We start from the raw sequence: 57,671 nt of genomic DNA, 5'->3' as shown, positions 1-57,671 counted from the left end.
TCAGGCATGGGATACGATTAACCCATATGGTTCATCTTCAGGTTCCATGTACCAGAATCTTGTGTGTGATAAACTTTATGACCGTCTGGCATTTATAGAGGAGGCGGGAACGGATGTAACCCCCCGCGGCGCTGCATCTTGGGAATCGGTAGATGATGGTTATGGAGCAGTCTTTCATTTAGATGAAAACGCAAAGTGGCATGATGGGGAGCCGGTTACTGCCCATGATTGGGTTTTTACTGCACAGCTGATCACAAATCCGGACTTTGATTATGGTTTAAGAAGTGAGTTTAACACCTGGGCAGGAACAGATGATACGGGTACAGAAGAGAGCGAAGGATCGGTTAAGGCAGAGGCGCTGGATGATTATACCTTGAAGCTTACGTTTAAAAATGTGACGCCGGTAGAGGATTGGCTGATCCTTCATAATAAATATTACTATGTTCTTCCGCAGCACTTATTAAAAGATATGGAGCCGTCGGAAATTAAAACCAGTGATTTCTGGAAAAATCCTGTGGGTTCAGGCCCATGTACGTTTATTTCTGAACTGTCAGGCAGCGAACTGCAGCTGGGAGCTTTTGCAGACTATCATATGGGCATTCCAAAGTTTGGAAAGCTGGTCATTAAGGTGATCGCGCCTACTAATACAATCACGTCCATCGCGGCGGGAGAAATGGATGGATTTTTCCAAGCACCCACGGTGGATGATGCCCTGGCAGCAAAGGACATGGGGTTAGATGTGGAGCAGTCAAAAGAACCGACTACGGCGGCTGTATTCCTCATCAATAATCAGAATGTACAGGACAAGAGAATCAGACAGGCTATGAACTATGCAATTGATAAGGAACTTCTGATTGATCAGACGCTTCAGGGACAGGGTGTGGCGTCTACTACCTGCATTATACCAGGCTCTCCCTATGAAATTGATACAAAATGGGAGCGTGATGTGGAGAAAGCAAAAGAACTTCTTGCAGAAGCTGGGTGGAAGTCTGACCGTACTTTAAAAATGGTTGTGACTTCTGCAAGAGAGAGCATGGCAGCTGTAATACAGCAAAATCTTGCAGAGGCCGGTATTCAGGTTGAAGTTCAGACAGTGGAACTGGCAACAATGTTTTCCGGGCTTCAGGATGGAACGTACGATTTGGGGATATGTGGTTCGACCGCTATGGATTATCCGCTGTGGATGGCAGGTTATTATGATAATAAAAATGCTACGTACTGCCAGATTACAGATCCCCAATATGCAGAGATTCAGGATGCTATTGCATCAGAACTGGATGAGACGAAGAGAATGGAATTGGTTCATCAGTATCAAGAACTGCTTTGTGATGAAATGCCCCTTATTATGCTGTATCATGGTTATACCTTCAGTGTGAAATCAGCGCGTTTTCAGGGCTATAACGGATTTGAAAGCGGTGTAAACAATGAGAAGGTATGGGAATGGTCTGTAGCAAAATAAAAGGCCCGAAGTGAAATACGAGGAGGGATACAAATGGAGGAACGGCTGCTGGAGGTCAAAGATCTTAAGGTTTCCTTCAATGTGGGGAAAAAGAAACTGACAGCGGTAGAAAATGTGGAATTCTCGCTGGATAAGGGAAAGGTAATTGGGATTGTTGGAGAGTCTGGATGTGGAAAGAGCGTGACTGCTACATCAATTTTGAGGCTGGTTCCTCCTTCTGTGAGTGTGATTGGGAAAGAAAGCAGGATACTTTTTGCCGGGGAGGATTTGACAAAGGCATCAGACGTAAGGATGAGGGAAATCAGAGGAAATGAAATATCCATGATCTTTCAGGAACCCATGTCATCTTTAAATCCTGTATATCGAATCGGGGATCAGATGATAGAAATGATTCGTACCCATAACAGACAGATTACAAAAAAAGCTGCGTTGGATCAATGTGTTGATATGTTAAAACGTGTGGGGATTCCTTCGCCGGAACGAAGAGTAAGGGAATTTCCCCATCAGCTATCAGGAGGTATGCGCCAGAGGGTAATGATTGCAATGGCGCTTCTTTGCCAGCCGAAGCTTTTGATCGCAGATGAACCGACAACGGCGCTGGATGTGACCATTCAAGCCCAGATTTTAAGAATTATAAAATCACTTACAAATGAGTTTGGCACATCAGTTATATTGATTACTCATGACATGGGGGTTGTGGCGGAAACGGCAGATAATGTGATGGTTATGTATGCAGGAAAGTCAGTGGAATATGGCACTGCGGAAGATATATTTGATCATCCTGCACATCCATATACCATTGGTTTGCTGAATTCCATACCAAGGATTGGAAGCGGGCAAAAGGGACACCTATATACGATTGAAGGGGCTGTTCCGGGGCTGGATGAAATGCCCAAGGGATGTCGCTTCTGTACCAGATGTCAGTATGCGGATACCAGGTGCATGGAGGAAGATCCTGGGATGAGATCAGTAAACGGACATATGGTCAGATGCTTTCGGTATGGAAAGGAGGGGAGTATATGACAGATGCGCCATTGCTTGAAATCCGCAATGTGAAAAAATATTATCCTGTTCAAAAAGGCAGGAATGGGACAGCTCTCGCTGTGAAAGCAGTAGATCAGGTTAGTATGACGGTAAATCACGGAGAGATCCTGGGGCTGGTTGGGGAGTCTGGATGTGGAAAATCAACACTGGGGAAAACGATCCTGAGACTTCATGATATTACAGATGGGGAGATTTTGTTTCAGGGGCAGGATATTACGCATTTAACAGAAAAACAAATGCGTCCCCTGCGAGAAAAAATTCAGATCATATTTCAGGATCCATATGCTTCCCTGAATCCCAAGAAAAAGGTAATTCAGTCCGTGATGACGCCGTTGAATGTATCAGGAAAATATACAAAAGAAGAGAAATTGAAAAAGGTGAAGGATATCTTAAATGAGGTGGGGCTGAGTGAGAAGTTTTTGGACAAATATCCCCACGAGATGTCAGGGGGACAGCGGCAGCGAGTTGTGATTGCCAGAGCATTGATCAACGACCCTGAGTTAGTGATCTGCGATGAGCCTGTATCAGCTTTGGATGTTTCAGTTCGTTCCCAGGTTCTGAATCTTTTAAAGGATCTGCAGAAGGAGAGAAAACTCACATACATTTTTATCTCCCACGATCTGAGCGTAGTGGAATATCTCTGCGACAGAGTAGCAGTTATGTACCTTGGAAGAATCGTGGAGCTTGCCTGCAAAAAAGATCTGTACAAAAGGCCTCTTCATCCCTATACAAAGGCTCTGATTTCGGCAATCCCTGTGCCGGATCTGCATACGAAAAAAGAGGAGATAATTCTGCAGGGAGAGGTTCCAAGTCCATTGAACCCTCCAAAGGGCTGTTTATTCAGTACGCGCTGTGCATATGCACAGCAGAGATGTAAAAACGAAGTTCCCAAGCTTATATCGCCAGCAGAGCCGGATGGAACAGAAAGAAGTGTTTGCTGTTTTTTGTATGAACAACCAAAATAAGGGGGAGAGCCTTTATGAAAAAAATTATTCTTGTGACAGGTTTGCTAGGGACGAACAGCCGCGGTGTACCATCTTTTATAGTAAATACATCTTATATGAATGCGATTGCTGATGCCGGAGGAATACCTGTTATGATGGGGAGCACAGTGCTGGCATCTGAATATGCAGATTTGGCAGATGGACTGCTTCTTACAGGCGGTGAGAGCGTACATCCAGCCCGGTTTGGGGAAACGTTTCATCATCTGGCGGATCAGGATACAGACGTGGCTCATAATCTTAAGGCAGGCTGTAATGCAGCGCGTGATGAGATGGAGTTTGCTGTATTTCAGGAATTTTACAGGCGAAAGAAACCGATTATGGGTATTTGCCGAGGGCATCAGTTGGTGAATGCTGCTCTAGGCGGCCATAATATGCTGAACTTCCCAAGAAAACATCCATTTGAACATTCTGAAGGTATTCAGCATGAAATTGAGGCTTGTGACGGTTCTATTCTGCAGAAACTTTATGGGAATAGATTTATGGTCAATAGTTTTCATAGAGATTGTGCAGACCGTGCAGGCTCAGAGGTAAATGTGACTGCCAGGGCTTTGGATGGGACAATTGAAGCGATTGAACATAAAACGCTTCCTATTTTCAGCGTCCAGTTTCATCCAGAACGAATGCGGGGAGACGCTCCCAATCCGACCTTTGGCCCTGACGGAACGCGGTTGTTTGAATATTTTATAAAACTTTGCTGACAAAATATTATGTCAGTATATTCAGGAGGTAAAAAATGTCTAAAGCAGTAAAAGAAATTGTGTCTGAGATTAAGGAAACAATGAATTTGCGCGGCGGTTTAAAACAGGTGTATTTTGTAGCCTGCGGCGGCTCAAAGGCGGCTATTTTTCCGGGACTCTATCTATTACAGAGCGAAGCTAAATCATTTGGTGCAACTACATATACCAGCAACGAATTTGTTCATGCTGCTCCCAAAGAACTGGATGAGCAGTGTATTGCGGTGATTTGCTCCTTAAAAGCAACACCAGAAACGGTAGAAGCAGTAAAAACAGCTAACAAAGCCGGGGCAATTACCATTGCCATGACGGGAAGTATGGACACGGGCATGGCTAAAGTAGGACAGTATGTAGTGACGTATTCAAATGGTGATGATCAGGTATACAGCAACTCAAATCAGGCAAACGCTCTTCGGATTGGCTTTGAGCTGCTGCACCAGATAGAGGGGTGGGAGAACTATCAGAAAGCGATGGACGCTTATAGATATATAGATGATATTGTGATGGAAGGAAAGAAAAACTGTCTGGCAGAGGCAAAGGAATGGGCTGCTAAAGAAAAGAATGAGCCGGTATTTTACGTACTTGCTTCCGGGCCGAACTATGGAGTGGCATATTCCATGTGCTGCTGCCATTTTATGGAAATGCAGTGGAAACACGCGGTGTGCCTCCATACTGGAGAATATTTTCACGGACCCTTTGAAACGACAGACCAGAACCTTTCAATGATACTAATCATGAGCGAAGGGCGAACAAGAGCACTGGATGAAAGATGTCTTCGCTTTTTAAACACATATGCAAAGAATTTTATTGTAATTGATTTTAAAAAGATCAATAAAGGCAGAATTGATACAGCTGTGGCTGAATTTTTTAATCCGGTTGTTCTTATACCAATTGAACGGTATTATGTGGCACAGATGGCAGAAATCAGGGATCATTCCATGGATGAGAGAAGATATATGTGGAAGGTTGAGTATTGATGAAAAAACGAGTGATTGGAATTGGGGATAATGTCTGCGACAAATACTACCCATCAAAGATTATGTATCCTGGCGGACAGGCAATGAATTTTTCTGTTTATGCAAAAAAAATGGGTGCAGATTCTGCTTATATGGGAGTGTTTGGAACAGATCAGGCGGCAGAATATATCATACATATATTAGATCAGTTTCAGATAGACCGTTCCAGATGCAGGCAGCATAAAGGGGAGAACGGATATGCGAAAGTGCGCTTGGAAGATGGAGAACGGGAGTTTATTATGAGCAACAAAGGCGGAATTATAAATGAACATCCGTTGGAATTAGATGATGAGGATCTGAACTATATCAGGAGTTTTCAGCTGGTGCATACAAGCTGCAACAGTCATTTTGACAGTCAGCTTGCTAAGGTGAAGGCAGCAGAGGTTCCCATTTCCTATGATTTTTCGGGAAGATGGAAACAGGAGTCATATATGGATTCCATTCTCCCCTTTGTTGATTATGGATTTATCTCGTGCGCAGATGCAGCAGAAGATGAAAGTAGAGAACTATGCAAAAGGATGGTTGAAAAGGGGTGTAGGCTGTCAATTGCTACGAGGGGAAAAAAAGGATCCATTGTTTATGACGGCATTCGTTTTTATCATCATATGCAGGAACCAGTTGATGCTGTGGATACATTGGGAGCTGGTGATTCTTTTGCAGCGGCCTTCCTGCTGTCTATGCTCGACACGCAGAACATAGAGACAGCCATGGCGGCAGGAGCAGGATTTGCAGCCAAGACTTGTATGGTAAATGGTGCTTTTGGATATGGAATACCATTTGAGGATTCCAAGTGAAAATGAGGGAAGGGCATACAGGCAAGGTTACACGCTGATATGCCTTTTTTTCTTGCCATTTTCATTTGCGCATATTAAAATAGAAATCAAAACAACAGTATTATATTTTGAATGGGGGATAGACGTTATGCTGAGACAGGACGTTGTTACACCTCTGTACGCACAGCTCATGGAGGAAATCGAAAAGAGTATAGAAAATGGTATTTATAAGCCGGGAGATAAGATAATGACGGAATCGGAGATGGCAAAGGCGTATGGGGTCAGTCTGATTACAGTGCGAAAGGCAGTCGGGTCTCTAATGCAAAAAGGGCTTGTAGTGCGAAAACAGGGAAAAGGGACTTTTGTTACAAAGCCCAAGTTTTCCCGTAATATGAAGAAACTTCAAAGTTTTACTGAAATGTGTGAGCAGATAGGAGTAAAGCCTGGGGCAAAAATGTTGGAAAACAGTTTAATTGAGGCGGATGACAAAATTGCGGAAAGACTGGGAATTGAGGATGGGAGCAAGGTAGTTTATATTTCCAGACTACGTCTGGCTGATAAAGAGCCGGTTCAGATCGAAAAAAGTTATTTTCCTCTTCAATATGCATTCCTTTTGGATGCCAGGTTTGATGACAATTCGCTGTTCGATTATCTGTGGGAAAGAGCGGGGGTTCAGGTACATGGCTCGGAGAAGGTCATTGAGCTGTGTAAGGCAACCACAGAAGAAGCAGCTCTTTTAAGCATAAAAAGAGGAGATCCCCTCCTTCTTGTGAGGAGTACCGCTTATGACGCAGAAGGCGCACCGCTGTATGCAGGGGTTCAGCTGATCAATGGTGATCGTTTTTCTCTGTATGTATATGAAACCGGAGAATAGAAAAGGCATGGTTATACTTTAAAGAGGCTGCAGTTCTAAAGCAACGTAATATGGTTACCGGAAAAGAGACGTTTTTACAGGTTGGATGAGCCCAAAAACGTCTCTATTAACATTATTTTCATCTCTTTCCATCTAATCTCCATCCGCAGCCGTATAAGGAATGCGCTCCAGCGCAATGCGGATGAACTCATGGGTCGCTCTGGACATATAGTGACCTTTGTGATAGCCAAGGCCCAGTGTGCCGTGGGCTCTGGAGTAATCCAGGGGGTAGAGATTTAGCCCTGCCTGACGGATCAGCGGGTTTTTGTAGGCATTTGCCTTGTGATCCGGGGAGGTAAACATTCGGGGATAGAACGTGATTCCCATTCCCTTAGCGCTGAGAGCCAGGGCAGTTTCAATATTTTCTGTTTCCAGTGCCACCCGCGGCGTCAGCTGGGCGTCTTCAAAGATTTCATCTGCAATGGTGCGGACCCGATTTCCTTTTTTTAAAAGAACAAAGGGGCACTGCTCTAAGAGATGGATATCCGCTCCTGCCTGCAGCTGTGCTTTTAAGACCTCCTCCTGGCCGGGATGTGTTTTCTTAAGGACAGCGTCGGGCACAACCAACAGGATTTCTTCCTGGCAGATGGGTACGGTGGCCACATTCTCTGCGGTAAAGGGCAGAAGGTCGATCATCAGATCGATATCTCCATGAAGCAGATCTCTGGCCAGTTCGCTGGAATTCCCCTCCACCAGGCGCAGCTCAATGCCGGGAAATTCCGACTGGTAGGTGGGGAGAATTTCAGGGAGGATGAAACGGCCCCTGGTGTGGGAGACGCCTATGGAGAGCTGGCCGGTGGAAAAGTCTTTGATATCCGCAATTTCGCGGTAGGTTTCATCCTTTAAATCCAACAACTGCCTGGCCCGTACTTTGAGCGCCTGGCCCGCATAGGTCAGCGTCAGAGGCGAGGTTCGGTTAAACAGTACCACATCAAATTCCTTTTCCATATTGGAAATATGGTTGCTTAAGGACTGTTGGGAAATATAGAGCCGTTTGGCAGCCCGTGTAAAATTTAATTCTTCAGCAGCAGCCAGAAAGTATTCCAGGTTCAGAAAATTGATCATAACTGTTTTTCACCTCCGGGTATTTTGCCATCAGGGGATGGGGCTGTCTCTTTCGGATGGGAAAACAGTTCCGGCTGCTCCTTAAGAAGGCGCTCTAAGGAGGGGAGAAAGACAGCCGCCTTTTTAAGAGAAGTGTTTACCACCAGCTCATCAGGAAAATGAAGGTCGGCCAGGAGCCGGTGAGCCATTTCGTGGTTTCCCACGTCCGCCTCGCAGTGAGCGTCGCTGTTTATGATGATGGAGGTGCCGTAGCGCATACAGGCAACCAGAACCTGCTCATAGTTTTCCCTGGCTCCCTTCCGGGTGCTCTTTGGCGACAGGGAGCTGCTGTTGACCTCCAGAAGCTTGTGTTCTTTTGCGGCAGCCGCAGCCACGGCGTCCCAGTCGGCAGGCAGGCGCGAGTCGTCGGGATGGCCGATGATGTGGATCAGCGGATGCTTTATAGCGCCCAGATAGGCTTTCGTATAGTCCTCTCTGGTGCCGTGGTTGTCGATACAGGGGGTGTGAAGGCTGGCAATGGCATAATCCGTCTTAAGCAGATAGTGATCCTCCAGATCCACCCGTCCGGTGTAGTCCAGGATATTCAGCTCTGTTCCCATTAACACCGGGACTCCCCGTATGACTCTGGGAAGCACTTTGAAGTTACTGAAATAAAAGGCATGGCAGGAGCCTGGCATGGCGGGTGCGTGCTCAGAACAGCCATAAAGAGAAAGCCCCTTGTCTGCAGCAGCCTGGGCCATTTCATAAAGGGTGTTGTAAGCGTGGCCGCTGGCAATAGTATGTGTATGAAGATCTAAAAGGTCGATCATGAAAATGTCCTCCTGGTTTGTCTTGTATATTCCATACAGCCCGTACAGGGATCCGGTTCTGTCTGTGGGATACATAAAAAGGTTCTTTCTAACTATAACACAGTACATTGCCGGGGGCAAGGGAGAGGGAAGGAGGAAAAAGCGCCGGAATACAGAGTAAAACCCGTCTTGTCTGGGGCTGATATGGATGAATTGTTAAAAAAATTGGCATAATTTTTCATAAAAAGTATAGAAATATCAGGTGGGTTGCTGATATAATGTAGAAAGCTGAATACCCCGGTATCCTGTATCGGCAGAAAGGATACGTCCGGCGGGTCGGGAACAGGAACCCACAGATCCGCGTCGGGTAACAATGCGGAATGAAAAGCGGAAGGCGAGGATAAGAACATGAGCGAAGAAATGAAAAAGGAATTGGAGACGGAAGTAAAAACGGAGGGATCCGTTGAGACTATGGAGGATTATGCGGCTGAACTGGAGGCTTCCTACGCGGTTTTGGATCAGAGAAGAGACCTGCCGGAGGATGACAGCGCAGAGGGTCAGAAGTGGGCGCAGTTTGCTCAGATGATGGAGGATAAGACCGTTATCAAGGTTAAGATCTCCGAGGCTGTAAAGGGCGGTGTGGTTGCATTTGTAGATGAGGTGAGGGCATTTATCCCGGCTTCCCAGCTGTCCGCCGAGTATGTGGAGAAGTTAGAGGACTGGCAGGGCAAGCACGTGGAGGCTGTGATCATCACAGCAGACCCTGAGAAAAAGAGACTGGTGCTGTCCGGCCGCGAGGTGGAGCGGCAGAAGAGGGAGGAGGCCAGAAAGGAACGTCTGGCTCAGTTTAAACCGGGCGATGTGGCAGAGGGAACCGTAGACAGCTTAAAGGACTACGGCGCTTTTGTGAAGCTGGCAGAGGGAGTAGACGGACTGGTGCATATTTCTCAGATCAGCACCCAGCGCATCAAGCATCCGGGTGCAGTGCTGAAGGAAGGCCAGACCGTAAAGGTTAAGATCCTTTCCATCACAGACGGAAAGATCAGTCTGAGCATGAAGGCCCTGGCAGAGCAGGAAGCAGACAGAGAGGAACATGAGACCTTTAATTATAAGGAGACCGCTTCAGCTACCACAGGGCTGGGAGATCTGTTAAAGGGACTGAAGCTGTAAGAGAGGAAGGGGTAGGAATGCTCAATATCCTCAAAGCAAATGAGCAGATCGACCAATGGCGTTCTGTGATGTTTCTGTATGATTCAGCCTTAAAAAAGGTCAATACAAAGATAGAGATCCTGAATAATGAGTTCGTGAACCGGTACGATTACAATCCCATTGAACACATTAAATCCAGGCTGAAAACGGCTGACAGTATTGTAAACAAGCTGAAAAAGGACGGGCGAGAGGTTACAATTGAAAATATGCAGGAGTATCTAAGCGATATCGCGGGTATCCGTATTATCTGCTCCTTCACATCGGATATTTATCAGATCGCCCAGATCATTTCCGATCAAAAGGACATCACAGTTCTCCATGTAAAGGACTATATCAAGCATCCCAAGCCCAATGGCTATAAGAGCTACCATATGGTAGTGACGGTGCCGGTATACCTATCCGACGGCGCAGTGGATACTAAGGTAGAGATCCAGATCCGGTCGGTCGCCATGGATTTCTGGGCCAGCCTGGAGCACAAGATTGCTTATAAGTTCGAGGGAAATGCGCCGGAGAACCTTCTTATGGAGTTAAAGGACTGCGCCGATATGATAGATATGCTTGACAGAAAGATGTTTTCGTTAAATGAGGCCATCATAGCCTTTGCGAAAACACACCAGGAAGAATGAAACATTTTCTCAGACAGACAGATGAAGTAATCAAATGGAACCTGCGCCAGCTGGTGGTATTTGTGATCCTATACCGGCTGGCTGCAGGTATATTCTATATTAGGGCGGTAAACGGCCTCTTAAGGTTCTCTCTGTCCATGGCGGGATACAGCTATCTCACCCTGGGCAATCTGGGGGCCTTTCTTTGGCATCCCTTTACCCTTCCCTGCGTAGCCCTGGCTCTCATGGGCGGGATGGTGCTTGTAACCGTGGAGACCGCCGGGCTTGTGACAGCCTTCCAGGAATCGGCCTATTCCCGGAAGATGGATCTTCTGGGAATACTGGGAGGCGCTGCGGTAAATACATGGGATCAGATCAGGCGGCGCAACTGGCAGATTTTTGTGGCCAGCCTTGGAAATTATATTCTGATGAACAGCTATCTGCTGGCCCGGCTGCTGACGAAGGTTAAGCCTGTGGATTTTGTGCTGGAGGAAGTTCTTAATCTGCCTGCAGCCAGACTGGGGCTGGTAATCCTTATGACCGTGCTGTCAGCAGCGGCAGTACCGTCCATGCTTGTATTCTGGGCCTGTATGGTGGAGCAGAAACGCTTCAGGGACGGCCTGAGGCGGAGCATGGAGCTGCTGAAGGGAAGATGGATTAAGGCCGTAGGGGCGCTGGTCTGTGTCAATGTGCTCCTCATGGGGGGCCTGGTGCTTCTGTATGGGGCGGCTATGGCCCTTGCGGCGGTGCTGGTGACGCTGTTTGCTGACAGCTATGCCGCTCTGGCGGTGCTGACGGCGGTGTGCGGGAAGGCTGAGATTATCCTGCTTTTTGCGGGGGCTGTATTTGCGGTCATTCTGGATTTCGGCGCTCTGACCGTTCTGTATTACCGTTTTTCCCAAAGCAGGCGGGAACAGGAGGATTCGGCCAAACGATATCCGGTGCGCCGCCGGACGGAAGCTTTCATGCGCATCGTGCCGGGACGGCGGGAGATCATGCGGAGGTGGCTGCTCTTATTTTCCGGCGTACTTGCGGGAACAGCAGCGTTTTTAATTTTTGATATGGCTTACAACGGAATGTCCTCCGACTGGTCCGTTCTGGGACAGACGGAGATCACCGCCCACAGGGGAAGTTCAAAAATGGCTCCGGAGAACACCATGGCGGCGATTTTTAAAGCCATGGATGAAATGGCAGATTACTGCGAGATCGACGTCCAGACCACGGCCGACGATGTGGTTGTTGTCTGCCACGACAGGAATTTAAAGCGGGTAGCCGGGGTAGACCGTCTGCTGACGGATATGACCTTTGAGCAAGCCCGTTCTCTGGATGTGGGAAGTTATTTTGGGGAAGAATACGCCGGAGAGAAGATTCCGTCGCTGCGGGAGGTTCTGGAGGCCTGCAAGGGACGTATTCGACTGAACATTGAATTAAAGAGCCTGGGAGAAAAAAGCTCCCTTCCGGAGCTGACCGCCGGCCTTATAAAGGAATACGGCATGAAGGACCAGTGCGTGGTTACGTCTGTTTCTCTGGAATATCTAAAGCGGGTCAAGGCGGCGGATCCGGATATTCGTACCGGTTATATCCTTGCAGCGGGATACGGATCCTATTATAAAAATGAATTCATTGATTTTATCAGCATACGGAGCAGCTTTGTAACTCGAAAAATGGTGGAAGCGGCTCATGAGAACGGCAAAGGAGTCCATGTATGGACGGTGGATGACCGGGGAGAGATGAAGCAGATGCGCCTTCTGGGAGTGGATAATATTATTACCGATTATCCTGCAAGGGCCAGAGAGGTGCTGTATGGGGATCCGGGGGCTAAGAACCTGCTGGAGTTCCTGAAAATGGGACTGAAACATGGATAATTTACAAATATTTTGATAATACGCAGGACAGGAGGAAAGAAACGATGAGAGCGGTCGTACAGAGAGTGATGCAGGCAAGCGTGACAGTGGACGGAGAGGTTTTAGGGAAAATTGGAAAAGGACTTTTGATCCTTCTGGGAGCGGAGGACGGAGATACCAGGGAAATTACGGAAAAGCTGGCGGACAAGATCTGCCGCCTGCGCATTTTCGAGGATGAAAATGGAAAGACCAATCTAAGCCTGGCGGATGTAGGGGGAGAGCTCCTTGTTGTCAGTCAGTTTACCCTTTATGCCGACTGCCGCAAGGGCAATCGTCCAAGCTTTGTAAAGGCCGGGGCGCCTCAGATGGCAGAAGCGCTGTATGAGTATTTTCTGGCCAGATGCCAAGAGCAGGCGGATGTGGTGGAAAGGGGAAGGTTCGGCGCGGATATGAAGGTGGAGCTTTTAAACGACGGCCCCTTTACTCTGATGCTTGACAGCGCCCAGCTGTTTCAATAGGAGTCAGTTCAATAGGGGGCAGGTGCGTTTTGGGCGTGTATATCAGAACTGAAAGAGGAAAGGAACGTATCATGGAGCTTGTATTATACTTCGGGGCAGAGGATCCCGAAATGAAAAAGAATGTAATGATGATGAAAAGCGTTCTGGTGCGCATGGGCGTACGGATCCGCAATGTAAGGCCGGATCAGGTGATGGAAACCGTAGGATATCTGGCTGGTATGCCCGGCTTTGAGGAGCAGGAAGAAAGACAGGAGCCGTTTCCGGTGATCCCGGAGCAGATGCTGGTAATGAAAGGGTTTTCAGGCAGCAGGATCGATACCCTGTTATATCAGTTAAGAAGAGCCGGAGTTCCTAAGATTGCATTAAAGGCCATTGTGACAGAGCATAACTGCGGGTGGAGCTTTTATAAGCTGTATGAGGAGTTGTGCCAGGAGCATCGGATGATGACCGGGCAGGAGACAGACCCCTCGCGGCAGCAGACCAAGGGCGACGCCAGGGATGGCGGATTATGACAGATCCGGTAAGAGAGCGTCAGCTGCAGGAACTGGATACGGTTGGGATCTGTACCAGGATCTTTTACCAGGCCAGAAGCGAGCTGTACGTCAATATGCATTTCCTGGATATTCCTCTCAGCAGCCTGGGGTTTGAGGCAGACTGGGGAAGAAATGGCCTGGCAGTGGACGGTGCGGTTATATTTTACGGGCCGGATGCCCTGTTAGAGCTTTACCGAAAGGGGAGGACGGTGGTAAACCGCGCCTATCTGCACATAGTATTTCACTGCCTGTTCTGCCATATGTATACGAGAAAGGGACGGGATAAGACATTATGGGATCTGTCCTGCGATATTGCCATGGAGGCGCTGATCGACGGCCTGTACCAGAAATGCGTTCATGTGCCCCAGAGCCCTCTGCGCCGGGAGACGTATCGGAGATTAAAACGGTATATGGAAGAAGGGGAACATACATCCGGCGGTTCGGGATCCGTCCTTACAGCCGAGCGCATCTTCCGGGCGCTGGCGCATATGGAGCTGCCGGCCCGCCGTTTGGACCAGCTGCGGGCGGAATTTAAGGTGGACGACCATGATCTCTGGGAACGGGAGGAGGATCCGCGTCAGGCTGTTACCAGGCAGAACCAGTGGAACGATAACCGGGAGAAAATGCAGACCCAGATGGAGACTATGGGCTCCAAAGATGAATCAAGAGGGGATGAAGGTCTTAAGGATATGCTGCGGGTAGAGAACAGAGAACGGTATGATTACCGTCAGTTTCTCCGGCGTTTTTCCGTACTAAAAGAGGAGATTGAGGTGGATCCTGATTCCTTCGATCCTATATTTTACACCTATGGAATGTCTCTTTACGGAAATATGCCTCTTATGGAGCCGCTGGAATCCAGGGAGGTTTTCCGGATTGAAGATTTTGTCATTGTCATTGACACCAGTATGTCCTGCTCCGGAGAGCTGGTGCGCCGGTTTTTAGAAGAGACGTATGATGTGCTTTCTGAGTCAGAAACCTATTTTCGTAAGATACGAATCCACATTTTACAGTGCGATGATAGGGTACAGGCAGATGTGGTCATAGAGAGTGCAGAGGATTTAAAGGCCTATATGGACCGGTTTCAGGTCACGGGCTTTGGAGGGACGGATTTTCGGCCGGCCTTTGAATATGTAAATGAGCTTCGGGCAAAGGGGCAGACAGACCGGCTGCGGGGGCTGATCTATTTTACCGATGGAAAAGGCATTTATCCGGTTCAGGCTCCGCCCTATGACACGGCCTTTGTATTTATCGAGGATATGTTTTCCGATGCGTCCGTGCCGGCCTGGGCCATGAAAATAGTGCTGGAGGAGGAACCGCTTATGGAGATTCCGGGGGTATTTTCAGACAGAAAGAAGGACGAAGAGTGAATATTAAGCGCGCCAAGGAAGAGATAAAGGATACCATTGCGGCCTACCTTTTAAAGGATGACTGCGGAGAATATATGATCCCCTCCATCCGGCAGAGACCGGTGCTTTTGATCGGGCCGCCGGGAGTGGGAAAGACACAGATCATGGAGCAGATTGCCAGGGAATGTGAGCTGGGCCTGGTGGCCTATACCATTACTCATCATACAAGACAGAGCGCCGTGGGTCTGCCGTTTATTGAACATAAGGTCTATGGAGGGAAGGAATATGCGGTAACAGAGTATACCATGAGCGAGATCGTGGCGTCGGTTTACGACCGGATCCGGGATACGGGGCTTAAAGAGGGGATTCTGTTTATCGATGAGATCAACTGTGTGTCCGAGACCCTGGCTCCCGCCATGCTGCAGTTTCTGCAGTGCAAGACCTTCGGCAGCCATAAGGTGCCGGAAGGCTGGATCATCGCAGCCGCGGGGAATCCGCCGGAATACAATAAATCCGTCCGGGAGTTTGACGTAGTGACCCTGGACCGCATCAAAAAGATCACGGTAGAGCCGGATCTTAAGGTGTGGAAGGAGTATGCGTACCGGCAGAACATCCACCCGGCCATACTGTCGTATCTTGATATCCGGCCCCAGTATTTCTGCCAGGTGGAAACAACGGTAGACGGAAAACGGTTTGCCACTCCAAGAGGCTGGGAGGATCTGTCCCAGCTGATCACGGTCTATGAAAGGCTGGATAAGCGGGCGGATCGCGAGGTGGTGGGGCAGTATATCCAGCATCCGAAGATTTCCAAGGACTTTGCCAATTATCTGGAGCTGTATTACAAGTATCAGAACGAATATCAGGTGGAGGAGATCTTACAGGGCGTGATCCGCGAGGAGGTCTGCAGTAAGCTGGAGCGGGCGGCCTTTGACGAGCGTTTAAGCGTGACAGATCTGCTGCTTGCAAAGCTGACAGACCGTTTTAAGGCGTTATATGCAGATAAGGCGGAGATGGAACTTCTTATGGCACAGCTGAAAGGGTTTAAGCAGGAACTGGACCGTCCGGGAGAGGCAGAGCCTGCTGTGCGCCTTATCTGCATGGCCGGTGAAATGGAACTGACAAGGAAACACAGGCGGGAGAGCGGACTTTCGGACCGTGGGGAGGACAGACGGTACCGGAAGGTGACGGCACAGCTGGAGTCCTGGGCGCAGGAACTTAAAAGCCGGTCCCTGGATCAGAAAGAAGCTGCCTGGAACTGGATCAGAGAGCAGTTTATGGAGCGCAGCGACCGATATGAGGAGCAGAAAAAAGGCGACGGACAGGCCTTGGAGCACGCCTTTGATTTTATGGAGGCTGCTTTTGGAAACGGACAGGAAATGGTTATTTTTATAACAACGTTAAATACCGGGGCTTTCAGCGTGGAGTTTCTGCAGGAGTATGAGTGTGAACGGTATTATCACTATAATAAAGAACTGCTCTTTGATGAGCAGGAGACGGGAGTAAGAAAGCTTCTGGAAAACAGGCCATAGAAAAGGGAGGGCAGGGGCCGCGCTACAGCGCGGCCCCTAAAAACATGGTAAAGGTGCCGGTGGTGATCAGAGCCCCATGCTCATCGGTAATATTTACCTGGCTTACCACGGTCTTTTTTCCCTTGTGGACAGCTGTCGCTTCCACATAAACTGTGCCGGAACGGACGCCCTTCACAAAATGAATATCCGCAGACTGGGTTACGTTGGCTGTCTCATATGCGTAGACCGCCATCCCTGCGGCAATGTCGCACAGAGAGAAAAGAAAGCCTCCGTGGGCACTGCCGTACAGATTCAAAGCTTCAGAAGTAAGTTCTAATGAAAGCCGGACGTGTCCCGGCCCCACTTCTATGATTTTTAAATGTTCCTGTCCTCCGATCGGCTGTATATGCCGCCGGAGCCCTTCCATGATTTCAGGTCTTGTAATCAAAAAGCATTCCCCTTTCTGTTCTGTCAAAATTCAGGAAAATATCGCCTCAGGTTCTGAGGTGTGATCTCTGTTTGTTAAAAATATCTCAAAATACAATATATCACCGGAAAAATCCATTTACAACTGAAAAAATGATCCATAGATTTTAACGATTGATCGGAGGAAAACCATGGGGTACAGCCGATTGGATATTTGGCGTGCTTAACGATATAATAACATCATAAAGATTGTTAAAAAAATAGCAGTTTAAAGTATAAGGAGGATATGTGATGAGCAAATTAACGAAGGAAGAGTTTCAGGCTTACTTAAAGCAGATCCGCGAGCTGGCAGAAGGGCCTCTTGAGGAGATTCAGAAAGAGGTAGAAGTGACCAACAAATTTCCGCAGGAATTCTACGATCTGGCGATTGAGAACAATTTATACCGCTGTTCCCTGCCTGAGGAGTACGGCGGCTGGGGCTTAAATGAACTGGAGATCTTGCAGGTACAGGAGGAGTTTTCCAGAGGGCCGGGCGGAATGAGAATGCATCTGCACTATGCCATGGACTTAAACTGGAGAATACTGGACGATTACGGCAGCCCTGAGTTAAAGGCAGAGTATATGTCAAAATTCCAGGACAAGGAAGTATTTACCTGCTTTGCATTAACTGAGGCAACGGGAGGAACCGGCGCTGACTTACATACCATGGCTGTAAAGGATGGCGACAGCTATGTCCTGAACGGAGAAAAGACGCTGATTTCCCATACAGACTGCTGCGAATTTGCTTATGTGATCGCAGTGACCAATCCTGATTCCGACAAGGATGATCGCCTTTCCGCGTTCTTTGTTCCCATGGATGCTCCCGGCTTTGAGGTCATCAATATGCCTCATATGATGGGATGCCGCGGAGCCGGCCATGGAGAATTAAAATTCACCGACTGCCGGATCGACAAGAAGTATCTCTTAGGCAGAGAAGGGCAGGGACTTGAGATCGCCATGCATTCCTTATCCGTATCCCGCGCCCATATCGCAGCCAGCAACCTGGGAATGGCTCAGAGGATGCTGGAGCTGTCTCTGGCATATGCCAATGACCGTGTGACCTTCGGAAAGCCTATCGGCACCCGTCAGGCCATCCGTGTAAAGATCGCGGATATGTCCATGATGGTACACGCGCTGCGCTGCATGGTTTACGATTTTGCTAAGGCATATATGGAAAACCCAACCGGCGAATACATTGAGGAAAAGGCTGCAATGTGCAAGCTGTTCAGTATTGACACCACAAGGAAGGTCAGCGATGAGATGCTGGAGATCTTCGGAGGAGTAGGATACTTTGAGGACTGCAAGTACGGCCCCGTTGAGAGACTGTACCGCGACTGCCGTGCAATGTGGCTGGAGGAGGGTGCTCCTACCGTTCAGAGAATCACTATTTCCAGAAACACCATTAAGCATGGCGCACATATGGAATATGTTCTGTGATCCAGCCGCCTGACCGGGAAGCGTGACACAGGCAGCTGACCTGCAGGGCCATCCGGTTCATCCCTGGACTGGATGGCCCTGTTCTCATCCTGGGATATAGCCATGGTCACGGGCCGGACAGATGGTGAGAACGGAGCAGGAAAAAGAGTGCAAAAAGCAGGAAAGGAAGGATGAGAGCATGAGACCATTAGAGGGGGTAAAGGTAGTGGATCTGACGACTTACCTGGCAGCGCCTACTACCGTGAGGGTGCTGGGAGAGTGGGGGGCTGACTGTGTAAAGATCGAGTCAGCCAAAGGCGATCCGGCCAGAACACAGGGAGCTGTTTTCAATATGCCCTACAGCGATGAAGAAAATCTGGCCTTTGACGTAGCCAATTTTAATAAAAAATTCATTACCCTGAATTTAAAGGATCCTATGGGACAGGAGATCGCCTATAAGCTTTTGTCCCAGGCAGATGTTTTTGTAACCAATACCAGAACAAAGTCCCTGGTGAAGCTGGGACTGGATTACGACACATTAAAAGAAAAATTCCCCAGACTAATTTTTGCTCAGGTTCTGGGATACGGTGAAAACGGGCCGGAAAAGGATACGGCGGGCTTTGATGTCACCTGCTATATGGCAAGGGGAGGCGTATTCGGCACCACAGTCAACCGGGGCGACGCCCCCATGATCCCAACCAACGGTTTTGGGGATTTCCAGGTATCTCTGGCGCTGGCCTCCGGCATCTGCGCAGCCCTTTACGGCAGGGAAAAGACCGGGATGGGAGACAAGGTAACGGTGAGCCTCCACCATGCGGCCGTCTACGCCTTAAGCACCGGTCTTATTTCCGCCCAGTACGGAAACCAGTATCCAAAGAACCGTACGGAGGTGGTCAATCCATTTAATGACGTATTCCGCACCAGAGACGGCAAGTGGGTATGCATCTGCTGCCCGGAATATGACCGGGATTACGAGAAGATGTTTACCGTGCTTGACGCGCCGGAAATGCTTACCCCTGAGGCCAGAGAGAAATACCGCCGCTGCGAGGATATCAATGCAAACGGCTTAAACGGTGAGGTGGTGGCTGCCTTAGACCGTGCCATCGCCCGATTTACCAGGGAAGAGCTGATGGAACGCCTGAAAGCCAGCGATATGCCCTGCGAGGCCTGCATGGAGCCGGAGGATATTTACCGGGATGAGCAGGCGGCGGCCAACCACATCCTGGCAAAGATCCCCTATCCTTCCGGGGAACGTTTTATGCCAACCAATCCCATCCGGTTTAAGAGCATGGGAGAGCCGGAGTATGTAAGCGGCGGTTCCCAGGGTGCCCATACCATAGAACTGATGGAGCAGATGGGATATACAAAAGAGCAGATCCGCCAGGCCATTGCCTCCGGTGCGGCCACGGGAGAGACGAAACTGAAAAAACTGTGAATATGCTGCCGTCGACGTAGAAGGAACGGACAGCCAGGAAAGGGGAAGGTGATACAGACATGAGCTTAATGTATACCGAAGAACAGAAAGCGCTGATCGCTTTGGTAAAAGAGATGGCGGAAAATGAGATAAAGCCTTATGTAAAGGATGCCGATGAAAAGGGAGAATGCCCCAAAGAACTGTATAAATGGGGATTTGATATGGGTCTGCATATGCTGGAGGTTCCGGCAGAATACGGCGGAGCGGGACTGAGCTATGAGACTACAGCCATGATCTTTGAGGAGCTGGCAAAGGTGGATGCAGGCTATGCCATCACTTTTGTAACATCTTTTGTGGCCCTGCGGAATGTGATCCTGGCAGGAACCAGAGAGCAGGGGAAGTATTTTGCCGACAAGGTGGCTCCGGGAGCCTTTGCAGGCTTTGCCCTCACAGAGCCAAACGCAGGCTCCGATCCCGCGGCCATGAGGGCCACGGCGGTTAAGGACGGCGACGAATATATTTTAAACGGAACCAAGACTTTTATCACCAATGGAGCGGTAGCCAGCGTGTTTGTAGGTTTCTTTAAGACCGACCCGACGGCAGGCCACAAAGGAATTTCTGCCTTTATCATTGACGCGGATGCTCCCGGAGTAACCGTCGGAGCCCACGAGAATAAGATGGGCCTGCGCCTCTCTAATACCACGGATCTTATCTTTGAAAATGTCCGTGTAAAAGCTTCTGCCATGGTGGGTCCGGAGGGAAGCGGCTTTAAGCTGGCTCTGAATGCTTTAAACCTGTCCAGGGCCTTTGTGGCAACGCTGGCAGTAGGCATCATGCAGCGCGCTCTGGATGAATCCGTAAAGTATGCCAAGGAGAGAAAGCAGTTTAATACGCCGATCATCAAGTTCCAGATGGTACAGCAGATGTTAGCGGATATGGCGATCAAGATCGAGGCATCCCGGTGTCTGGTGAACAACACCATGAAGATGATGGATGCAGGCATTATGGTGCAGAAGGAAGGCTCCATCTGCAAGACCTTTGTATCTGACTGCGCCCAGGAGGTTACCTCCAACGCAGTACAGATATTTGGAGGCTACGGCTACAGCAGGGAGTATCCGGTGGAGAAGCTGATGCGGGATGTGAAGGTGTTCCAGATCTTTGAAGGAGCCAATCAGATCCAGAGACTGACCATAGCCAATGTACTGAACAAAGAATACAAATAAGAGCAGGAGGAATGAAGATGAATATCGTTGTCTGCATCAAACAGGTGCCGGATACCACGGAGATACGGATCGATCCGGTGAAAAATACGCTGATCCGTACGGGTGTGCCAAGCATTATGAATCCCTTTGATAAAAATGCGCTGGAAACTGGCCTTCAGCTTAAGAACCAGTACGGCGGAAAGGTAACTGTAATTTCCATGGGGCCGCCCCAGGCAAAGGAGGTGCTCAGGGAGGCGCTGGCCATGGGAGCGGATGAAGCGTATCTGGTAACAGACCGCGCTTTCGGAGGCTCCGATACATATGCGACCAGCTATATCCTGTCAGAGGCCATTAAAAAGCTTGGATCCTATGACATAATCCTGGGCGGAAAACAGGCCATTGACGGAGATACGGGACAGACCGCTCCCAGCATTGCGGAGCATCTGGGAGCTACCCGTCTGACTTATGTGCTGAGCCTTAAAGTGGAAGGAGATAAGGTCATCGCCAGACGTCAGGTGGAAGAGGGAATAGAGGTAGTGGAAACACAGTTTCCGGTGCTCTGTACAGCTACCAAGGAGAGCAATAAGCCCCGCTACGCCACTGTAAAAGGTGTTATGCGTTCCTTTAGAACAGAGATCGGCCAGATCACTCTGGCAGACCTTCCGAATGCAGACACAGCTAAAATGGGCTTAAAGGGTTCTCCTACCCGTGTAAAGGCAACATTCACCCCAAAGAGAACCGCAAACTGCGTAAGCATCGGGGGTGCAAGTCCAAAGGAGACGGCGGACCGCCTGATCGATATGCTCACAGAGGCAAAGATACTGTAAGAACAGAGTGCGGAGAAAGAGAGACAGCCGCCTGACGGCTGGAGGAGGTTGGAACGATGAGTTTTGATACATACAGAGACGTATGGGTATTTATCGAGTGTTTCCAGGGTCAGCCAAAAAGCGTTGGCCTGGAGCTTTTGGGCCAGGGAAGAAAGCTGGCAGACGGGTTAAAGCAGAGGCTGTGCGCCGTAGTGATCGGAAAGGAGACGGAGGCGGCTGTAAAAGAGTCCGCCGCTTACGGAGCAGACCGGATCTATGTGGTGAAGGGCGACGAGTATGAAAATTACTCTGCAGACGCCTACGGCCATGTATTTTTAAAACTGTGCGAAACCTATAAGCCCAACACGATCCTGGTAGGAGCTACGGTGAACGGAAGAGATCTGGGCTCTAAGATCGCGGTAAGCCTGCACACAGGTCTGACGGCGGACTGCACTGCCTTAAGTGTAGATGAGGAGACCCAAAATGTGATCTGGGAGCGCCCCGCATTTGGCGGAAACCTGTACGCTCAGATCCTCTGCGCAGATACCCGTCCCCAGATGGGCACCTGCCGCCCCGGCGCATTTAAAAAGCCGGAGAGAAGAGAAAACAACCGGCCGGAGATCATAGAGGAGGACATTCATACGCCGGAAAGCCAGATCCGTACCAGAGTCCTTGAATTTATTAAGGCCTGCGAGGAGAACGATATGCGCCTGGACGAGGCAGAGGTCATTGTATCCGGCGGCCGGGGTATGAAGAGTAAGGAAAATTTTGCTGTCCTCCGGGAACTTGCGGACGTCCTTGGGGGAACCGTGGGGTGCTCCAGGGCAGCGGTAGACGCCGGCTGGATGCCCCAGAGCCGGCAGGTGGGGCAAACGGGCTCCACAGTCACTCCCAAGATCTATTTTGCCTGCGCCATCTCCGGGGCAGTGCAGCACGTAGCCGGAATGAGCGGTTCCGGCACCATTGTAGCCATCAATAAGGATGAGACGGCGCCGATCTTTGAGGTGGCGGATTACGGTATTGTAGGAGATGTTTTTGAGATTGTACCGGCTCTGGTAAAAGAATTAAAGGCAAGAAAACAGGGCTGATAAAGGGCGCATCCAGGCAGAGAAAAGCCGCCCGTTTCGCTCCGGGCCGGGAACAGACAGAGGAGACAGGTTATGTTTGAAGAGAGGAAAGTAAATCCAAAACAGAGAGAGCTGTATCTGGAAAAGGGATACTGGACGAATCAGACGCTGTTAGACTGCTGGGAGCAGACTCTGAGTCAGTACCCGGACCGGGAATACGTGGCAGATGACCGGGGATACCGGTATACATACAGGGAAATGGATGAGGCCGCCGGCCGTGTGGCTTCCTATCTCCGATCTCTTGGGGTCTGTTCTCAGGACGTTGTCTCCTATCAGCTCCCCATCTGGAGCGAGTTTGCCATGATTACCATTGCCTGCTTCAAGGTGGGAGCAGTGGCTCATCCCGTTGCCATGTGCTATGAAGAAAAAGAACTGATCCGTGCTCTGGAGGCTACGGAGTCAAAATGCTATTTCGGCCCTACGTTTTTCCACAAGACGGATTATGAAAGGCGTATTTTGTCGGTGAAGGAAAAACTGCCCGGACTCAGGGGAATCGTGCTCTTGGATGATGCAAAGCCTGCACAGACGGATACTCTGCTGCTGCGCCGGATACTGGAAACCTATGAGCCTCTTGCAAAGGAGCAGTGCGTCCGCGGACGGACTGGCCAGGACATGGCAGTGATTCTCTGCACATCAGGGACTACAGGAGGCACCAAAGGCGTTCTTTTGACCCATGACAATGTGCGTTACAGCGAGGAAACTTTTAACCGGGAGCTAAATCTCACAAAGGATGATGCCATTTTTATGCCTGCTCCCCTGCACCATGCCACCGGATTTCACCACGCCATCATCGCGCCCATGCTTTTGGGAGCCAGGGTTATTTTACAGCAGAAATACCAGTGCCGCGCTGCCATTGATCTGATGAACCGGGAAAAGGCCACTTACTCCATGGGAGCCACCCCCTTTATCTACGATATTCTCCGTGAACTGGAACAAAACGGGGGCAGCCTTCCCTGGCTTAAGTTCTATCTCTGCGGAGGAGCGCCGGTGCCGGGATACCTGGTGCAGCGGGCGGAAGCTTACGGGATCTGTCTCTGCGAGGTGTACGGCTCCACAGAAAGTGTTCCACACGCCTTTGTACGCCCCTGTGAGGCGCTGAAGCTGGGAGGAGCCTCTTCCGGACGCGCGGTGGAGGGGGTGGAGATTCGCGTGGTGGATGAAAATGGAAAGGATGTTCCCTGCAAAACGCCGGGGGAAGAATGGTCCAGAGGCCCCAATGTATTTGTGGGGTATTTAAAGGACCGGGCTACCACAGACGGCGTTCTGGATGACGAGGGATGGTTTCACAGCGGAGACCTCTGCGTCATGGATGAAAATCAGAATATCCGCATCATTGGACGCAAAAAGGATATGATCGTCCGCGGAGGAGAAAATCTCAACACCAATGAGATCAACGATGCCCTGGAGGGCTGCCCCGGAATGGGCGACCATGCTATTATCGGAATGCCGGACGACCGTCTGGGAGAGCGCATCTGCGCTTTTGCGGTTCCCTGTCCCGGAACACAGAAGCTGTGTCTGGAAGATGTCATTTCCTACCTCAAAGAAAAGCGGGTGCCAAAGCGTTTCTGGCCGGAGCGTCTGGAACTGATCGGCAGGATCCCCCATACGGGAAGCGGCAAAGTAAAAAAATATCTGCTGAAGGAAGAACTAAAACGGCGTTTAAAGCAGGAGACAGAGAGGAATATCCTGGAAGAAGGTGAGGAAAATGGAGCAGGAATTTAGCCCAAGAAGGTGTAAGGACACCAGAAAGCCCCCGGCAGACCAGTGTCCGGAGGTGGCATTTTACCGCTGTCCGGCCTGTAAGGCTCTTTATCCGGTCACCGGGGGGAAAGATCTGGAAAACAAGCAGATACAGTGCTGCGGCCATATGGCAGAGCGCCTGATTCCAACGCCTGCCGCCAGTGCAGCGGATATTATGGCAGTGTCTTATGAGATCACAGGAGGCTATAATGACAATACGGTTCGGGTTTCCTGGAAATCAAAACCCTATGGCCGCCGCCCGGAGTGGGTCTATCTAAAGACCTTTACAGGCGGATATTTAAAATACGTATCAGATACAAAAAGGCCGCCGCTGGCCTTTGCGCTGGCGGATACGGACGCGTTCTGCTACTGTGATGAAGATCCCTGCCTGGAGTGCGTATTCCGCTGCAAGCGGGGATTTATCGTATATGTGTATGATCCTGAGGCAGGGCTTATAGAAATGCCTCTGGACAAGATGACTGCTCACTGGCAGTCCGGGGGGAAAAAGCCAGTGTAGGAGCTTATTTGGGGAATAGAATGAAACAGGAGGAGTTACAAAATGACAGCAACCATAGGTTTTATATTGGCGATTGCGCTGCTGGTGTACATGATCATACGGGGGATTGATATGATTACAGCCACTGTAGTAACGGCAGCGGTGATCCTTGTGACAAGCGGGCTGAATATCTGGGAGGGATTTCTTACCACTTATTCCGGCGGAATCGGAGAGTTTGTGGCCTCCTGGTTTCTGATCCTGGGGCTTGGAGGCGTGTTCGGGCAGCTGGTCTTAGAAGCCGGGCTGGCTACCAGAATTGCAAAAACGCTGACGCAGAAGCTGGGAGCGAAAATGGTGGGAGCCGTAATACTGATCTGCTGTTTTTTCATCACACTGTTAGGAATCAACGGCTATATTATGGTGTTTGTGATGTATCCTATCGCTGATAATCTGCTCTATCAGAACAAAATGGACCGTCGGGTGCTTCCCTTCCTGATTCTGGGAGGAGGAGCCTGCGGCAACGGATTTGCCTATTCTCTGGATGTGTGCAATGTTCTTCCCGGTAATTATTTAAACACATCTCTTGGATCCGCGCCGGTTCTGTCCTTTATTTTTACCGCCGTCGCGGCAGCCTGTTATTTCCTGTACTTTAACTATGCGCAGAAGCAGAGCAGGAAACAGTATACGCAGGAGCAGCTGCTTGCCATGTATTCCGATGAGAGCGGCATTGCATCTGACGAGAGCCTTCCGGGCTTTGCACTTTCCATCCTGCCGTTTGCGGTGGTACTGGGAGCAGTAGTGGCCACCTCCGGCTGGGGAACCTCAATCAGTATCCTTTTTTCCCTGCTTATCGGGATCCTGCTGATTACAGCTACTCAGTTTAAACGGGTAAAGAACATAAAAAATTCCATAAAGACAGGCAGTTCCTCCGGCTTAAATTCCATGCTGACCGTAGGTGCTGTTATGGGACTTTCACGGGTTCTGGGAGCATCGCCCGTGTTCCAGCAGCTGCAGGAGGCTGTGCTGAATCTGAATATGCCCATGTATCTTAAGGCTTTTTTCGGCACCACGGTACTGACAGGCCTGACGGGCTCGGCAATCTCAGGAGAAACTATCTTTATGGAAAGCTTTGCCAGAGCTTTTATTGAAATGGGGATTCAGCCAGAGGCATTTCACCGCATAGTGACAGAGGCGGCTCTCGTCTTAAATAAGCTTCCTAATTCCTCGGTAGCCATTCTAACCATGTCCATCTGCGGCTGCCGGTTTAAGGACAGCTATAAGCACATCCTTTTGGGAACCACGTTTCCCTGCTTTGCGGCCGGACTTTTAGTGGCAGTGCTTGCCACCCTGGGACTGACTTTTTAATCGCTTACTGCGGCAGATTAAGACAGTTTGCCACCATGAAATTCGCAAACGCCTCCACAGCGGAGGTGATAAAGTTCTTTTTGCTGTAGACCATGTAGATCATGCGGGTATCCTTCGGCACATCCGTCAGACGGATCTTTTTCAGGTTATCAAACTGCTTTAAAAAAGGCGTGTCCGCCACGATAGCGGCTCTGCCGGATTTGGATATCCGCCCTGCAATGGAAATCTCATCATCATAGGAGTAGGCCGCATCTACGCCTTTTTCCTTTAAAAGGACGCGGATGGTCTTTCCGATGGGAATGGTGTCGCGGTAGGTAGTCAGGGTGTAATCCTTTAAATCAGAAAGCTGGATGGAGTCTTTGCACGCAAGGGGATGTTCCTTCTGAACAATGACGATCAGTTCCTGATAGGTAATGGGGATAAACACAAGATCGTCCTTCTTTTCCACCATGGAGCAAAAGCCAAGGTCAAAGGTTCCGGCGGAAACGCCCTCTGCCACGGAGATAGACATTTCATGGAACACATTAAAGGTAGTGCCGGGATTCCTTTCCCGGTACAGATCCAGGGCGTTGGGAAGAAAATCGCCCAAAAGAGTGGGAATACAGCCGATATCAATGGTGCCGTTTATAGAGCCGGACCGGTCCTTGATAACTGCAATGCCGTGCTCCAGGATTCCCAGGGCCTGGCTTACATACTGATAAAATTCCTCCCCGCATTTGGTCAGCTGGACGTTGCGGCCTTTCTTTTGAAAGAGGGTTACAGAAAGTTCCTTTTCCAGAGACGCGATGGAGTCGCTTAAGCTGGGCTGTGTGATGTATAGAGATTTTGCCGCCTCTGTATAGTGCTGTACTTCCGCAAGCTTGCGGAAATAATAAAGCTGCTGCAGGTTCATAGGATCCCTTCCTTATCGGTAATAAAATGTAAATGGCAGGCCGTATAAAAACGGCCGGACGCTATAAGTATTATACAAAGAAAACGGCAAAAAGACCAGAAAAATAAACAGGTTTTGTCTAAAATCAGGTTGACGCGGAATGTGTGTTGAGGTAGTCTTGTAGAGAACGCATTCCGCGTTTTTTGCGGAGGAGGGGCAAAGGGAAAGTCAGCCTCTGTACAAACTACAAGGAGGGAAAATAATGAGAACAGAAAAAAAGAAAACGGGGTTTGTGATCCGGGCGCTGGATACGGTAGAGCGCGTGGGCAACAGTCTGCCTGATCCTGCAACGATCTTTTTTATCCTTACGGTGGCAGTGATCCTTCTGTCTGCCGTCTGCGCTGCCTTCGGCGTCACAGTCACCTATGATTATCTGGACAGCGCAAGCGGGCAGATCACTCCGAAAACCGTAGCGGCAGTCAGCCTGCTGGCGCCTGACAGCATCCGCCACATGGTAACCACCGTGGTGAACAACTTTACCAGTTTCTTTGCGTTGGGAACGGTATTTACCATCATGATCGGTGTCGGCGTTGCGGACGGTACAGGCTTTATGTCCGCCCTTTTGCGGAAGGTTGCGGCTTCTACGCCAAAAATGTTTGTAACGTCAGTGGTTGTATTTTTGGGAATTATGTCCAATATCGCCTCATCCACGGGCTATGTGGTTCTGGTGCCTTTGGGAGCCGTTCTTTTCATGGCCTTTGGACGCCATCCCATTGCAGGGCTGGCGGCAGCCTTTGCGGGTGTATCGGGCGGCTGGAGCGCCAATCTTCTTATCGGCACAAATGATCCGATGTTTGCGGGAATGTCAACCCAGGCGGCGCAGATGATCGATCCAGGCTATCAGGTGCTTCCTGTGTGCAACTGGTATTTTATGGTGGCGTCCACCTTTCTGATCACAGCGATTGGAACCTTTGTAACGGATAAGATTGTTGAGCCGCGGCTTGCGCCCTATGTCCCCGATCTTTCGGAGGCAGTGCAGGATATTGGAGACAACGAGAAACGGGGGATGCGCTGGGCCGGCATTACGGCGCTTGTATATGTTGTCTTTATGGCCTTCCTGGTAGTGCCTGAAAACGGTCTGCTTAGAGACCCGCAGACCCATGGCTTTTTAAGCTCGCCTTTTATGAGCGGTATTATCTTCTTTATGATGCTTTTGTTTCTGCTCCCCGGCATTGCATATGGAATCGGAGCCGGTGTTATAAAGAAGGATAAGGATATCATTGCCCTTATGAATAAGACGATCAGCGGCCTGTCTAGCTTCATGGTGCTGATTTTCTTTGCGGCACAGTTTACAGCCTGCTTTAACTATTCAAATCTGGGAACCATAATCTCTGTATCCGGGGCGAATTTTCTGGAATCCGTAGGCTTTACCGGGATTCCGCTGCTAGTGTGCTTTATCCTGCTCACAGCATTCATCAATATTTTTATTGCCGTAGACTCTGCGAAATGGGCCATCATGGCGCCTATCTTTGTGCCTATGTTTATGCGGCTGGGATTTTCACCTGAACTGACCCAGGCTGCATACCGGATCGGGGATTCCAGCACCAATATCATTGCGCCGCTGATGCCTTTCTTTGTGCTGACGGTTGCATTCTTCCAGAAATATGATAAGAAGGCGGGAATAGGCAGCGTGATTTCCACTATGCTGCCCTATTCCTTAAGCTTCCTTATGGGGTGGATCATCCTGTTTGTGATCTGGTATCTTCTGGGAATCCCGCTGGGACCTGGTGCGCCGCTGGCGTATTAGGATTTACGTTTGCTGACAGAGAGGAGAAACCATGAAGATAACTTATATTCATCACAGCAGTTTCCTTGTGGAAATGGAACAGGCGGCGCTGCTGTTTGACTATTTTGAAGGGAAGGTGCCTGAGATAGAGGCGGATAAGCCTCTGATCGTCTTTGCCAGCCACCGCCACAGCGATCATTTTTCCGCGGAGACATTCCGTCTGGCAGAGAAACACCCAAAGATCTGGTATGTGCTTTCAGACGACATATGGAAACAACGTGTGCCAAAGCCATGGCTGGAGCGAACCTGCTTTGTGGGGCCAAAGATGGAACTCTCTCTGATGGAAAACGTTGGCCTGCCCGTGGTGATCCGTACCCTTACATCTACAGACGAGGGAGTGGCATTTCTCATCGAGGCAGAGGGAAAGAGAATCTTTCACGCCGGCGATCTGAACAACTGGGTCTGGGAGGGAGAGCCGGAGGAGGAAAACCGGCGGATGAGCCAACGGTTTCACAGGGAGATGAATTCCATCTCAGGAGTGCACATTGACGTTGCGTTCATGCTGTTAGACCCCAGACAGGAAAATGACTTTTATTTGGGAATGGACGATTTTATGCGGATGGTGGGAGCAGACACGGTATTTCCCATGCATTTCTGGGGAGACTTCGCAGTGACGGAGCGGTTTAAGCAGCTGCCCTGTGCGGCCGGCTATAAGGATAAGATTATCCCGATCCATTCCTGTGGGGAGAGTTTTGAGATTTGAGTGAAAATGGCCGCAGACGGCCCATGGGAGAGTGAGGCAGCCATACAAAAGGAAAGGAAGAAAAACAGATATGATACTGATTAAAGGAAGCCGGGTATTAGATCCGGCCAGCGGCACAGACAGCAGGGCGGATCTTGTGATCGAAGATGGTGTGATAAAAGAAATCTGCCCCCCGGACACCTTTGGGGGAAGGGCAGAAGCCGATTATGATCAGGTGATCGACGGAACCGGCCTTGTGACTGCACCGGGGCTGGTAGACGTCCATGTTCATTTCAGAGATCCCGGACTGACCTATAAAGAGGATATCCATTCAGGAGCCGCAGCAGCCGCAAAGGGCGGCTTTACTACCGTAGTCTGCATGGCAAATACGAAGCCTCTGGCAGACAATGAGGAGACCCTGCGCTATATCCTGGAAGAAGGGAAAAAGACGGGGATTCATGTGTTGTCCTGCGCCGCTGTGTCAAAGGGATTTAAGGGAGAAGAACTTACAGACATGGAAGGGCTTTTGGCTGCCGGGGCCGCAGGTTTTACCGATGACGGGATTCCCCTTATGGATGGCCCCTTTGTGTTAAAAGCCATGGAAGAGGCGGCGAGACTGGATACGGTTATCAGCTTCCATGAAGAAGATAAGGCCTTTATCCGGGAAAACGGCATCAACCACGGCGCAGTGTCCGATCAGCTGGGAATTTACGGTTCACCGTCCCTTGCGGAGGACGCTCTGGTGGCAAGAGATTGTATGATTGCTCTGGAAACCGGAGCCAGGATCGATGTACAGCATATCAGTTCCGGCTATTCCGTAGAACTGGTTCGTCTGGCAAAGAAGCTGGGAGCGGATGTATGGGCGGAAGTAACGCCGCACCATTTTACCCTGACGGAAAACGCCGTGTTAGAGTACGGCACTCTTGCGAAAATGAATCCTCCTCTGCGCACGGAGCTGGATCGCCAGATGCTGATTGCCGGCTTAAAGGACGGCACCATCGATATGATCGCTACCGATCATGCACCTCACAGCAGAGAAGAAAAGGATAAGCCTCTGACAGAAGCGCCCAGCGGCATCATCGGCCTGGAAACGGCCCTCTCTCTTGGCATTGAACACCTGGTAAAAGCGGGCCATTTAACCCTGGTGGAGCTGATGGAAAAAATGAGTTTAAATCCCGCAAGGCTTTATAAGCTGGACTGTGGACGTATCCATGAGGGGGCGCCTGCGGATCTTGTGATCTTTAATGAAAATGAGACCTGGACTGCAGACCGGTTTGTTTCTAAGGCCTCTAATACTCCGTTTCTGGGCAAAGCCATGACCGGGAAGGTAAAGTATACCATCTGCGGCGGAAAGGTTGTGTATCAGGATCAGACATTCATTTCTTAATAAAAGGTAACGATTCAAAACGGCGGGAAATCAGGTGCAAAATTATGCGGATAAGCGAGTTTAACGCCTGTCTTTGCACCTGTTTTTCCGCTGCTTTGAACAGTGATAACAAAAGTTCTTTACAAAACCGCTTTACTGTGCTAATATGGTAGAGTATTAAAAAGAATGAAGTCCCAAATGCCCTAAACCGCAGAGGGGACATGAGGCATTTGGTTGAGGAGGAAATAATTATGAAGAAAAGATTTTTATGTGCGGCACTTGCATCTGTGATGGCGTTTTCACTTACCGCCTGCTCTGGTGGGGAGAACGTCTCCGCAGCAGCATCCACAGAGACAAAGACGGAAGGTTCAGAGGCTGCCTCCGATACGGACGCCCAGAAGGAAAATGACGCAGAGGATGCAAAGGCAGAGGGCGGAACGCTGGTGGTAGGCTTTGACCAGGATTTTCCTCCAATGGGATTTTTGGGAGACGACGGCGAGTACACCGGCTTTGACCTGGAACTGGCACAGGAGACAGCAAGACGCCTTGGCCTGGAGTATAAGGCTCAGCCCATTGCCTGGGACGCAAAGGACATGGAGCTGGAGTCCGGCAATATTGACTGCATCTGGAACGGCTTTACCATGACAGGCCGTGAGGACAGTTACACATGGAGCAAGCCTTATATGGAGAATTCTCAGGTATTTGTAGTGGCAAAGGATTCCGGCATTAAAAGCCAGGCGGATCTTGCAGGAAAGGTGGTGGAATGCCAGATGGATTCCTCTGCAGAAGCGGCGTTAAAGGAAGCGCCAGAATTGACTGCCACCTTTGGCCAGCTTCTCACCACAACGGATTACAACACGGCTTTTATGGATCTGGAACAGGGGGCAGTGGATGCCATTGCCATGGATGTGATTGTGGCCGGATACCAGATCAGCCAGAGAAATGCTGATTTTGAGATCCTGGATGATTCTCTGGCATCTGAGCAGTACGCCATTGGATTTAAGAAGGGCAATACTGAGCTGCGCGACAAGGTTCAGGGTGCGCTGGAGGAAATGGCTGCAGACGGCACCTTAAAGACGATTTCTGAGAAGTGGTTTGGTGAGGATGTTACTACGGTGGGGAAATAACCGTCCCGCAGATAGTTTGCGTAAAGCATGGGTGTTCCGGCAGAGCGTCTGCTCTGCCCGGACACACAGCTGCTGATACGGGGGAAGAACGATACTGGGATGCAGGCTTGAAACTTAAGGCGTATTTGAAAATTTTTTACGTTTCGTGTATGATATAATCCGTGGGTGTGTCCGTTCATCTGCTGATGGCGGGATCTGCGGATAATAGAACCGGTTTTTCCGAGGCATATTGACGGATGGCTGGATCCATGAGCGGAAAAGATTTTCAAACACGCCTTACTTGTGTCTGCGGTAAGCAGACATTCTATGAAACATATGTAACGATTCAGGATGTGGCATCTTCTTAAACCGTTACAAACATATCAAAGAAAGCAGGTACATAATAATGGGTAAAATCACACTTTCCCAGATGATCTCACAGCTGGCAGGGGGCATGGGAACCAGCATACAGATCTTTGCAGTGACTCTTATATTCTCCCTGCCCCTGGGGCTTTTGGTCGCCTTTGGCCGTATGTCAAAAAACGGGATGATCAGGAACCTGGTCAAGGTCTATATCTCCATCATGCGGGGAACGCCCCTGATGCTCCAGCTGATGGTCGTTTACTTTGGCCCCTATTACCTTTTTGGAATAAAGGTAGGCAGCAGCTACCGGCTCTGGGCTACATTTATTGGTTTTACAGTCAATTACGCCGCCTATTTTGCAGAGATCTACCGCAGCGGCATCCAGTCCATGCCTGCGGGACAGTATGAGGCAGCCTATATTCTGGGCTACAGCCGGATACAGACGTTTTTCAGGATCATCCTGCCGCAGGTCATAAAGAGGATCCTTCCCTCCATTACCAACGAAGTTATCACTCTGGTAAAAGACACGTCCCTGGCCTTCACCCTGAGCGTGGTAGAAATGTTCTCGGTTGCAAAGGCGCTGGCAGCTTCCCAGACCAGTATGATTCCCTTTGTGGCGGCCGGTCTGTTCTACTATATCTTTAACCTGATTGTGGCAGGCGGCATGGAATGGCTGGAGAAAAAGCTGGATTATTACCGTTAGAGACAGGAGGTTTGTGGAAAATGAAGCTTTTGGAATTAAATCATGTGGAAAAGTCCTTTGGAGACCTTCCGGTTTTAAAGGATATATCAATGAGCGTAGAGGACGGCGAGATCGTTTCCATCATCGGTCCCTCCGGCTCCGGCAAGTCCACCCTCCTGCGCTGCGCTACCATGCTGGAGACTATGGATCGGGGGGAAATTATCTATCTGGGCAAAAAGGCGGTGTGGGGAAATGAAAACGGCTCTCTCAGCTATGCTGCATCAGAGGAGTTAAAGGAGATTCGCAGCCAGTACGGCCTTGTATTTCAGAATTTCAACCTGTTCCCCCATTTTTCCGTGCTGAAAAATATCACCGACGCCCCTATTCGCGTGCAGAAGAGAAACAAGGATGAGGTTTACAGGGAAGCCAGGGAACTCCTGAAGAAAATGGGTCTTGAGGACAAGGAAAATGCCTATCCCTGTCAGCTTTCCGGCGGCCAGTGCCAGCGTGTAGCCATAGCAAGGGCGCTGGCGTTAAAGCCCAGGATCCTCTTTTTTGACGAGCCCACATCCGCTTTGGATCCAGAGCTTACGGGAGAGGTGTTAAAGGTCATCCGCTCCCTGGCTGACCTCCATATCGCCATGGTCATTGTTACCCACGAGATGGCATTTGCAAAGGACATCTCCCATCGGGTGATTTTCATGGCAGGAGGCGTGATCGTGGAGGAGGGAACGCCGGAGGCGGTATTTGCCTCAGACAATGAGAGAACCCAGAACTTCCTTGGAAGGTATGGGGCCATTCTGTAAAATCCAATCAGAGTTATCAGGCAGACCTGCACCGTTTTGGCCTCTGGGTCTGTGCGGCCGGTCTGTTTTTTCCGAAAATTAAGAAACTGTAAAGTAAATTTCCTTGTATTTTCAAGCGGAGGATGATACCATCAGTACATGGGGCAGTCACGCCCCTGATACAGTCACAGGCTGTAACGGCAATACCACCTTCTGGTGGAAGACGGGAGGACTATAAAGATGAGAAGACAGGTATATATGACAACGGCGGCAGTGATGGCAGCGATGCTTTTTGCCTCCGCCTGCTCAAAAAAGAATGAACCGGCGCCGACGGCTTCGTCTCAGACAGAGACCGCCACAGAACCGGCTGCAAAGCCATCTGAGACTGAAACTGCACAGGATCAGACTGAGGCTCCCAAAGAGAGCGCACGGTACCATATGCTTCAGGGAACGATTACCAGGGCGGAAGAGGATGGCTCTGTTTTCACCCTTCAGGCAGACGATGGAAAAGATTATGATATCCGTTTAAGCGATATCTGCGATGTAGAAACGCAGATCGCCCCGGACGTTCAGATTGCCATCGCCTATATCGGCGATCCCCTGGGAGACCTGGAGGATGTGGATCTGGTCGTAGCCCTGCCGGAACAGGAAGAATGGACTATCATCACGGAAGAGGGCACCACCACGGCCAACGCCATGAGCTCCTTTACCATGGAAACCGCGGACGGAAGGGAATTAAGCTTTATAAAGGATAATTGCCCTATAGAGGATGGCGCCCTGTCCTCTGACAGCGGGGATAAGGTGAAGGTCACTTATGTAACCTCTGATGAAACGAACTTTCCGGTGGAGATTCGGAAGGGGGAGTAGAGCACGAAGTAGCAGTTATCTGTCATGAAGGAGCCGTTGTAAAATAGATGAGCAATCATTTATGGAGCAGCGGCTCCATGTGTATGGAATTCTGGGATGGATGTTTCAGCATATTAAGATAATCACTTGGGGTGCTGCCGGTATATTTTTTAAATACCTGGCTAAAATATTGGGGATTATTTCCAAAGCCAACCTGTTGAGCAATATATTTAATATTATCCTTTTGGTAATATGACATCAGTCGGACGGCTTCGCTGATACGTTTCTGGTTTAAATATTCAGAAAAGCGCATCCCCTCTTCTTTGATAAACTGTTTACTCAGATATCCTACATTCACAAAAAGATAGTTTTGAGCCAGCCATTTCAGTGAGAGTGTTTCAGAATCCAGATGCTCCTCTATATATTCTTTGAGCAGTGCAATATTACTTTTTTTAGAGGTTATATTATGCCTGGAAACAGAGAGCATGGCACACAGCAGTTCGCAGATTTTTGAAATACTGGAACAGGAATATAGCTTTTTAAAAAAGTCACAGGCTGATTCAATGGAGCAGGCTGCAGTAGAGTTTGTATTTAAAAATATGCTGACAGCCAGGGTTTTGGATCTTTGGATATCCTGCTGTTCACAAAAAAGAGTGTGGAGAAAATGTTCCCTCTGTAATTCTGTATCCAGGCTGTAAAACTGCTCTGTAAGCTGCTGGAGTCTTTGCGGTGAGGTCAGAGAGTTTATGAGTTCATACTGCTCGGTGTCTGTGACAAGGAGAATACGTTCATAACGTGAAATTTTATGTATAATCTCGGAAAAAAGTGTATGCATGGTATCACAATGGCAGATGCTGGCTTCAAAGGAGGTAGACTGACAGGGATAGTGAAGTTTCACAACTGCAGCCTTAAAGTCCTCCTGAAGCAATAGGGTATTCAATGGGGCTATTATTATCGCGGTATTTTTAACATACAGGATAGGAAATGACAGACAGATCCCTAAATGCTTCAAAATTTTGTGTATGTCTTGAGTGAAGGAAGGAAACAGATAACTTTCTTCTACAAAAAAACAGAAACAGGCAGTAAGAGAACTGTCTGAAAACACTTCCAGACGCTGGTATTTTTGAAATAAAGAGGGTAATTGCAGAGGATACTCCAGCGCCTCCATAATAAAACATTGCTGAAGCGGGATATGAACCTTATGGAGAACACTGCTTTGCTGCTGCTGGCTGGCGAGGGCCTGTTTGAGTGTAGTTTGATAAAATGTCTTTAATGTTTCAATCAATTCAGCTTTTTTGGTAGGTTTCAGCAAATAGTGTTTCACTCCAAACTGCATGGCCTTGCGTGCGTATTCAAATTCTCCATACCCGGATAACAGGATAAAGGTAATGTGCTGGTCAGTTTTATGCGCTTTTTCAATCAGTTCTAATCCATTCAAGATGGGCATTTTAATATCTGTAATTACAACGTCGGGGTATTCGTCACAGATGATATCATAAGCTTCCATGCCATTCTTGGCTGTTCCAATCAGTTTATATCCAAGTGAAATATAATCAATCATCTCAGAGAGTGCTTCACGGATGATCGGTTCGTCATCAACAATTAGTAGTCTGAGCATACTATAGTGCCTCCTTTTCCTTTGGAATCTTTAGTGTTACCGTAGCCATATGGTCTTTATTGCTGATATGCAGTCCATAGTGGCTACCATAAAGCAGTTTTAAACGGGAATCAATATTGTCCAGGCCTATCCCCGAACCATGGGGAATGATCTCATGATTACGTATTCGGTTCAGAATGTCCTCTTCAAACTGGGAGCCGGTGTTTGCGACTTCAATCAGGCAGTCATTTTCATATTCACGGATGGCGACCTGAATGATGCAGGGCTGGTCCGTATATTCCACAGAATATTTGAGGGTGTTTTCTACCAGTGGCTGGATACAAAGTTTTGGAACTGGTACATTCCTTAGATGGTCAGAGACCAGCAGGTGGAAGGTCATCCGATTCTGAAAACGAATTTCCTGAATGCTGATATAGTTGTCCAAAATAGACAGTTCTTCTGAAAGAGGGATTAGATCTCTCTGATCGGAAATGGATGAGCGGAATAAACATCCCAGGGAATTTGCCAGAGTAGATATTTCTTCTGAGCCGCATTTTTGCGCCAGCCAGTTCATAGTATCCAGCGTATTGTAAAGGAAATGCGGATTGATCTGCTGCTGGAGCATTTTAATTGTAGTATCTTTTAGCAGAATCTGCTTATCATAATTTTCGTCTCTCAAAATTTTAATACTTTGAGTCATCTGATCAAAGCTCTGGTGGAGCTGACCGATTTCATCAAACCTATGATCGTAAGAACAGGTATTTTTCGGAATTGTCTCACCGCGTCCGAAACAGCGTATTTTTTGTACAAGAAACTGGATATGCCGCAAAATACGGCCAATTATGATTCGGATTACCAAAAGGGCAGCAATACAGCACAGAAGAGAAATGGAAAAAGTAGTAAATTTTGTACGCTGTATCTGCGAGAAAATAGTGTCATAGTCGCGAAAATACAGATAATTCCAGTCTTGTTCAGGTATCTTTCCCTCAATTATAAATTTTTTCTCATCGTCCAGAGAAATGATCTCGTAATAATTTTCGGTTTGTTTATCCGTTTTATCATGGACGGAATGGATCAGATCTATGCAGAGTGCATCATAGTAGGGATTCTTTGGATAGATGCGCGTATCACCTGCAAACAGGATAAAATGGGAACTATCCGGTGAATATCCACCGGAATGAAGTGCATCGGAAATCATGCTTTCCATATCAATTACAATGCAAAGCGTTGCCAGATCATCCAGTGACAGATATTTTAGCTGGCGTATTTGGCGTGAGCAGGCCATTTGGTTTCCTGAATGCTCTTTTGGTGACCAGATAACTTTCCCTTGGGCTTTTTTGGACAGGTTTCTGATATGGTTCAGATCAAATTCGGCAAGATCTGAGCTGCTTCCCACACAGATATAGTCTTCATTTGAGAAAAGAAGTGTGACTGACTCAATATACTTATTGTAAAAAGTATAAGAATTCAATGCATTATATAAACTTCTCCGTATCAGTGCAGTTCGGTTGTCTTTTGGCGAATTGCAAAATGCAGAAAGTCCTTCTTGAATTACGGTGTCTGTCAGAATATTGCTGGAGATAGTTTCTACGGCATTCATGCTGGACTCAATAGAAGTAGATACATGATTTAGAAGGGATGCATTTGTCTGATATATCGTACGATCATAATCTTTTATTAAATAGCGGATACTCAGAAAAAAAACTGAATAAATACAGATGATACAAATTGTAATAACCAGGATGATCTTTCTGTACAGTGACAAATTGTTTAAAAATATTTTAATGCGGTACATATTTTATAAAATCCCCCTCTGTTTTTGGGAAGTACGCAAAAGCTTCGTTTTTTATTTGGTGTTTTAAAAGGATAGAGTATAAATATATATTATATTGATGAAAATACCATAATTTGTTTATTTATTCAATAAAAAAAGAGATATTGTGATAAAATAACGCTTTTTTAATTGTCAAAAACGCTTTTTTAAATTTACATTTGTATACGATATCAATATTATTAAGTTATCAATTAAGATAGAGGAGGATCCATTGTATGAAAAAAAAAGTAGCAGCAATGGCGATAGCGGCAATTATGGCGGTATCTGTATTGAATGGATGCAGCTCTTCCGATATGGGGGCAGGAAGGGCAGATGATCAGAGTGTGGGAAAGACATCAGATGAAGGAAGAGAAACATCTTCTTCTGGAGAAAAAATTACTCTGAATCTGTACTGGTGGGGAAATCAAACCAGAAATGATGTGACAAAAAAAGCCATTGACCTCTATATGGAGAAGAATCCGAATATCGAGATTAAGGCGGAATTTACGGACTGGTCAGGATACTGGGATAAATTGTCTGCTATGGCGGCAGGCGGTAATATGCCAGATATTGTTCAGCAGGATTATAGCTATATTAACCAGTATCAGAAGAGTGGACAGCTGGCAGATCTTACGCCATTTATTGAGGATGGCACCATTGATACAGCTAATATTCCTGACAGCATCATTAAGAGCGGTTCTATTGATGGGAAATGTTATGCCATCAGTCTTGGAAGCAATGCCCCTGTTATGGTTTATGATAAGGAGATTGCAGAGAAAGCTGGGGTTATAATACCGGAACAGGCTACGATCGATCAGCTGTATGACTTGGGAGAGCAAATTTATGAGAAAACAGGTGTAAAGACCTATTATGATGGCGGTATTAATTCTATGGTTTTTGTTGCAAGAACAAAGGGATCCCATCTATTTGATGAGTTGAATACGGGAGAAATCTCTGCTGTTCTTCAACATTTTAAGAATGTAGAAAAGTTTAATGTTTCTGAGGCGGCTATTGCACCAGATTTACTGGCAGAAAAAAATCCGGATGTAGTAGAAACAAAGCCTATAATTGATCAGTCAGCCTGGAACGATTTTTCCTACTCAAATCAGTATATCAGTATATCTGATGTGGCAGGACGGGAATTAGGAATATCTATGTATCCAACATCTGCTGATGCAAAAGAGCAGCCTATGTACCTAAAACCAAGCCAGTTTTTCTCTATTGCCGAAACATCACAGCATAAAAAAGAAGCTGCAGAATTTATCAACTGGTTTACTAACAGTGTTGAGTGTAACGAGATTCTTTTAGGTGAGAGAGGTGTTCCCATAAACACAGAGGTTGCAGAAACAATTAAAGCAAAGGTAGATGAAAAATCTGCTAAGATTTTTGATTATATTAACCGTGTGGCGGAGATTGCAACGCCAATCGATGCACCAGATCCAAACGGTAAGGGCGAGATTGAAGCATTGAGCAAAACGGTGGTAGAGGATATACGGTATGGAGATATCACTCCGGAGGATGCAGCAAAGGAATTTGTAGCACAGGCACAGACTATTTTAAAAGAAGCGCAGTAAATGGTTTAAACATAGATGGATCAAGGAGGTGCTGCAGTGAAAAAACAAGGTAGATCCTTCAAAAGACAACGGACGTTGACACAGAGGATGAACACACCTCAGGCAGCAGGTTATGTATTTATTCTTCCTTTTATTATTGGGTTCCTGTCGTTTATGGCACTGCCGATGATATTGTCGTTTGCATTTTCTTTTACAAAATATAATATTTTGGAGTCCCCGGAGTTTATTGGGTTTGGAAATTATATAACGATGTTTACTGGAGATCCTAAATTCTGGAAAGTCTTTGGGGTGACTATGTACTATGTTGTATTCTCAGTTCCGCTGAGACTGGTCATGGCTTTGGTTGTAGCAATGCTTCTGGTAAAGAGCACAAAGCTGTCTGGTTTTTACCGAGCGGTATTTTATTTGCCGTCTATCATTGGATCCAGCGTTGCAGTAGCTATTTTATGGAAGAGGATGTTTGCCAGTGATGGAGTCATCAATGCTCTGTTGAATACGATTGGAATAGAAAGTAAAATTGCATGGCTGGGAAGAACAGATACCGCACTGTGGACGCTGATTATTTTGGCAGTTTGGCAGTTTGGCTCGTCTATGTTGATTTTCCTGTCTGGTCTGAAACAAATCCCCGTTTCTCTTTATGAGGCGGCTACTGTGGATGGAGCTACAGGAATTCAACGGTTTTTCAAAATTACTTTGCCTATGCTGACCCCCACAATATTCTTTAATCTTATAAATCAGCTGATCAGCGGTTTTATGGCATTTACCCAGAGTTATATTATCACACAGGGAAAGCCAAGGGATACGACACTATTCTACACAGTATATATGTATCAAAACTCGTTTACCTATAACAAGATGGGATATGGCTGCGCTATGGCATGGTTTATGGTGTTGGTAGTAGGAATTTTAACTCTGATCCTATTTAAAACCCAGAAATACTGGGTATATTACGACTCAGAAGGATGATGGTACATGAAACAGGGATATAAAGAAAAAAGAATCATTTTAAAAGCGGTGTATCATGTGTTGACCTGTCTGTTTGCATTGGTCATGATATATCCGTTAATCTGGATGATTATGGGATCATTTAAGGATTCCAATGAAATATTTCAGGAAGCGCAGAGACTTTTACCAAAAACATTTACATTGGAAAATTATTCTGTAGGATGGCAGGGCTTTGCCGGGTACAGCTTTGGGCTTTTTTTTCGAAATTCATTTATTATAGCTGGCCTGTCTACGATTGGCGCAGTAGTGTCCTCTGGAGTTGTTGCATATGGATTTGCAAGATGTGATTTTAAACTCAAGGGATTTTGGTTTGCCTGTATGCTGCTTTCAATGATGCTTCCCTTTCAGATGATTATGATACCACAGTATATTGTATTCAATAAAATGGGGTGGGTTGGTTCTTATCTTCCGATTATTGTTCCGCAGTTTTTTGGACAGGGATTCTTCATTTTTCTGAATGTCCAGTTTATTAAAGGAATACCATATGATCTGGATGAGGCGGCACGAATGGACGGATGCAGCATTTACAGTATCTTTCCAAAGATTATTTTACCGCTGATTAAACCTTCTCTGGTTACCAGTGCAATCTTTTCATTCATGTGGAGGTGGGATGATTTTCTTGCGGCGCTGATATATTTAAGCGATCCATTAAAATATCCGGTCAGTTATGCGCTGAAAATGTTCTCTGATCCAACAGCGGGTTCAGACTGGGGGGCTATGTTTGCGATGGCAACGTTGTCATTGCTTCCTATCTTCCTGATTTTTCTGACCATGCAGAAGTATCTGGTGGAAGGAATAGCTTCCACGGGGATAAAGGGGTAAGAGAAGAAAAAAGGGAGGAACAAAATTTTAGTTGTTTCTCCTTTTTTATAAGAAATCTGATATATTTGGAGGCTGCCAGATGGATTTTACAGCAAATAGAATACGTGCAATTCTTAAGGAACTTGAAGAGCATTGTTGGAAAAACAGATGTCCAGTGGAAAAAATTAACACAGCCAGGGGAAATTATACATATGGAAAAACATTTGACAGAAATAATTTTGCATGGCAGACATTTGGGCGAGACGAGACCTGGGGAGGTACGGACTGGCATCAGTGGTTTCTGGCGGATATTCCCGGAAAAGCAGGAATACAGGAAGAACCGCTGTATGTAATAGTAAGCACTGGAGCAAATGATATTTGGAATACGGATAATCCTCAAATTATAGCCTATAGAAATGGATATATGTCGGCAACGATGGATATGAACCACCAGGTAATGTGTCTTGCAGATAGTGCCAATCCAGCCAGTACATACGAAACCGCTTTTTACGCCTATACAAATGGTCATAAAAAGAGTGATTTCTTTCGCCTGGATACGGCTGTTCCAAATCAGCCGGTCATTGATCTGTATTTTGATATGAAGGTGCTTTTCGAGGCGGCAGAACTAATGGAAAGTGAGGAGTTAGTCTTTAAGGATATAATGGATCTCCTAAGCTTTGCAGCAGATATTCTGGATTTAAGAAGAATAGAATCAGAGGCATTTTATAAATCAGTAAAGGAAGCAAGGGAATATTTAAAGAAAAACAGGTATGATCATCCGGCAGGGATGGAAGTAACTGTTCACAGCATTGGACATACTCATATTGATGTAGCCTGGAAATGGCCTTTGCGGCAGACACGGCAAAAAGTGGTACGTAGTTTTCAGACTGTACTGAATCTGATGGATCGCTATCCATCCTATAAATTTATGTCCAGCCAGCCGCAGCTTTATCAGTTTGTTATGGAGGATGCACCATGGCTTTTTGAAAAGATACGTCAAAAGGTAAAAGAGGGAAGATGGGAAGCAGAGGGAGGAATGTGGCTGGAACCTGACTGCAATCTTTCCTCGGGCGAATCACTGGTGCGTCACCTCATATATGGAACAAGATTTTTTGAAGAGGAACTAGACGCATTGCCTAATGAGGTACTTTGGCTTCCTGACGTATTTGGGTACAGTGCAGCCCTGCCTCAGATTATGAAACAGTTCCATATGCCCTATTTTATGACAACGAAGTTGGGATGGAATGATCACAATCAGTTTCCAAATGATACGTTTTTGTGGAGAGGAATTGATGGAAGTCAGGTTCTTACTCATATGATCACTACAAAAAACTATGACAAGGAAAACAAGAAAGATGGAAGGAATGCTTTTAACACTACATATAATGGCCTTCAAAATCCAAGCCAGATCAAGGGAACCTGGCAGCGCTATCAGAACAAGGAAGTAAGCCGCAATGTGCTGACTTGCTATGGGTATGGAGATGGCGGGGGTGGTCCTACTGCTCAGATGCTGGAACAGGATGAGCGTCTGAGCAGAGGTGTGCCTGGGTGCCCAGTGACAAAACAAAGTTTTGTAAAAGATTTTTTTCATATTTTGGAACAAAATTTAAATAGAAGTAAGCTGCCGGTGTGGCATGGAGAACTATATCTGGAGTATCACAGAGGAACTTATACCTCTATGGCTAATAATAAAAAAAATAATCGTAAATGTGAATTTTTGAATCAGGATGTGGAATTCTTCTCTGTTCTTGCAGGCAGACTTATCTCGTATCCAAGAACAGAACTGGAACATTGTTGGAAACTGCTTTTATTGAATCAGTTCCATGATATTCTTCCGGGATCATCTATTGCAGATGTGTATGAGGATTCAGACCGTCAGTATGAGGAAATACAAACTGTAGATGGAGAATTAATTCAAAAGGCACAGAATGTGCTGCTGAAAGAGCAAGGAGCAAGAATACAGGAAGAAAATGCAGATGGAATTGCCCTGTGGAATACGTTAAGCTTTGAACGGACAGAAATTCTGGAGCTTTCAACACAGATTCAGGGAATATCCGGCCAAAAGAGTGCAGATGGAAAATGGTTATATCTCCTAGAGAAAATCCCGCCCAAAAGTATGTGTATTATAAAGAAACAGAATAAAAAGAACAAAGAAAAGGTTATGAAGGTGATTGATAAGGATGAAAATGGGCATCCAATTCACATCCGTACACCTTTTTATGAGATAGAATTGAATGTAAAGGGGGAATTTACACAAATCAAAGATATTACGGAAGATAGAGAACTCATGAAAATGGGAGAACGGGGAAACCGTATCCGTGTGTTTGAAGACAAGCCGATGGAATTTGATTCATGGAATATTGATCCCTATTATGAGGCAAAGTCCTGGGATTGGGATGATACGCAGGAGTTTCGTGTAACAGAAAATGGGCCATACAGGGCCTGTATACAAATTCGCCGCCAGTTTATGGATTCATGGATGGAACAAAAAATTTATTTTTACAGTCATACAGGACGGATTGATTTTAGAACCAAATTGGACTGGAAAGAGCACCAGCTTCTGGTTAAGGCGGAATTTCCGGTAGACATTCTGGCGGTTCGAGCGGATTACGAGATCCAATTTGGAAATGTGGAACGGCCAACTCATAAAAATACTACATGGGATCAGGCTATGTTCGAGGTTTGTGCACATAAATGGGCTGATTTGGCGGAACCGGGTTATGGAACATCTATTTTAAACGATTGTAGGTATGGATACGATATCCATGATAGTATAATGCGTCTAACGTTGCTGAAATCAGGTATTTTTCCCAATCCTAATGCTGATGTTGGGCTTCATGAGTTTACATATGCTCTGTTTCCACATACGGGAGATTATAGAGAAGGAAAAGTTGTTCAGGAGGCGTATCGTCTGAATTGTCCTCTGTATGGACAGGCGGTACAGGCAGGTCAGGAATATAGATTTTCCTTTATGGAGATTCAGGAAGAAAATGTGATTGCAGAGACCCTGAAAGCCGCTGAGGATGGGAATGGTGTTATCGTTCGGTTATATGAAGCATATGGAAAACGGGGTAATATCCATATTTCGTTTGCAGATAAATGGAATGTGGCTCAGACCGATCTTCCAGAGAAGGAGTATAAATTGCTCCAGCAGGAAAATGGAGAGGTGATTTTGAACATGAGACCTTTTGAAATAAAAACACTTCGTTTGGAACACATTTAAGGACTGGGGAATCGGACAATGGAAGGAGAAAAAGATGGATTTTGATGTGCTGGCGTTTGGTGCAAAGGGAGATGGAATGACCAATGATACAGCCGCTATTCAGGAAACAATTGATCGATGCTACCAGGAAGGCGGTGGAAGAGTTATTTTAGAAAGCGGAAAAACATTTTACTCAGGTTCCCTGATTTTAAAACCTTATGTAGAGCTGCATATAAAAAGAGGAGCAGTGCTGAAAGCATCCGGAGACCTTTCAGCGTATTTTAGACCTAACTGCGGGCTTCGCGATGAAGGCATAGATCGGATAGGAACGCCGGTGACGCTGAAACCTTCTTATGCATTTTTATATGCAAAGGATGCGGATGGAATTGCAATCAGCGGAGGTGGTATTATAGATGGAAACTGTTATGCGTTTGTACATCGTGTTAGCCCATATTATGTAACAGGAGACCTTTATCCAAGGCCTACTATGATTTACCTGGAACACTGTAATCATATTACAGTGAAGGATGTAACATTACAGAATGCACCATTTTGGACACTTCATCCCGCCGGATGTGAGGATGTGCTGATTTCGCAGATACGCATTTTAAATCCGCTGGATGTGGCGAATTCAGACGGTATAGATCCGGATCATTCCTCGAATGTGAGGATATTGGGCTGCCATATCGTCTGTGCAGACGATGCCATTTGTCTGAAAAGCTCTGCTGGAAATATGGAATATGGTTCCACAAAAAATGTGGTAATTGCAGACTGCACGTTGGTTTCCACTTCAGCGGCCGTAAAAATTGGAACAGAAGGAACGGGAAATTTTGAAAATATCTTAGTCCATGACTGCATCATATCCGACTCAAACCGTGGAATATCCATTCAGATAAGAGATGGCGGAAGTGTGCGGAACGTGTCATTTTCCAATATAAGGATAGATACAAGACGCTTTGCGGATTGTTGGTGGGGCTGTGGAGAGCCAATTGCTGTTTCAAGCTTTAATCGGGATGAGCAGACGCCCTCAGGAATAGTGGAAAATATTTTGTTTGATAATATTTTATGTAACTCAGAAAATGGTGTTTTCATAGCCGGAGGTCCGGAATATAAGGTTCGCAATATACGTATGCGCCATGTAGATGTGGAGCTTTCCACAAAGTCAAAATGGCCCAAAGGCCAGTATGATATAAGGCCGGGAGCCGGAATGGGAATTGAAAAGACAAAGACAGCCGGATTTATGCTGCGAAATGTAGATGGTGCAGTTCTTACTGATTGCAGTGTGGTCATTCATGACAATGAAGACGGATGCTTTGGAAATGCATTTGAAACCCATGAGTGCCGTGGGGTGAAAATATAAAAAATAATCTGTAATTATTCATCCCCGCCATATTTCCGCATGGCTGAATAATTACAATAATCCACACCATGTATTGACATTTCTGCAAAAAGCATTATAATAAAGGCAGATAACTTGTCGGACAAGATGGAGAACTCATCATGATTCAAAGGAACAATGTCACGGAACAGATCATAGCGTATTGTAAGCAGCAGATACGGAGCGGTACCTGGAAAATAGGTGAGAAGATTCCATCAGAGAATCAGCTTTGCGCAGAATTGGGAGTCAGCCGGGCCAGTATCAGGAGTGCCATCAAGGAACTGACAGGGATCGGGGCATTGGAAAGTGTTCATGGAAAAGGAACATTTCTCATTGACAATCAACTGGATATTGGCGGCAGTCAAGAATATAAGATCACGTCAGAGGATTGTAAGGATATGGAAAAAGTGCTTGAATTTCGTCGGATTATTGAGCCGGAGGCCTGTTATCTGGCAGCCCGCAATATGGGAGAGGAGTTGTTAGGCAGGCTTGAGCACACACTGGAGGAGATGCGGTGCAATGTAGGCGATTCCTTACGTTTTGTGGAGGCGGATCTTCAATTTCACTGGCTGCTTAGCCAAGCTACGGATAATCCTCTTATAGAAAAGAGCATGAACCGTATATTTAAGGAAAATCTGGAAGATCATGAGAAGATGAACCAGGTATTTGGATACCAGGACGGCATCTATTATCATACGATGATTATCAATGCCATAAAAGCGGGAAATCCGGAAAGAGCGCGAGGAATCATGCACGATCATCTTCAGCATGGAGTAGACAGGCTTAAGAAGGGACAGATAAAAAAATAAGGCATTGCATTCAGCAGTGCTTTATTTATAGATTAACTTGTCAGACAACATACAAGAATAAGGAGGAGCAATGGGAGTAAAAATCAAAAAGATTAAAGTAATCTGTACAGCCCCGGAAGGAATCAATCTGGTAGTAGTAAAGGTCGAAACAGATCAGCCGGGACTTTATGGGCTTGGATGCGCTACATTCGCCTACCGTCACCTGACGGTAAAACATCTGCTGGAAACATATTTTGAGCCGTTGCTTGCAGGGAAGGATGCGGAAAATATTGAAGAGCTTTGGCAACTGATGCATCAGAACGGATACTGGAGAAATGGCCCTATTGAAAACAACGCGATATCCGGTATTGATATGGCTTTATGGGATATTAAAGGAAAACTGGCTGGTATGCCGCTGTACCAGCTGTTTGGAGGAAAGGTAAGAGAAGGCATTCCTGTATACCGCCACGCCGATGGACGTGATCTCGAAGAACTCTGCGAAAATATTGCCAGATTTCATGAAATGGGAATCCAGACGATTCGCTGTCAGTGCGGAGGTTATGGCGGAGAAGGTTATGGGCATACGCCGAAAACCGCTCCCGTAAATGCAAAGCCGGGAGTATATCTGGATGCACAGAAATATATTCGCGATACGACGGCTCTTTTTGAAGGAATACGAAACAAAATGGGAGATGAGATACAGCTGGTTCATGATGTCCATGAACGGATTGCCCCAGCAGAGGCAATTCAGCTTGCCAAAGCTCTGGAACCCTATCATTTGTTCTTCCTGGAGGATCCGGTGCCTTTAGAGCAGATGCACTGGTTAAGGCAGCTACGCCGGCAGAGCTTTATCCCAATTGCTCAGGGAGAGCTCTTTAATAATCCGGCGGAGTGGCGCACTCTGATTACAGAACAGCTGATCGATTTCATACGGGTGCACTTAAGCCAGATCGGGGGTATTACACCGGGAAGAAAACTGCAGACTTTTGCAGAACAGTTCGGCGTACGAACCGCCTGGCATGGTCCTGGAGATATGTCGCCCATAGCGCACGCAGCGAATATTCATATTGATCTGGCGGCTCCGAATTTTGGAGTTCAGGAATGGTCAGGAATCGAGCCTCCCAATTTTGTGATTCAGAAGCTGCGTAGTCAGCATGGGGCACTTCTGGAAGTATTTGACGGATTGCCGGAGTTTAAAGATGGCTATGTATATGCAAATGACAGACCGGGACTGGGAGTGGATATTAACGAAACCGAGGCAGAAAAATATCCATGCACAGCGGAGGTAACGACATGGACTCAGACAAGACGCAGGGATGGAGCTCTTCAGACCCCTTAGTCTTATTATGGATGTGTATTAAGAAGATTAGCAGGAGGAGGCGTGTACAGTGAAATCAAGGTTAGCAAGGGCAGCAGCAGCGCTGATGGCGGCAGGAGGGCTGGCCGCAGTTTTTTCAGGCTGCAGTGCCAAAAAAACGGAGCAGGAAGTAATCCATTTGAAAATGGCTGTGGCAGATGCGGATAATTCAGCCCAGGCAGAAGGCGCCAGAGAGATCGCCAGAGAGGTAGAGAAAGCTACGGATGGGATGATTCAGATCGAGGTTTTGGCAGGAGGAACCTTGGGCGGAGAGCGGGATACAGTAGAACTTGCCATGCTGGGAGGCATCGATATTGTAACCTGTGCAAATTCTGTATTTACACAATGGATTCCGGAAATGAGCATTTTAGATCAGCCTTATCTCTTTACCAATGAAGCCCAGGCTCATGGAGCAGTAGACGGCAGGGTAGGGGATTTGATTGAAAGGGAAGCTTTAGATAAGCTTAATCTTCATGTGATCGGTTATATGGAATCAGGGTTTCGCAACGTATTTTCCAAAGAGCCTATCCAGTCAATTGAGGATTTTCATGGTGTAAAGATCAGGACGATGCAGAATCCCTATCATATGGCGGCGTTTGAGTCATTTGGAGCAATCCCTACGGCCATGGCTGTCAGTGAACAGTTTACGGCGCTTCAGCAGGGAACCATAGACGCCTGTGAAAATGCAGTAAGCAACTGTCTGAATAATGGATTTTATGAAGTGACGAAAAACATCACCTACACCAACCATGCATTTGTATACATTTTAGTCAGTATGTCAGACCATGCATGGAACAGGATCCCGGAGGAACTTAGGCCGGCATTTATGGAAGCGGTAAACCGAGGATACAACACAGAACGAAAACTGCTGAAGCAGGCCAATGAGGATGCGGTAAAGATTATGGAAGAAGAGAAGGGTGTAGCGTTCCATGATATTGACGTAACGGCGCTTCAGGAGGCATATAAACAGCTGGCAGAGAAAAAAGGCTATCGCTTTGATCAGGAATGGCAGGAGGCTTTGGAAGAGGCTATCCGTGAAAATCCGTAAGGGGGCGGCATAAGATGAAGAAAATATTGGACGTATTGACAAAAATAGAAAATTTTATAATGGCAGCAGCATTTATGGTAATGGTAGCAGCATCATTTGCCCAGGTGGTCAACAGAAATATTTTCAAGCTTCCCATATCCTGGTTTGATGAGGCATCCGTATACTGTATGGTCTATATGGTACTTCTCGGAACGGAGGTGGGGCTTCGGGACGGGACTCAAGTCGCAGTAACGGCAGTGGTGGACAGGCTGAAGGGAAACGCAAAAATACTGGCTCAGCTTCTGGCAAAGGCAGTGGTGGTTATTTTCTCAGCCGGCGTATTTCTGGGAGAAATGAAGCTTATGGACATTCAGATACGCACAGGACAGGTTTCGGCGGCTCTTGGGATTCCCATGACAATTCCCTACGGCGCTATGGTGATAAGCTTTGCAATGATTACTCTGGTGCAGTCGGCAGAGGCAGCATTAACGGCAGTACATTTATTAAAAAGCCATAAGGAGGAAACAGCATGACCGGTATTATTTTATTCGGCAGCTTTGCGGTATTTTTGATTCTGGGAGTTCCCGTATCCATGGCTCTGGGCGCGGCTACAATGGGAACCATTCTTTTCAGCCCTGACATAGCGATTACAATTGCTGTGACTCCGCAGAGAATTTTTGGGGGTCTGGAGTCCACATCCTTAATGGCAATTGCTTTTTTTGTACTGGCCGGCAATTTAATGACAAAAGGCGGTATATCCAGGAGACTGGTGGATCTGGCAAATTCCATGGTGGGAGGGGTCAGAGGGGGAATGTCTCTGGCGCTGGTACTGGCCTGTACATTCTTTGCAGCTTTATCAGGTTCGGCACCGGCGACAGTGATTGCTATCGGTTCGATGCTTTATCCTGATATGACGAGAATCGGGTATCCGAAGGACAGGACTGCGGGCCTTCTGGTGGTTGCCGGAGGGCTTGGCCCGATCATTCCGCCAAGTATCATCATGGTGGTATATGCCACTATGACTGGAGCTTCCGTGGGAGATATGTTTAAATCAGGACTTGCTATTGGTATTGGGATTATGGCGGCCTTGATGATTGTCGTTCTTTTCTTTGCTCAAAAGGAGCAGTGGCCCAAGGCAGAGACACGGATTACGCCAAAACAGTTTCTGGTGAACACCGTAAAGGCAATTCCGGCGCTGCTGCTTCCAGTGATTATTCTGGGGGGGATTTACAGCGGTATCCTTACGCCTACAGAATCAGCTTCTGTGGCTGTGGTATGGGCTTTAATTGCAGGTATGTTCATTTACAAAGAACTGTCTGTGAAGGATCTGGTGCCTATTATCCTTGATTCGGCAAAGGGATCGGCAATGGTACTGTTTATTGTGGCGTCATCGACTGCCTTCTCGTGGCTGTTTACATTTTCTGGTATTTCCAGCGCACTGGTCAATGCCATTGTAGGTATGAACCTTAATCCTGTAATGTTCTGCCTGATTATTGCGGTAATTCTTCTGATCTTCGGTACATTTCTGGAGGGAATTGCTACGGCAGTGCTTCTGGTTCCGGTACTCTGGCCTATGGCAGCTTCTCTGGGAATCAACGTGATTCATTTTGGCATGATTGTGTGTATTTCCAATGTGGTCGGCACTATGACACCGCCGGTGGCAGTTAACATCTTTTCGGCGGCCAGCGTGACAAAGTTAAAAATGGGAGATATTGTAAAAGGTCAGATACCGTTTTTCATTGGTTATCTGGTTGTATTTTTCGCAGTTGTGTTTATTCCCGCAGTCAGTCTTTTTATGCTGTAAAACGTATCTGAAGGTGAGAGACTAAATACATTGGCGTTGTGAAAATATATTTAAATGATCATAAAAGGGAGGACATAAAAATGGCATTTATTGCAAAAGAAATGTTTAGCGTGGAAGGAAAGAAATGTATCGTTACAGGAGGCGCACAGGGGCTTTCAAAGGGAATGGCAGAGGGACTTTTGGAAAATGGGGCTGAAGTGGTTTTGGTAGATGTTCAGGAGGAGAAGTTGAAACAGGTAGTAGAACACTACCGCAGCCTGGGATATAAGGCCTATGGAATTGCAGGTAATCTGGCAGACAGGGAGGAACTTGGAAGGATTTTTGACCAGGCGCTGGAGGTTCTGGGAGGACGTTTGGACGTTCTTATTCCGGCAGCGGGAATTCAGAGACGCCATTTGCCAGAGGAGTTTCCTGTTGAAGAATGGGATCTGGTTATGAAAATAAATCTCGATCATGTATTTTTGATGATTCAAAAGGCGCTGAAGGTAATGCTGACACAGCCCAAGGGCGGGAAGATTATCAATGTCGCTTCTATGGTGTCATGGTTTGGAGGAACTACGGTTCCTGCTTATACTGCAAGCAAGGGAGCCGTTACGCAGCTTACCAAGAGCCTTGCGGTGGACTGTGCAGGCAGAGGAATCAATATCAATGCTCTGGCACCCGGCTATATGGATACGGAAATGTGCGCCAATATGACGCAGGCACGCAAGGATGAAACGACACTCAGAATACCACAGGGCAGATGGGGAACACCTGAGGATATGAAGGGACCGGTACTATTCCTTGCTTCTTCAGCCTCCGACTATCTGAACGGCGCAGTAATACCGGTTGACGGTGCATATCTGGTAAAGTAATGAAGGGATATAAACCGATAGCCTGCTGATGAAAATGGCAGCCATTCAGTATGGGGCCTCTTTTTGAATGTCTCTCGTCATTCAAAAATGCTTACGCAAGCCAGCCTGCGGCACATATTTCCGCACAAATTGCCGCATGGCTGAAGAGTTGCGTAAATTTTCATTTTTTCCGAAAATCCCCTTGCAAAAACCCCATTTTCCCTGTACAATCTGATATTGAGAGACATATAAAAGAGGGGCCAGGTTCTGACCCCTCTTTTGACGAGGAACCAAAGCGGCATATAAAAACGCTGTAAAATAAGATTCCATAGAAAGGTAAGAGACATGATTAGTGCAAATAATATCTCCCTTCGCGTAGGCAAAAAAGCATTGTTTGAAGAAGTGAACATCAAGTTCACAGAAGGAAACTGCTACGGACTGATCGGCGCAAACGGTGCGGGTAAATCTACATTTTTAAAGATTCTGTCCGGGCAGCTGGAGCCAACCAGCGGCGAGATCGCCATTACACCGGGACAGAGACTTTCCTTCTTACAGCAGGATCATTTCAAATATGACCAGTATACGGTTCTTGATACCGTTATTATGGGAAATGCCAGACTGTATCAGATTATGAAGGAGAAGGAAGCCATCTACATGAAGGAGGACTTCACTGACGAGGACGGCATCAAGGCTGCAGAGCTGGAGGGCGAGTTCGCCACCATGAACGGCTGGGAGGCTGAGTCGGATGCGGAGAGCCTCTTAAACGGTCTGGGCATCGGAACGGAGTTCCACTATACGCAGATGGGAAATCTCCTGGGTGCTCAGAAGGTGAAGGTACTCCTTGCGCAGGCATTGTTCGGAAATCCTGATATTCTGCTGCTGGACGAGCCGACCAACCACCTGGATCTGGACGCCATCGCATGGCTGGAGGAGTTTTTGATCAATTTTGAGAATACGGTAATCGTAGTATCCCATGACCGTTATTTCTTAAATAAGGTCTGCACCCAGATTGCGGATATCGACTATGGAAAGATCCAGCTTTACGCCGGAAACTATGATTTCTGGGTAGAGTCCAGCCAGCTGATCATCAAGCAGATGAAGGAAGCCAACCGGAAAAAGGAAGAGAAGATCAAGGAACTGCAGGAATTTATCCAGCGTTTCTCCGCCAACGCTTCCAAGTCCAAGCAGGCAACCTCCCGTAAGCGTGCTCTGGAAAAGATTGAGCTGGATGATATCAAGCCTTCCAGCAGAAAATATCCCTACATCGACTTCCGTCCCTCCCGCGAGATCGGAAATGAGGTTCTGACTGTGGAGCATTTAAGCAAAACCATCGACGGCGAGAAGGTTCTGGATGATATTTCCTTTATCCTGGGAAGAGAGGATAAGGTGGCTTTGGTAGGCCCCAATGAGCGTGCCAAGACCGTTCTTTTTAAGATTCTCTCCGGTGAAATGGAGCCGGACGAGGGCAGCTACAAGTGGGGACTGACTACCACGCAGTCTTATTTCCCCAAGGATAACTCCGCGGAGTTTGCCAATGACGATACCATCGTAGAATGGCTGACCCAGTATTCGCCGGAAAAGGACGTAACCTATGTCCGCGGTTTCCTGGGCCGTATGCTGTTTGCCGGCGAGGACGGCGTAAAGAAGGTAAAGGTTCTTTCCGGAGGCGAGAAAGTGCGCTGTATGCTGTCAAAGCTTATGATCTCCGGCGCAAATGTGCTGATGCTGGATGAGCCTACGGATCATCTGGATATGGAGTCCATTGATGCCTTAAACCGCGGTATGATCAAGTTTCCGGGCGTTATGATCTTTTCCTCCCGCGACCATCAGATCGTACAGACCACAGCCAACCGCATCATGGAGATTATTAACGGAAAACTTATCGACAAGATTACCACATACGACGAGTATCTGGAAAGCGATGAGATGGCAAGAAAGAGATTTACATTTACCGTTACAGAGAGTGACGAACAGGATGATTGATTATAAGGTACGCCTTTGCGTACAAAATGGAGGCAGGATCTGGACAAAGGGTCCTGCCTTTTCGGATTTAGGAAGGAGATAAAAAAATATGGAAAAAATTGCTAGCTTTACCATTGACCATATCCGGCTGCAGCCCGGCGTATATGTATCAAGAAAGGATCAGGTAGGCGGCAGCGCCGTCACTACCTTTGATCTTCGTATGACCTCTCCTAACGAGGAGCCGGTGATGAATACGGCGGAGGTTCATACCATTGAGCATCTGGGGGCTACATTTTTGCGGAACCACAGCGAATATGGAAACTGTACCGTCTACTTTGGCCCCATGGGCTGCCGTACCGGATTCTATCTGCTGCTGGCAGGCGATTTTACCTCCCGTCAGATCCTGCCTTTAATTGTGGAAATGTTTGCCTTTATCCGGGATTTTGAAGGTGAAGTGCCGGGTGCCTGCGCGAAAGACTGCGGAAATTATCTGGATATGAATCTTGGGATGGCAAAATACCTGGCTGCCCGGTATTTAAAGGTGCTGGAGAACATTGAGGGATATCCCGAATCCAGAATGGAGTATCCTCAGTAAAATGATATGATCCGAAAAAGGAGTATAATCAATAAAAGGAGATGGAAATGAAAAAACTAATCTCATGGAATGTAAACGGACTGCGGGCCTGTGTGGGCAAGGGCTTTCTTGATTTCTTTAAGGAGGCAGATGCAGATGTATTCTGTATCCAGGAAAGCAAGCTTCAGGAAGGACAGATCGACCTGGATCTGCCGGGGTATTTCCAGTATTGGAACTATGCCGAGAAGAAAGGGTATTCCGGTACGGCGCTGTTTGCCAGGGAGGAGCCTCTTTCTGTAGCCTATGGTCTTGGGATTGAGGAGCACGACCATGAGGGACGGGTGATCACGGCGGAATTTGAGGAATACTACGTTGTCACCTGCTATACGCCAAACTCACAGGATGGCCTTGCAAGACTGGATTACCGTATGGAATGGGAAACGGCATTTCTGGCCTATCTGAAACGGCTGGAAGAGAAAAAGCCGGTGATCTTCTGCGGGGATCTGAATGTGGCCCACAAAGAGATTGACTTAAAAAATCCTAAGACCAACCGTAAAAATGCCGGCTTTACCGACGAAGAGCGGGGAAAATTTACAGAGCTTCTGAATGCGGGGTTTATTGATACCTGGCGTTATTTTCATCCCGATACGGAGGGTGTCTACTCCTGGTGGTCCTACCGCTTTAAGGCCAGAGAGAAGAACGCAGGGTGGCGCATTGACTATTTCTGCGTCAGCGAAGCATTAAAGGAGCGGCTGGTAAGTGCCGGGATCCATACAGAGGTGCTCGGCTCCGACCACTGCCCGGTGGAGCTTATGATCCGGCAGGCAGACGAAGGGCAGGGATGATTTTTGCAGATTCTGGCTGTTAAAGAGAGAACACAGCTGTTATAATGGTCATAGGACCGGAGGCTTCCCGGACATGGAGCTGGAAATCCGGGAGGAAATTTAGAACGGAAAAGGAAACAGATACATGAATCTTCTTACCATTGAACATTTAAAAAAATCATATACGGAACGTCTGCTGTTCGATGACACCGCTTTCTCGATCAATGAGGGGGAAAAGGTAGGCCTGATTGGAATTAATGGAACGGGAAAATCGACGCTTTTGCGCATTGTGGCAGGTTTAGAGGAGCCAGATGACGGTTCTGTGGTGAAGGGGCGCAGTCTGTATATCCGCTATCTGCCTCAGATTCCGGAGTTTGAATCGGGAGAAAACGTCCTTGAGGCCATTGTGCGGGAAAATAAAAATGAGCCTCATTTTGCCTCCGGGGAGGAATTGAAAGCGGCGGCCCGATCCATGCTGAACCGTCTGGAGATACTGGACGGTGAGGCGAAAATTGATACTCTTTCCGGTGGTCAGAGAAAGCGGGTGGCTCTTGCCAGTGTTCTTTTAAGCACGGCCGATTTACTGATTTTAGACGAGCCTACAAACCACCTGGACAGCGGTATGGCGGAGTGGCTGGAGGCTTACCTTAAGTCCTTTAAAGGCGCGCTTTTGATGATTACCCATGACCGGTATTTTCTGGACAGCGTGACCAACCGGATCGTGGAACTGGACAAGGGAAAGCTTTACAGCTATCAGGGCGGATATGAGAAATATCTGGAGCTTAAGGCGGAGCGGATGGAGATGGCAGAGGCCGCGGAGCGCAGGCGACAGTCCATCCTGCGGACGGAAATTGCATGGATGCAGAGAGGGGCAAGGGCACGTTCTACCAAGCAGAAGGCCCATATCCAGCGTTACGAGGCTCTGCGGGATCAGGATGGTCCGCAGTATGACCGGAACGTACAGCTGGAGTCCATTGCCAGCCGTCTGGGCCGGACGACGGTGGAATTGAAGGATATCTGCAAATCCTATGGAGACAGGATGCTCTTACAGGACTTTACCTATATTTTTCTGAAAAATGACCGTGTAGGCATCATTGGCCCCAACGGAAGCGGTAAATCCACCCTGATGAAGATTATTGCAGGCTGGGTACAGCCAGACTCTGGAACTGTACAGATTGGTCAGACCGTAAAACTGGGCTATTTTTCCCAGGAAAATGAGGCAATGGACGAGAGTCTGCGCGTGATAGATTACATCAAAAATGCGGCTGAATACGTTAAGACGAAGGATGGAAGCATCAGCGCCAGCCAGATGCTGGAAAGATTTTTATTTCCGGCCAGCGTGCAGTATACCGTTATTGGAAAGTTGTCGGGGGGTGAGAAGCGCAGGCTGTATCTGCTGAGAATTCTGATGGAAGCGCCTAATGTGATTCTGCTGGATGAACCTACCAATGACTTGGATATCCAGACACTGGTTATTTTAGAGGATTATCTGGACACATTTCCTGGTATTGTGATCACGGTTTCCCATGACCGGTATTTTCTGGACCGTGTGGTAAACCGTATTTTCGCCTTTAAGGGGCAGGGAAGAGTACAGCAGTATGAGGGCGGCTATACGGACTATTTAAGAGCCTTTGAGCTGCGCCATCCTCAGAAAGAGGCTCAGGAGGAAAATGCTCCAAGGGAAGGGCAAAAGGCGGTCAATAGGAGTAACTGGAAGGAGACTGCGGGAGCGCCGAAAAAGAAGAAGCTTTCCTTTAAGGAACAGAAGGAATGGGAGACGATAGAGGATGAAATCGCAGCTCTGGAGTCAGGGATCGAGGCGCTTGAAAAGGAGATGGAGGGCGCTGCCAGCAACTATGCAAGGCTGAACGAGCTGATGAAAACAAAGAGTGAAAAGGAAACGGCCCTGGAGGAAAAAATGGATCGCTGGATGTACCTGAATGAGCTGGTAGAGCAGATCGAAGGGCAGAAATAAGGCGGGTGCCTGTAAGTGTTTGGGAAAGGCGGTAAACAGATGAAAATGGTTTATACAGTGGAGACAGACCGCAGCAGGATTTATCCCCTGGGGGTTACTGCCAGAGGAGATGGGTATGATGTGTCCTTTGTCTCTAAGGTCAAAAACTGCGGATTGCTTTTATTTGAAAAAGGAAAAAAATGTCCTTCTGCCAGAATACCTTTTCCGGCAGAAGGACGGA

The 57,671-nt window shown here is 47.5% G+C and carries 51 protein-coding genes (2 of these 51 running past the window's edge); 45 read left to right on the top strand and 6 right to left on the bottom strand.

The annotated features are described in order from the left end of the window. The 7 genes from HW447_RS09865 to HW447_RS09835 all read left to right on the top strand — a co-directional run. Positions 1 to 1,459, top strand: the 3' portion of a protein-coding gene (locus HW447_RS09865) for an ABC transporter substrate-binding protein (RefSeq protein WP_176255130.1). It extends 188 nt beyond the left edge of the window; the window shows 1,459 of its 1,647 coding nt (coding positions 189–1,647); the start codon falls outside the window, past its left edge; it ends in the stop codon at positions 1,457 to 1,459. 33 nt (positions 1,460 to 1,492) lie between these two features. Continuing rightward, positions 1,493 to 2,482 (top strand): ABC transporter ATP-binding protein, encoded by a 990-nt coding sequence (locus HW447_RS09860; protein WP_176255129.1) that lies wholly within the window; start codon positions 1,493 to 1,495, stop codon positions 2,480 to 2,482. Further along, positions 2,479 to 3,468: an ABC transporter ATP-binding protein gene (locus HW447_RS09855; protein WP_176255128.1), complete on the top strand. Its 990-nt coding sequence runs from the start codon at positions 2,479 to 2,481 to the stop codon at positions 3,466 to 3,468. The genes HW447_RS09860 and HW447_RS09855 overlap by 4 nt, the downstream gene beginning before the upstream one ends. A 14-nt stretch (positions 3,469 to 3,482) precedes the next feature. Continuing rightward, positions 3,483 to 4,205: a gamma-glutamyl-gamma-aminobutyrate hydrolase family protein gene (locus tag HW447_RS09850; RefSeq protein WP_176255127.1), complete on the top strand. Its 723-nt coding sequence runs from the start codon at positions 3,483 to 3,485 to the stop codon at positions 4,203 to 4,205. A gap of 35 nt (positions 4,206 to 4,240) precedes the next feature. Continuing rightward, complete coding sequence (locus HW447_RS09845) at positions 4,241 to 5,218, top strand: SIS domain-containing protein (RefSeq protein WP_176255126.1); 978 nt, start codon at positions 4,241 to 4,243, stop codon at positions 5,216 to 5,218. Further along, positions 5,218 to 6,051: a PfkB family carbohydrate kinase gene (locus tag HW447_RS09840; RefSeq protein WP_176255125.1), complete on the top strand. Its 834-nt coding sequence runs from the start codon at positions 5,218 to 5,220 to the stop codon at positions 6,049 to 6,051. Before HW447_RS09845 ends, HW447_RS09840 begins: the two co-directional genes overlap by 1 nt. A gap of 127 nt (positions 6,052 to 6,178) precedes the next feature. Then, the gene (locus HW447_RS09835) at positions 6,179 to 6,904 is read left to right on the top strand and encodes a GntR family transcriptional regulator (RefSeq protein WP_176255124.1); all 726 of its coding nucleotides are present in this window, start codon (positions 6,179 to 6,181) and stop codon (positions 6,902 to 6,904) included. A 132-nt stretch (positions 6,905 to 7,036) separates the two neighbouring features. On the opposite strand, the gene HW447_RS09830 is transcribed toward HW447_RS09835, so the two are convergent. Then, positions 7,037 to 8,008, bottom strand: a complete 972-nt coding sequence (locus HW447_RS09830; protein WP_176255123.1) for a LysR family transcriptional regulator — start codon at positions 8,006 to 8,008, stop codon at positions 7,037 to 7,039. After that, positions 8,005 to 8,817, bottom strand: coding sequence for a phosphatase (locus HW447_RS09825; protein ID WP_176255122.1), 813 nt, complete (start codon positions 8,815 to 8,817; stop codon positions 8,005 to 8,007). Before HW447_RS09825 ends, HW447_RS09830 begins: the two co-directional genes overlap by 4 nt. A 387-nt stretch (positions 8,818 to 9,204) precedes the next feature. Here HW447_RS09825 and HW447_RS09820 point away from each other — a divergent pair, with 387 nt between their 5' ends. From HW447_RS09820 to HW447_RS09790, 7 genes are all read left to right on the top strand, one after another. Next, a complete protein-coding gene (locus HW447_RS09820) occupies positions 9,205 to 9,966 on the top strand; it encodes a S1 RNA-binding domain-containing protein (protein WP_176255121.1) in 762 nt (253 codons plus the stop codon). A 17-nt stretch (positions 9,967 to 9,983) separates the two neighbouring features. Next, a complete protein-coding gene (locus HW447_RS09815; RefSeq protein ID WP_176255120.1) occupies positions 9,984 to 10,631 on the top strand; it encodes a GTP pyrophosphokinase in 648 nt (215 codons plus the stop codon). Further along, positions 10,628 to 12,475: a glycerophosphodiester phosphodiesterase gene (locus HW447_RS09810; protein WP_176255119.1), complete on the top strand. Its 1,848-nt coding sequence runs from the start codon at positions 10,628 to 10,630 to the stop codon at positions 12,473 to 12,475. The genes HW447_RS09815 and HW447_RS09810 overlap by 4 nt, the downstream gene beginning before the upstream one ends. 44 nt (positions 12,476 to 12,519) lie before the next feature. Further along, complete coding sequence (gene dtd, locus HW447_RS09805) at positions 12,520 to 12,972, top strand: D-aminoacyl-tRNA deacylase (protein ID WP_176255118.1); 453 nt, start codon at positions 12,520 to 12,522, stop codon at positions 12,970 to 12,972. A gap of 71 nt (positions 12,973 to 13,043) precedes the next feature. Further along, positions 13,044 to 13,484, top strand: coding sequence for a DUF3783 domain-containing protein (locus HW447_RS09800; RefSeq protein ID WP_176255117.1), 441 nt, complete (start codon positions 13,044 to 13,046; stop codon positions 13,482 to 13,484). After that, positions 13,481 to 14,872 carry a vWA domain-containing protein gene (locus tag HW447_RS09795; protein ID WP_176255116.1) on the top strand — a complete coding sequence of 464 codons (1,392 nt, stop codon included), beginning with the start codon at positions 13,481 to 13,483 and terminating at the stop codon, positions 14,870 to 14,872. Before HW447_RS09800 ends, HW447_RS09795 begins: the two co-directional genes overlap by 4 nt. After that, entirely contained in the window at positions 14,869 to 16,380 is a 1,512-nt protein-coding gene (locus HW447_RS09790) for an ATP-binding protein (protein ID WP_176255115.1), read from the top strand. The genes HW447_RS09795 and HW447_RS09790 overlap by 4 nt, the downstream gene beginning before the upstream one ends. 22 nt (positions 16,381 to 16,402) lie before the next feature. Here HW447_RS09790 and HW447_RS09785 read toward each other — a convergent pair whose 3' ends face one another. Beyond that, positions 16,403 to 16,807, bottom strand: a complete 405-nt coding sequence (locus HW447_RS09785) for a PaaI family thioesterase (RefSeq protein WP_243176264.1) — start codon at positions 16,805 to 16,807, stop codon at positions 16,403 to 16,405. 269 nt (positions 16,808 to 17,076) lie between these two features. On the opposite strand from HW447_RS09785, the gene HW447_RS09780 reads away from it, so the two are divergent. The 8 genes from HW447_RS09780 (at position 17,077) to HW447_RS09745 (ending at position 26,390) form a co-directional block, all read left to right on the top strand. Beyond that, a complete protein-coding gene (locus HW447_RS09780) occupies positions 17,077 to 18,261 on the top strand; it encodes an acyl-CoA dehydrogenase family protein (RefSeq protein WP_176255114.1) in 1,185 nt (394 codons plus the stop codon). A gap of 178 nt (positions 18,262 to 18,439) precedes the next feature. Continuing rightward, the gene (locus HW447_RS09775) at positions 18,440 to 19,675 is read left to right on the top strand and encodes a CaiB/BaiF CoA transferase family protein (RefSeq protein WP_176255113.1); all 1,236 of its coding nucleotides are present in this window, start codon (positions 18,440 to 18,442) and stop codon (positions 19,673 to 19,675) included. 59 nt (positions 19,676 to 19,734) lie between these two features. After that, positions 19,735 to 20,877 carry an acyl-CoA dehydrogenase family protein gene (locus HW447_RS09770; RefSeq protein WP_176255112.1) on the top strand — a complete coding sequence of 381 codons (1,143 nt, stop codon included), beginning with the start codon at positions 19,735 to 19,737 and terminating at the stop codon, positions 20,875 to 20,877. 17 nt (positions 20,878 to 20,894) lie between these two features. After that, positions 20,895 to 21,683, top strand: a complete 789-nt coding sequence (locus tag HW447_RS09765; protein ID WP_176255111.1) for an electron transfer flavoprotein subunit beta/FixA family protein — start codon at positions 20,895 to 20,897, stop codon at positions 21,681 to 21,683. Positions 21,684 to 21,739: 56 nt separating this feature from the next. Next, positions 21,740 to 22,750, top strand: a complete 1,011-nt coding sequence (locus HW447_RS09760) for an electron transfer flavoprotein subunit alpha/FixB family protein (protein WP_176255110.1) — start codon at positions 21,740 to 21,742, stop codon at positions 22,748 to 22,750. A gap of 72 nt (positions 22,751 to 22,822) precedes the next feature. Continuing rightward, positions 22,823 to 24,511, top strand: a complete 1,689-nt coding sequence (gene fadK, locus HW447_RS09755) for a medium-chain fatty-acid--CoA ligase (protein WP_176255109.1) — start codon at positions 22,823 to 22,825, stop codon at positions 24,509 to 24,511. Continuing rightward, on the top strand, positions 24,495 to 25,046 hold the full coding sequence (locus HW447_RS09750) for a hypothetical protein (RefSeq protein ID WP_176255108.1): 552 nt from the start codon (positions 24,495 to 24,497) through the stop codon (positions 25,044 to 25,046). Before fadK ends, HW447_RS09750 begins: the two co-directional genes overlap by 17 nt. Positions 25,047 to 25,088: 42 nt before the next feature. Beyond that, on the top strand, positions 25,089 to 26,390 hold the full coding sequence (locus HW447_RS09745; RefSeq protein WP_176255107.1) for a GntP family permease: 1,302 nt from the start codon (positions 25,089 to 25,091) through the stop codon (positions 26,388 to 26,390). 4 nt (positions 26,391 to 26,394) lie between these two features. On the opposite strand, the gene HW447_RS09740 is transcribed toward HW447_RS09745, so the two are convergent. Next, complete coding sequence (locus HW447_RS09740; protein ID WP_176255106.1) at positions 26,395 to 27,282, bottom strand: LysR family transcriptional regulator; 888 nt, start codon at positions 27,280 to 27,282, stop codon at positions 26,395 to 26,397. 241 nt (positions 27,283 to 27,523) lie between these two features. Between HW447_RS09740 and HW447_RS09735 the strand changes: the two genes are divergently transcribed. The 7 genes from HW447_RS09735 to HW447_RS09705 all read left to right on the top strand — a co-directional run bounded on the left by HW447_RS09735 (position 27,524) and on the right by HW447_RS09705 (position 34,958). Then, positions 27,524 to 29,068 carry an AbgT family transporter gene (locus tag HW447_RS09735; RefSeq protein ID WP_176255105.1) on the top strand — a complete coding sequence of 515 codons (1,545 nt, stop codon included), beginning with the start codon at positions 27,524 to 27,526 and terminating at the stop codon, positions 29,066 to 29,068. Between the two features lie 31 nt (positions 29,069 to 29,099). Next, positions 29,100 to 29,810, top strand: coding sequence for an MBL fold metallo-hydrolase (locus HW447_RS09730; protein WP_176255104.1), 711 nt, complete (start codon positions 29,100 to 29,102; stop codon positions 29,808 to 29,810). Between the two features lie 70 nt (positions 29,811 to 29,880). Further along, positions 29,881 to 31,176: a dihydroorotase gene (locus HW447_RS09725; protein ID WP_176255103.1), complete on the top strand. Its 1,296-nt coding sequence runs from the start codon at positions 29,881 to 29,883 to the stop codon at positions 31,174 to 31,176. Positions 31,177 to 31,406: 230 nt separating this feature from the next. Then, complete coding sequence (locus tag HW447_RS09720) at positions 31,407 to 32,282, top strand: amino acid ABC transporter substrate-binding protein (RefSeq protein ID WP_176255102.1); 876 nt, start codon at positions 31,407 to 31,409, stop codon at positions 32,280 to 32,282. Positions 32,283 to 32,667: 385 nt separating this feature from the next. Beyond that, entirely contained in the window at positions 32,668 to 33,327 is a 660-nt protein-coding gene (locus HW447_RS09715; protein ID WP_176255101.1) for an amino acid ABC transporter permease, read from the top strand. 20 nt (positions 33,328 to 33,347) lie between these two features. Then, positions 33,348 to 34,112: an amino acid ABC transporter ATP-binding protein gene (locus HW447_RS09710; RefSeq protein ID WP_176255100.1), complete on the top strand. Its 765-nt coding sequence runs from the start codon at positions 33,348 to 33,350 to the stop codon at positions 34,110 to 34,112. 219 nt (positions 34,113 to 34,331) lie between these two features. Then, entirely contained in the window at positions 34,332 to 34,958 is a 627-nt protein-coding gene (locus HW447_RS09705) for a hypothetical protein (RefSeq protein ID WP_176255099.1), read from the top strand. 55 nt (positions 34,959 to 35,013) lie between these two features. On the opposite strand, the gene HW447_RS09700 is transcribed toward HW447_RS09705, so the two are convergent. Both HW447_RS09700 and HW447_RS09695 read right to left on the bottom strand, forming a co-directional pair. After that, complete coding sequence (locus tag HW447_RS09700) at positions 35,014 to 36,555, bottom strand: response regulator (protein WP_176255098.1); 1,542 nt, start codon at positions 36,553 to 36,555, stop codon at positions 35,014 to 35,016. 1 nt (position 36,556) lies between these two features. Then, positions 36,557 to 37,819, bottom strand: a complete 1,263-nt coding sequence (locus HW447_RS09695) for a sensor histidine kinase (RefSeq protein ID WP_176255097.1) — start codon at positions 37,817 to 37,819, stop codon at positions 36,557 to 36,559. A gap of 764 nt (positions 37,820 to 38,583) precedes the next feature. Here HW447_RS09695 and HW447_RS09690 point away from each other — a divergent pair. From HW447_RS09690 to HW447_RS09615, 16 genes are all read left to right on the top strand, one after another. Then, entirely contained in the window at positions 38,584 to 39,921 is a 1,338-nt protein-coding gene (locus HW447_RS09690; RefSeq protein ID WP_176255096.1) for an ABC transporter substrate-binding protein, read from the top strand. Between the two features lie 87 nt (positions 39,922 to 40,008). Next, positions 40,009 to 40,887 carry a carbohydrate ABC transporter permease gene (locus HW447_RS09685; protein ID WP_243176266.1) on the top strand — a complete coding sequence of 293 codons (879 nt, stop codon included), beginning with the start codon at positions 40,009 to 40,011 and terminating at the stop codon, positions 40,885 to 40,887. 6 nt (positions 40,888 to 40,893) lie between these two features. Next, positions 40,894 to 41,748: a carbohydrate ABC transporter permease gene (locus tag HW447_RS09680; RefSeq protein ID WP_176255094.1), complete on the top strand. Its 855-nt coding sequence runs from the start codon at positions 40,894 to 40,896 to the stop codon at positions 41,746 to 41,748. Between the two features lie 154 nt (positions 41,749 to 41,902). Next, on the top strand, positions 41,903 to 44,950 hold the full coding sequence (locus HW447_RS09675; RefSeq protein WP_176255093.1) for an alpha-mannosidase: 3,048 nt from the start codon (positions 41,903 to 41,905) through the stop codon (positions 44,948 to 44,950). Between the two features lie 34 nt (positions 44,951 to 44,984). Next, positions 44,985 to 46,289, top strand: a complete 1,305-nt coding sequence (locus tag HW447_RS09670) for a glycoside hydrolase family 28 protein (protein ID WP_176255092.1) — start codon at positions 44,985 to 44,987, stop codon at positions 46,287 to 46,289. A gap of 140 nt (positions 46,290 to 46,429) precedes the next feature. After that, the gene (locus tag HW447_RS09665; protein ID WP_243176263.1) at positions 46,430 to 47,116 is read left to right on the top strand and encodes a FadR/GntR family transcriptional regulator; all 687 of its coding nucleotides are present in this window, start codon (positions 46,430 to 46,432) and stop codon (positions 47,114 to 47,116) included. A 70-nt stretch (positions 47,117 to 47,186) separates the two neighbouring features. Next, the gene (locus tag HW447_RS09660) at positions 47,187 to 48,434 is read left to right on the top strand and encodes an enolase C-terminal domain-like protein (protein WP_176255091.1); all 1,248 of its coding nucleotides are present in this window, start codon (positions 47,187 to 47,189) and stop codon (positions 48,432 to 48,434) included. 49 nt (positions 48,435 to 48,483) lie between these two features. Further along, entirely contained in the window at positions 48,484 to 49,500 is a 1,017-nt protein-coding gene (locus HW447_RS09655) for a TRAP transporter substrate-binding protein (RefSeq protein WP_243176262.1), read from the top strand. Between the two features lie 14 nt (positions 49,501 to 49,514). Beyond that, the gene (locus tag HW447_RS09650) at positions 49,515 to 50,012 is read left to right on the top strand and encodes a TRAP transporter small permease (protein WP_176255090.1); all 498 of its coding nucleotides are present in this window, start codon (positions 49,515 to 49,517) and stop codon (positions 50,010 to 50,012) included. Further along, complete coding sequence (locus tag HW447_RS09645) at positions 50,009 to 51,283, top strand: TRAP transporter large permease (RefSeq protein WP_176255089.1); 1,275 nt, start codon at positions 50,009 to 50,011, stop codon at positions 51,281 to 51,283. Before HW447_RS09650 ends, HW447_RS09645 begins: the two co-directional genes overlap by 4 nt. An 80-nt stretch (positions 51,284 to 51,363) precedes the next feature. Continuing rightward, positions 51,364 to 52,137 (top strand): SDR family NAD(P)-dependent oxidoreductase, encoded by a 774-nt coding sequence (locus HW447_RS09640; protein WP_176255088.1) that lies wholly within the window; start codon positions 51,364 to 51,366, stop codon positions 52,135 to 52,137. 324 nt (positions 52,138 to 52,461) lie between these two features. Then, entirely contained in the window at positions 52,462 to 54,099 is a 1,638-nt protein-coding gene (locus tag HW447_RS09635) for an ABC-F family ATP-binding cassette domain-containing protein (protein ID WP_176255087.1), read from the top strand. Between the two features lie 88 nt (positions 54,100 to 54,187). Beyond that, the gene (locus HW447_RS09630; protein WP_176255086.1) at positions 54,188 to 54,673 is read left to right on the top strand and encodes an S-ribosylhomocysteine lyase; all 486 of its coding nucleotides are present in this window, start codon (positions 54,188 to 54,190) and stop codon (positions 54,671 to 54,673) included. A 47-nt stretch (positions 54,674 to 54,720) separates the two neighbouring features. After that, positions 54,721 to 55,497, top strand: a complete 777-nt coding sequence (locus HW447_RS09625; protein ID WP_176255085.1) for an exodeoxyribonuclease III — start codon at positions 54,721 to 54,723, stop codon at positions 55,495 to 55,497. Between the two features lie 124 nt (positions 55,498 to 55,621). Next, a complete protein-coding gene (locus tag HW447_RS09620) occupies positions 55,622 to 57,451 on the top strand; it encodes an ABC-F family ATP-binding cassette domain-containing protein (RefSeq protein WP_176255084.1) in 1,830 nt (609 codons plus the stop codon). A 39-nt stretch (positions 57,452 to 57,490) separates the two neighbouring features. Next, positions 57,491 to 57,671, top strand: partial view of an alpha-amylase gene (locus HW447_RS09615; RefSeq protein ID WP_176255083.1) — the start only. 1,799 nt of this gene lie beyond the right edge of the window; 181 of the gene's 1,980 nt are visible here — the first part of the coding sequence; the start codon lies at positions 57,491 to 57,493; the stop codon falls past the right edge of the window.

The organism is Enterocloster alcoholdehydrogenati, from assembly GCF_013282095.1.
In the GTDB taxonomy this organism is placed as follows: domain Bacteria; phylum Bacillota; class Clostridia; order Lachnospirales; family Lachnospiraceae; genus Enterocloster; species Enterocloster alcoholdehydrogenati.
This window is presented reverse-complemented; position numbering and strand designations above follow the sequence as displayed.

Coding starts and splice junctions, on each gene's coding strand:
- HW447_RS09695 (WP_176255097.1), bottom strand. CDS start 37,819: ATGGCCTGCTCACGCCAAATACGCCAGCTAAAATATCTGTCACTGGAT.
- HW447_RS09855 (WP_176255128.1), top strand. CDS start 2,479: ATGACAGATGCGCCATTGCTTGAAATCCGCAATGTGAAAAAATATTAT.
- HW447_RS09820 (WP_176255121.1), top strand. CDS start 9,205: ATGAGCGAAGAAATGAAAAAGGAATTGGAGACGGAAGTAAAAACGGAG.
- HW447_RS09770 (WP_176255112.1), top strand. CDS start 19,735: ATGAGCTTAATGTATACCGAAGAACAGAAAGCGCTGATCGCTTTGGTA.
- HW447_RS09690 (WP_176255096.1), top strand. CDS start 38,584: ATGAAAAAAAAAGTAGCAGCAATGGCGATAGCGGCAATTATGGCGGTA.
- HW447_RS09715 (WP_176255101.1), top strand. CDS start 32,668: ATGGGTAAAATCACACTTTCCCAGATGATCTCACAGCTGGCAGGGGGC.
- HW447_RS09795 (WP_176255116.1), top strand. CDS start 13,481: ATGACAGATCCGGTAAGAGAGCGTCAGCTGCAGGAACTGGATACGGTT.
- HW447_RS09725 (WP_176255103.1), top strand. CDS start 29,881: ATGATACTGATTAAAGGAAGCCGGGTATTAGATCCGGCCAGCGGCACA.
- HW447_RS09620 (WP_176255084.1), top strand. CDS start 55,622: ATGAATCTTCTTACCATTGAACATTTAAAAAAATCATATACGGAACGT.
- HW447_RS09845 (WP_176255126.1), top strand. CDS start 4,241: ATGTCTAAAGCAGTAAAAGAAATTGTGTCTGAGATTAAGGAAACAATG.
- fadK (WP_176255109.1), top strand. CDS start 22,823: ATGTTTGAAGAGAGGAAAGTAAATCCAAAACAGAGAGAGCTGTATCTG.
- HW447_RS09635 (WP_176255087.1), top strand. CDS start 52,462: ATGATTAGTGCAAATAATATCTCCCTTCGCGTAGGCAAAAAAGCATTG.
- HW447_RS09850 (WP_176255127.1), top strand. CDS start 3,483: ATGAAAAAAATTATTCTTGTGACAGGTTTGCTAGGGACGAACAGCCGC.
- HW447_RS09765 (WP_176255111.1), top strand. CDS start 20,895: ATGAATATCGTTGTCTGCATCAAACAGGTGCCGGATACCACGGAGATA.
- HW447_RS09645 (WP_176255089.1), top strand. CDS start 50,009: ATGACCGGTATTATTTTATTCGGCAGCTTTGCGGTATTTTTGATTCTG.
- dtd (WP_176255118.1), top strand. CDS start 12,520: ATGAGAGCGGTCGTACAGAGAGTGATGCAGGCAAGCGTGACAGTGGAC.
- HW447_RS09710 (WP_176255100.1), top strand. CDS start 33,348: ATGAAGCTTTTGGAATTAAATCATGTGGAAAAGTCCTTTGGAGACCTT.
- HW447_RS09830 (WP_176255123.1), bottom strand. CDS start 8,008: ATGATCAATTTTCTGAACCTGGAATACTTTCTGGCTGCTGCTGAAGAA.
- HW447_RS09705 (WP_176255099.1), top strand. CDS start 34,332: ATGAGAAGACAGGTATATATGACAACGGCGGCAGTGATGGCAGCGATG.
- HW447_RS09665 (WP_243176263.1), top strand. CDS start 46,430: ATGATTCAAAGGAACAATGTCACGGAACAGATCATAGCGTATTGTAAG.
- HW447_RS09640 (WP_176255088.1), top strand. CDS start 51,364: ATGGCATTTATTGCAAAAGAAATGTTTAGCGTGGAAGGAAAGAAATGT.
- HW447_RS09775 (WP_176255113.1), top strand. CDS start 18,440: ATGAGACCATTAGAGGGGGTAAAGGTAGTGGATCTGACGACTTACCTG.
- HW447_RS09760 (WP_176255110.1), top strand. CDS start 21,740: ATGAGTTTTGATACATACAGAGACGTATGGGTATTTATCGAGTGTTTC.
- HW447_RS09730 (WP_176255104.1), top strand. CDS start 29,100: ATGAAGATAACTTATATTCATCACAGCAGTTTCCTTGTGGAAATGGAA.
- HW447_RS09680 (WP_176255094.1), top strand. CDS start 40,894: ATGAAACAGGGATATAAAGAAAAAAGAATCATTTTAAAAGCGGTGTAT.
- HW447_RS09740 (WP_176255106.1), bottom strand. CDS start 27,282: ATGAACCTGCAGCAGCTTTATTATTTCCGCAAGCTTGCGGAAGTACAG.
- HW447_RS09670 (WP_176255092.1), top strand. CDS start 44,985: ATGGATTTTGATGTGCTGGCGTTTGGTGCAAAGGGAGATGGAATGACC.
- HW447_RS09625 (WP_176255085.1), top strand. CDS start 54,721: ATGAAAAAACTAATCTCATGGAATGTAAACGGACTGCGGGCCTGTGTG.
- HW447_RS09840 (WP_176255125.1), top strand. CDS start 5,218: ATGAAAAAACGAGTGATTGGAATTGGGGATAATGTCTGCGACAAATAC.
- HW447_RS09815 (WP_176255120.1), top strand. CDS start 9,984: ATGCTCAATATCCTCAAAGCAAATGAGCAGATCGACCAATGGCGTTCT.
- HW447_RS09810 (WP_176255119.1), top strand. CDS start 10,628: ATGAAACATTTTCTCAGACAGACAGATGAAGTAATCAAATGGAACCTG.
- HW447_RS09825 (WP_176255122.1), bottom strand. CDS start 8,817: ATGATCGACCTTTTAGATCTTCATACACATACTATTGCCAGCGGCCAC.
- HW447_RS09735 (WP_176255105.1), top strand. CDS start 27,524: ATGAGAACAGAAAAAAAGAAAACGGGGTTTGTGATCCGGGCGCTGGAT.
- HW447_RS09660 (WP_176255091.1), top strand. CDS start 47,187: ATGGGAGTAAAAATCAAAAAGATTAAAGTAATCTGTACAGCCCCGGAA.
- HW447_RS09650 (WP_176255090.1), top strand. CDS start 49,515: ATGAAGAAAATATTGGACGTATTGACAAAAATAGAAAATTTTATAATG.
- HW447_RS09630 (WP_176255086.1), top strand. CDS start 54,188: ATGGAAAAAATTGCTAGCTTTACCATTGACCATATCCGGCTGCAGCCC.
- HW447_RS09835 (WP_176255124.1), top strand. CDS start 6,179: ATGCTGAGACAGGACGTTGTTACACCTCTGTACGCACAGCTCATGGAG.
- HW447_RS09685 (WP_243176266.1), top strand. CDS start 40,009: ATGAACACACCTCAGGCAGCAGGTTATGTATTTATTCTTCCTTTTATT.
- HW447_RS09720 (WP_176255102.1), top strand. CDS start 31,407: ATGAAGAAAAGATTTTTATGTGCGGCACTTGCATCTGTGATGGCGTTT.
- HW447_RS09750 (WP_176255108.1), top strand. CDS start 24,495: ATGGAGCAGGAATTTAGCCCAAGAAGGTGTAAGGACACCAGAAAGCCC.
- HW447_RS09780 (WP_176255114.1), top strand. CDS start 17,077: ATGAGCAAATTAACGAAGGAAGAGTTTCAGGCTTACTTAAAGCAGATC.
- HW447_RS09800 (WP_176255117.1), top strand. CDS start 13,044: ATGGAGCTTGTATTATACTTCGGGGCAGAGGATCCCGAAATGAAAAAG.
- HW447_RS09700 (WP_176255098.1), bottom strand. CDS start 36,555: ATGCTCAGACTACTAATTGTTGATGACGAACCGATCATCCGTGAAGCA.
- HW447_RS09745 (WP_176255107.1), top strand. CDS start 25,089: ATGACAGCAACCATAGGTTTTATATTGGCGATTGCGCTGCTGGTGTAC.
- HW447_RS09860 (WP_176255129.1), top strand. CDS start 1,493: ATGGAGGAACGGCTGCTGGAGGTCAAAGATCTTAAGGTTTCCTTCAAT.